This window comes from Mesorhizobium sp. M7A.F.Ca.ET.027.02.1.1 (genome assembly GCF_004022985.1).
Lineage (GTDB): Bacteria > Pseudomonadota > Alphaproteobacteria > Rhizobiales > Rhizobiaceae > Mesorhizobium.
Genome location: NZ_RZOL01000001.1, coordinates 57,672 through 108,499, shown reverse-complemented (window position 1 = coordinate 108,499; position 50,828 = coordinate 57,672). Strand labels below are relative to the sequence as shown.

Annotated in this window: 45 protein-coding genes and 2 pseudogenes (1 of these 47 only partly in view); 22 read left to right on the top strand and 25 right to left on the bottom strand. The window is 60.9% G+C overall.

Annotated features, from left to right (window positions below):
- Nucleotides 1–50: 50 nt before the first annotated feature.
- Nucleotides 51–1,574, top strand: a complete 1,524-nt coding sequence (locus tag EN749_RS00515) for a DNA polymerase Y family protein (protein WP_127395389.1) — start codon at nt 51–53, stop codon at nt 1,572–1,574.
- The gene (locus EN749_RS00510) at nt 1,571–4,837 is read left to right on the top strand and encodes an error-prone DNA polymerase (protein WP_128362383.1); all 3,267 of its coding nucleotides are present in this window, start codon (nt 1,571–1,573) and stop codon (nt 4,835–4,837) included. Before EN749_RS00515 ends, EN749_RS00510 begins: the two co-directional genes overlap by 4 nt.
- An 85-nt stretch (nt 4,838–4,922) precedes the next feature.
- On the opposite strand, the gene EN749_RS00505 is transcribed toward EN749_RS00510, so the two are convergent.
- The 5 genes from EN749_RS00505 to EN749_RS38495 all read right to left on the bottom strand — a co-directional run bounded on the left by EN749_RS00505 (nt 4,923) and on the right by EN749_RS38495 (nt 7,750).
- Nucleotides 4,923–5,783 carry an alpha/beta hydrolase gene (locus EN749_RS00505; RefSeq protein WP_128362388.1) on the bottom strand — a complete coding sequence of 287 codons (861 nt, stop codon included), beginning with the start codon at nt 5,781–5,783 and terminating at the stop codon, nt 4,923–4,925.
- 141 nt (nt 5,784–5,924) lie between these two features.
- Nucleotides 5,925–6,635 (bottom strand): hypothetical protein, encoded by a 711-nt coding sequence (locus EN749_RS00500; RefSeq protein WP_189367265.1) that lies wholly within the window; start codon nt 6,633–6,635, stop codon nt 5,925–5,927.
- A gap of 5 nt (nt 6,636–6,640) precedes the next feature.
- On the bottom strand, nt 6,641–7,234 hold the full coding sequence (locus EN749_RS00495) for an SOS response-associated peptidase family protein (RefSeq protein WP_127395390.1): 594 nt from the start codon (nt 7,232–7,234) through the stop codon (nt 6,641–6,643).
- Between the two features lie 14 nt (nt 7,235–7,248).
- Nucleotides 7,249–7,485: a hypothetical protein gene (locus tag EN749_RS37510; protein ID WP_127395391.1), complete on the bottom strand. Its 237-nt coding sequence runs from the start codon at nt 7,483–7,485 to the stop codon at nt 7,249–7,251.
- Nucleotides 7,412–7,750 carry a 3-keto-5-aminohexanoate cleavage protein gene (locus tag EN749_RS38495; protein ID WP_245481797.1) on the bottom strand — a complete coding sequence of 113 codons (339 nt, stop codon included), beginning with the start codon at nt 7,748–7,750 and terminating at the stop codon, nt 7,412–7,414. Before EN749_RS38495 ends, EN749_RS37510 begins: the two co-directional genes overlap by 74 nt.
- A gap of 223 nt (nt 7,751–7,973) precedes the next feature.
- Between EN749_RS38495 and nanR the strand changes: the two genes are divergently transcribed.
- The 10 genes and pseudogenes from nanR to EN749_RS38490 all read left to right on the top strand — a co-directional run.
- Nucleotides 7,974–8,681, top strand: coding sequence for a transcriptional regulator NanR (nanR, locus tag EN749_RS00485; protein ID WP_127807863.1), 708 nt, complete (start codon nt 7,974–7,976; stop codon nt 8,679–8,681).
- The gene (locus EN749_RS00480) at nt 8,681–8,986 is read left to right on the top strand and encodes a putative quinol monooxygenase (protein ID WP_127807862.1); all 306 of its coding nucleotides are present in this window, start codon (nt 8,681–8,683) and stop codon (nt 8,984–8,986) included. The genes nanR and EN749_RS00480 overlap by 1 nt, the downstream gene beginning before the upstream one ends.
- A gap of 49 nt (nt 8,987–9,035) precedes the next feature.
- Nucleotides 9,036–9,812, top strand: coding sequence for an aldolase/citrate lyase family protein (locus tag EN749_RS00475; RefSeq protein ID WP_127807861.1), 777 nt, complete (start codon nt 9,036–9,038; stop codon nt 9,810–9,812).
- Nucleotides 9,813–9,825: 13 nt separating this feature from the next.
- Complete coding sequence (locus EN749_RS00470; RefSeq protein ID WP_128362381.1) at nt 9,826–10,878, top strand: NAD(P)-dependent oxidoreductase; 1,053 nt, start codon at nt 9,826–9,828, stop codon at nt 10,876–10,878.
- 119 nt (nt 10,879–10,997) lie between these two features.
- Entirely contained in the window at nt 10,998–12,653 is a 1,656-nt protein-coding gene (locus EN749_RS00465) for an extracellular solute-binding protein (protein WP_127807859.1), read from the top strand.
- 88 nt (nt 12,654–12,741) lie between these two features.
- Nucleotides 12,742–13,683 carry a sugar ABC transporter permease gene (locus EN749_RS00460; RefSeq protein WP_127380542.1) on the top strand — a complete coding sequence of 314 codons (942 nt, stop codon included), beginning with the start codon at nt 12,742–12,744 and terminating at the stop codon, nt 13,681–13,683.
- 41 nt (nt 13,684–13,724) lie between these two features.
- Complete coding sequence (locus tag EN749_RS00455) at nt 13,725–14,531, top strand: carbohydrate ABC transporter permease (protein WP_245481795.1); 807 nt, start codon at nt 13,725–13,727, stop codon at nt 14,529–14,531.
- 12 nt (nt 14,532–14,543) lie between these two features.
- Nucleotides 14,544–15,638 (top strand): sn-glycerol-3-phosphate ABC transporter ATP-binding protein UgpC, encoded by a 1,095-nt coding sequence (ugpC, locus tag EN749_RS00450; protein WP_127807858.1) that lies wholly within the window; start codon nt 14,544–14,546, stop codon nt 15,636–15,638.
- A complete protein-coding gene (locus EN749_RS00445; RefSeq protein ID WP_128362380.1) occupies nt 15,635–17,611 on the top strand; it encodes a hypothetical protein in 1,977 nt (658 codons plus the stop codon). The genes ugpC and EN749_RS00445 overlap by 4 nt, the downstream gene beginning before the upstream one ends.
- A gap of 27 nt (nt 17,612–17,638) precedes the next feature.
- Nucleotides 17,639–17,728: pseudogene (locus EN749_RS38490) on the top strand (SAM-dependent methyltransferase); the annotation flags it as partial.
- 322 nt (nt 17,729–18,050) lie between these two features.
- On the opposite strand, the gene EN749_RS00435 reads toward EN749_RS38490, so the two are convergent.
- The 12 genes from EN749_RS00435 to EN749_RS00375 form a co-directional block, all read right to left on the bottom strand.
- Entirely contained in the window at nt 18,051–18,581 is a 531-nt protein-coding gene (locus EN749_RS00435) for a GNAT family N-acetyltransferase (RefSeq protein WP_164873703.1), read from the bottom strand.
- 1,129 nt (nt 18,582–19,710) lie between these two features.
- Entirely contained in the window at nt 19,711–21,225 is a 1,515-nt protein-coding gene (locus EN749_RS00425) for a zinc-binding dehydrogenase (protein WP_127395520.1), read from the bottom strand.
- 9 nt (nt 21,226–21,234) lie between these two features.
- Nucleotides 21,235–21,672, bottom strand: coding sequence for an SRPBCC family protein (locus EN749_RS00420; RefSeq protein ID WP_127395521.1), 438 nt, complete (start codon nt 21,670–21,672; stop codon nt 21,235–21,237).
- A gap of 17 nt (nt 21,673–21,689) precedes the next feature.
- Entirely contained in the window at nt 21,690–23,879 is a 2,190-nt protein-coding gene (locus tag EN749_RS00415) for a flotillin family protein (protein ID WP_128362379.1), read from the bottom strand.
- Between the two features lie 81 nt (nt 23,880–23,960).
- Entirely contained in the window at nt 23,961–26,168 is a 2,208-nt protein-coding gene (locus tag EN749_RS00410) for an ABC transporter permease (RefSeq protein WP_127395523.1), read from the bottom strand.
- Nucleotides 26,161–26,931: an ABC transporter ATP-binding protein gene (locus EN749_RS00405; protein WP_127318638.1), complete on the bottom strand. Its 771-nt coding sequence runs from the start codon at nt 26,929–26,931 to the stop codon at nt 26,161–26,163. Before EN749_RS00405 ends, EN749_RS00410 begins: the two co-directional genes overlap by 8 nt.
- A 41-nt stretch (nt 26,932–26,972) precedes the next feature.
- Nucleotides 26,973–28,220: an ABC transporter substrate-binding protein gene (locus EN749_RS00400; protein ID WP_127807853.1), complete on the bottom strand. Its 1,248-nt coding sequence runs from the start codon at nt 28,218–28,220 to the stop codon at nt 26,973–26,975.
- Nucleotides 28,221–28,269: 49 nt separating this feature from the next.
- A complete protein-coding gene (locus tag EN749_RS00395) occupies nt 28,270–29,298 on the bottom strand; it encodes a branched-chain amino acid ABC transporter permease (protein WP_127395525.1) in 1,029 nt (342 codons plus the stop codon).
- Complete coding sequence (locus EN749_RS00390) at nt 29,295–30,344, bottom strand: branched-chain amino acid ABC transporter permease (protein ID WP_127807851.1); 1,050 nt, start codon at nt 30,342–30,344, stop codon at nt 29,295–29,297. Before EN749_RS00390 ends, EN749_RS00395 begins: the two co-directional genes overlap by 4 nt.
- The gene (locus tag EN749_RS00385) at nt 30,341–31,669 is read right to left on the bottom strand and encodes an amidohydrolase family protein (protein WP_127807850.1); all 1,329 of its coding nucleotides are present in this window, start codon (nt 31,667–31,669) and stop codon (nt 30,341–30,343) included. Before EN749_RS00385 ends, EN749_RS00390 begins: the two co-directional genes overlap by 4 nt.
- Nucleotides 31,670–31,721: 52 nt before the next feature.
- Nucleotides 31,722–32,501, bottom strand: coding sequence for an alpha/beta fold hydrolase (locus EN749_RS00380; protein ID WP_128362378.1), 780 nt, complete (start codon nt 32,499–32,501; stop codon nt 31,722–31,724).
- Nucleotides 32,498–33,376 carry a fumarylacetoacetate hydrolase family protein gene (locus EN749_RS00375; protein ID WP_127811255.1) on the bottom strand — a complete coding sequence of 293 codons (879 nt, stop codon included), beginning with the start codon at nt 33,374–33,376 and terminating at the stop codon, nt 32,498–32,500. Before EN749_RS00375 ends, EN749_RS00380 begins: the two co-directional genes overlap by 4 nt.
- A gap of 203 nt (nt 33,377–33,579) precedes the next feature.
- On the opposite strand from EN749_RS00375, the gene EN749_RS00370 reads away from it, so the two are divergent.
- The 3 genes from EN749_RS00370 to EN749_RS00360 are packed head-to-tail and all read left to right on the top strand — an operon-like array spanning nt 33,580 to nt 35,274.
- The gene (locus EN749_RS00370) at nt 33,580–34,251 is read left to right on the top strand and encodes an FCD domain-containing protein (protein ID WP_127807849.1); all 672 of its coding nucleotides are present in this window, start codon (nt 33,580–33,582) and stop codon (nt 34,249–34,251) included.
- A gap of 17 nt (nt 34,252–34,268) precedes the next feature.
- The gene (locus tag EN749_RS39370; protein ID WP_127811254.1) at nt 34,269–34,739 is read left to right on the top strand and encodes a LysR family transcriptional regulator; all 471 of its coding nucleotides are present in this window, start codon (nt 34,269–34,271) and stop codon (nt 34,737–34,739) included.
- Nucleotides 34,681–35,274, top strand: coding sequence for a LysR family transcriptional regulator substrate-binding protein (locus tag EN749_RS00360; RefSeq protein WP_174800298.1), 594 nt, complete (start codon nt 34,681–34,683; stop codon nt 35,272–35,274). Before EN749_RS39370 ends, EN749_RS00360 begins: the two co-directional genes overlap by 59 nt.
- Nucleotides 35,275–35,469: 195 nt before the next feature.
- Here EN749_RS00360 and EN749_RS00355 read toward each other — a convergent pair whose 3' ends face one another.
- The 4 genes from EN749_RS00355 to EN749_RS37500 all read right to left on the bottom strand — a co-directional run bounded on the left by EN749_RS00355 (nt 35,470) and on the right by EN749_RS37500 (nt 38,309).
- Nucleotides 35,470–35,673: a hypothetical protein gene (locus tag EN749_RS00355; protein WP_127396924.1), complete on the bottom strand. Its 204-nt coding sequence runs from the start codon at nt 35,671–35,673 to the stop codon at nt 35,470–35,472.
- A 148-nt stretch (nt 35,674–35,821) separates the two neighbouring features.
- Complete coding sequence (locus tag EN749_RS00350; protein WP_127807847.1) at nt 35,822–36,055, bottom strand: hypothetical protein; 234 nt, start codon at nt 36,053–36,055, stop codon at nt 35,822–35,824.
- Nucleotides 36,056–37,188: 1,133 nt separating this feature from the next.
- Complete coding sequence (locus EN749_RS00345; RefSeq protein WP_348629332.1) at nt 37,189–37,995, bottom strand: ATP-dependent DNA ligase; 807 nt, start codon at nt 37,993–37,995, stop codon at nt 37,189–37,191.
- A gap of 83 nt (nt 37,996–38,078) precedes the next feature.
- Nucleotides 38,079–38,309, bottom strand: a complete 231-nt coding sequence (locus EN749_RS37500) for a hypothetical protein (protein ID WP_127380169.1) — start codon at nt 38,307–38,309, stop codon at nt 38,079–38,081.
- Between the two features lie 140 nt (nt 38,310–38,449).
- On the opposite strand from EN749_RS37500, the gene EN749_RS39530 reads away from it, so the two are divergent.
- On the top strand, nt 38,450–38,965 hold the full coding sequence (locus EN749_RS39530; RefSeq protein ID WP_128362377.1) for a DUF3606 domain-containing protein: 516 nt from the start codon (nt 38,450–38,452) through the stop codon (nt 38,963–38,965).
- A 967-nt stretch (nt 38,966–39,932) separates the two neighbouring features.
- Here EN749_RS39530 and EN749_RS00325 read toward each other — a convergent pair.
- Complete coding sequence (locus tag EN749_RS00325) at nt 39,933–40,739, bottom strand: DUF2243 domain-containing protein (RefSeq protein ID WP_127807846.1); 807 nt, start codon at nt 40,737–40,739, stop codon at nt 39,933–39,935.
- Between the two features lie 332 nt (nt 40,740–41,071).
- Here EN749_RS00325 and ctaD point away from each other — a divergent pair, with 332 nt between their 5' ends.
- Nucleotides 41,072–42,730, top strand: coding sequence for a cytochrome c oxidase subunit I (gene ctaD / locus EN749_RS00315; RefSeq protein WP_128362387.1), 1,659 nt, complete (start codon nt 41,072–41,074; stop codon nt 42,728–42,730).
- A 77-nt stretch (nt 42,731–42,807) separates the two neighbouring features.
- Here ctaD and sdhD read toward each other — a convergent pair whose 3' ends face one another.
- Nucleotides 42,808–43,197: a succinate dehydrogenase, hydrophobic membrane anchor protein gene (sdhD, locus tag EN749_RS00310; RefSeq protein ID WP_127395293.1), complete on the bottom strand. Its 390-nt coding sequence runs from the start codon at nt 43,195–43,197 to the stop codon at nt 42,808–42,810.
- A gap of 659 nt (nt 43,198–43,856) precedes the next feature.
- Here sdhD and cphA point away from each other — a divergent pair.
- From cphA to EN749_RS00285, 5 genes and pseudogenes are all read left to right on the top strand, one after another.
- The gene (cphA, locus tag EN749_RS00300) at nt 43,857–46,622 is read left to right on the top strand and encodes a cyanophycin synthetase (protein ID WP_245491210.1); all 2,766 of its coding nucleotides are present in this window, start codon (nt 43,857–43,859) and stop codon (nt 46,620–46,622) included.
- Nucleotides 46,622–47,011, top strand: a pseudogene (locus tag EN749_RS39365) (isoaspartyl peptidase/L-asparaginase); the annotation flags it as partial. The gene cphA and the pseudogene EN749_RS39365, both read left to right, overlap by 1 nt.
- A 104-nt stretch (nt 47,012–47,115) precedes the next feature.
- Entirely contained in the window at nt 47,116–47,520 is a 405-nt protein-coding gene (locus EN749_RS39360) for an isoaspartyl peptidase/L-asparaginase (protein WP_281061864.1), read from the top strand.
- Entirely contained in the window at nt 47,517–48,341 is an 825-nt protein-coding gene (locus EN749_RS00290; RefSeq protein ID WP_128362376.1) for a cyanophycinase, read from the top strand. Before EN749_RS39360 ends, EN749_RS00290 begins: the two co-directional genes overlap by 4 nt.
- Before the next feature lie 126 nt (nt 48,342–48,467).
- Nucleotides 48,468–49,457: an alpha/beta hydrolase gene (locus EN749_RS00285; RefSeq protein ID WP_128362375.1), complete on the top strand. Its 990-nt coding sequence runs from the start codon at nt 48,468–48,470 to the stop codon at nt 49,455–49,457.
- A 307-nt stretch (nt 49,458–49,764) separates the two neighbouring features.
- Here EN749_RS00285 and EN749_RS00280 read toward each other — a convergent pair whose 3' ends face one another.
- Together EN749_RS00280 and EN749_RS00275 are read right to left on the bottom strand one after the other, a co-directional pair.
- Nucleotides 49,765–50,247, bottom strand: a complete 483-nt coding sequence (locus EN749_RS00280) for a DUF2269 family protein (RefSeq protein ID WP_128362374.1) — start codon at nt 50,245–50,247, stop codon at nt 49,765–49,767.
- Nucleotides 50,247–50,828, bottom strand: the 3' end of a protein-coding gene (locus EN749_RS00275) for an SDR family oxidoreductase (RefSeq protein WP_128362373.1). 702 nt of this gene lie beyond the right edge of the window; the window shows 582 of its 1,284 coding nt (coding positions 703–1,284); the start codon falls outside the window, past its right edge; its stop codon occupies nt 50,247–50,249. Before EN749_RS00275 ends, EN749_RS00280 begins: the two co-directional genes overlap by 1 nt.

Genomic DNA, 50,828 nt, shown 5'->3' with positions numbered 1-50,828 from the left:
GATCCGGTCTCGTGGAGGGGAAACACTCGATATCGAAGTGGAGGCTTGTGATGCAAAGGGTCGTCTCGCTGTTCCTTCCAAGCTGGTCGACCGACCGGCTCAGAAGGAAATTGGGCGACGTCTCGCCGCCACCGGATAAGCCTTTGGTGCTGGTCGGGCGGCACGGTAATCGTCGCCTGGTGACTGCGGTGGATCGCGCGGCAACAGAAGCGGGCCTGCGCGTCGGAATGCCCGCGACGAAGGCACAGGCCCTCGTCCAGGGGCTGGCGGTCATGGATGCCGAACCTGAAGCAGACGCGCAGGCATTGGATCGGTTGGCCCTGTGGGCTTTGCGGCGGTACGCGCCGATTGTCGCAGCAGATCCTCCCGACGGATTGGTGATGGATACCACGGGCGCCGATCATCTTCATGGCGGTGAACGCTTGATGCTCGCAGATATGGTCGAACGTCTCGGCAAGGTCGGCTTCTCGGCGCGCGCAGCCATAGCGGATAGCTGGGGTGCTGCTCATGCCTTTGCGCGATATGTCAGGCAAGCCGTGAGCGTGGTCGCGGTCAACGCAACCTGCGATGCGATCCTTCCTCTGCCCATCGCAGCATTGCGTTTGCCCGATGAGATCGTCAGCGGTCTGCGGGTTTTGGGCTTCGACAGGGTGGGTGAGCTTCTGCAGCAGCCGCGCGCCCCACTGGCGCTGCGCTTCGGGCCGGAACTCGGCCGCCGGCTTGACCAGGCTGCTGGACGTCTCGCCGAGCCGATAGAGCCAGTGCGGCCGGTCGATGTGGTCGAGGTAAGGCGCGCCTTTGGCGAGCCCATCAGTGCGGCCGAGACAATCGCGCGCTATGTCGGCAAGCTTGTTCAGGCGCTGTGTGTCGGGCTGGAGACCAAAGGGTTCGGCGCCCGGCGGCTTGACCTGCTGCTCTACCGCGTCGACAACCGCGTCGAAGCCATTCGCGTCGGCACGGCCTTGCCTGTCCGTGATGTGAAGCGGCTGACGCGGCTGCTCTGCGACAAGATCGAGACGGTCGATCCGGGCTTCGGCATCGAGCTGATGCGGTTGTCCGCGCCCTTGGCAGAATCACTCGCTCCCAGGCAGACCGTTTCGTCGCTGATCGAGCAACGGGATGCAGACATCTCGGATTTGATCGACACACTCGGCAACCGTGTCGGTGAGGAAAAGCTCTATCGGTTTACCCCGGTTGCCAGCGATGTGCCCGAGCGATCTTTCCGGCGTGTAGCCGCTGCATCGGCTGAGACCGGCGACGCATGGCCAGACCATTGGCCGCGTCCGGCTCGCTTGTTTACCGTGCCGGAGCCGATCGAGGCCATTGCGCTGCTACCGGACCATCCGCCGGCGAGCTTCACCTGGAAAGGCATCCGTCGACGGATCAAGCGCGCCGATGGACCTGAGCGGGTTTTCGGCGAATGGTGGAAGCGCGACGCCGAGCTAACTGCCGTGCGCGACTATTTCCAGGTCGAGGACGAAGCCGGCGAGCGGTTCTGGATTTATCGCGCAGGCGATGGCGAGGATGCCGCGACCGGCTCGCATCGCTGGTTCCTGCACGGCATCTTCGGATGAACGCGTGCTATGTCGAGCTGCAATGCACCTCGCATTTTTCCTTTCTGCGGGGCGCGAGTTCCTGTGAGGAACTGTTCGCGCAAGCAGCCAGCATGGGAATGCCCGCCCTTGCCATCTGTGATCGCAACAGTCTGGCCGGCATTGTCCGCGCCCACGAGGCTGCAAAGGCAACCGGCGTCAGGCTGATCGTCGGCTGCCGGCTGGATCTGGTGGAAGAGATTTCCATCCTGGTCTACCCGACCGATCGCCCGGCCTACTCGCGGCTGTGCCGCTTGCTGTCGCTGGGCAAGAAGCGTGGCGGCAAGGCAAAATGCGTGCTTCATTGGGCTGACGTTGTCGCCTATGGCGAGGGCCTCCTTGCAGTGCTCGTGCCCGACCAGGCAGATGACACATGCTCACTCTGGCGGCGCCGGCTGCGCGACGCATTTGGCGATCGCGCCTATATGGCGCTGACGTTGCGGCGCCGTCCCAACGAGGCGCTGCGGCTGCACGATCTGGCCAATCTTGCCGGACAGGCCAACGTGCCAACGGTTGTCACCAATGATGTCCTGTTCCACGAACCGTCACGGCGCATCCTGCAGGACGTCGTCACCTGCATCCGGCACAATGTGACGATCGATGATGCCGGGTTTCGGCGCGAGCGGCACGCCGACCGCTACCTGAAGCGGCCCGATGAAATGGCACGGCTGTTCAGCCGCTATCCCGAAGCGCTAGCGCGGACGATCGAGATCGCCGAGCGCTGCCGGTTCTCATTGGACGAGCTTGCCTATCAATATCCCGAGGAGCGGATGCTGCCGGGTCTGACACCGCAGCAAGCTCTGGAGAAACTCACCTGGGAGGGCGCGACGGAGCGCTTTCCCGAGGGCGTGCCGGACAAGGTCGTTGGCACGCTCAGGCACGAGTTGCAGCTCATTGAGAAGCTGCAATACGCGCCTTTTTTTCTGACGGTCAACTCGATCGTTCGCTTTGCCCGCAGCCAGGGCATTCTCTGCCAGGGCAGGGGATCAGCAGCCAACAGCGCCGTCTGCTATGTGCTCGGCATCACCTCGATCGATCCCGACCGCAATGACCTGCTGTTCGAACGCTTCGTCTCGGAGGAGCGGCGTGAGCCGCCTGACATCGATGTCGACTTCGAGCATGAGCGTCGGGAAATCGTCATGCAATGGGTGTTCGAAACCTATGGCCGCGAACACGCCGCGCTCTGCTCGACGGTCATCCGCTATCGCTCGAAGGGCGCCTTGCGCGATGTCGGCAAGGCGCTTGGACTGCCCGAAGACCTCATCAAGATGCTGTCCTCGCAAGTGTGGGGCTGGTCGGACGAAGGCGTCCAGCCGAAACATGCCGAGGAGCTGAACCTCAATCTCGGCGACCGTCGCCTGCGTCTGGCGCTGGACTTGGCCAGGCAGTTGATCGGCGCGCCGCGGCATTTGTCGCAACATCCGGGCGGCTTCGTCCTGACCCGCGACAGGCTCGACGATCTGGTGCCGATCGAGCCAGCCGCGATGAAGGATCGTCAGGTTATCGAATGGGACAAGGACGACATCGACGCGTTGAAGTTCATGAAGGTGGACGTGCTGGCGCTCGGCATGCTGTCCTGCATGAAGCGCGGTTTCGATCTGCTGGCCGAGCACAAGGGCATCACTCTCGATCTCGCGACGATCCCTGCCGAGGATCCACGCACCTATGCGATGATCCGCAAGGCCGACACGCTCGGCACCTTCCAGATCGAATCCCGCGCCCAGATGTCGATGCTGCCGCGCATCAAACCGCGTACTTTCTACGATCTTGTCATCGAGGTTGCGATTGTTCGGCCAGGTCCGATCCAGGGCGACATGGTCCACCCCTATCTGCGCCGGCGCGAAGGCAAGGAAGACGTCGTCTATCCCAAGCCTGAGCTCGAAAAGGTGCTTGGAAAGACGCTGGGCGTGCCGCTGTTCCAGGAGCAGGCGATGCGGGTGGCGATTGAATGCGCCGGCTTCACGCCAGGCGAAGCGGATCAACTGCGCCGCGCCATGGCGACATTCAAGCACACCGGTGGCGTTTCCAGCTTCGGCGCCAAGCTGATCGGCGGCATGGTGAAGAACGGCTACGAGCGCGAGTTCGCCGAAAAGACCTTCAAGCAGCTCGAAGGCTTTGGCAGCTATGGCTTTCCCGAAAGCCATGCCGCCAGCTTCGCCCTGATCGCCTACGCCTCGTCCTGGATGAAATGCCATCACCCCGATGTCTTCTGCGCCGCTCTTCTCAATGCTCAGCCGATGGGCTTCTACGCGCCGGCGCAGATCGTTCGCGATGCACGTGACCATGGTGTCGAGGTGCGCCCTGTCTGCATCAACGCGTCGCGTTGGGATTGCACGCTCGAGCCCACCGCCGATGACGGTCGGTTCGCTGTCCGGCTTGGTCTGCGCATGGTCCGGGGTCTTGCCAACGCCGATGCTGCGACCATCGTCATCGCACGCGCAGACCAGCCCTTTGCGTCGGTGGATGACCTCTGGCACCGTGCCGGTGTTCCTGCTGCCTCTCTGGTTGAACTCGCCCAGGCTGACGCTTTCCAACCATCCCTATTGCTGGCGAGGCGTGAGGCCCTGTGGGCGATCAAGGCACTGCGCGACGAACCGCTGCCACTGTTTGCCGCGGCCTCCGGCCGCGAGCAGCGGACGGTATCGGAGATCCAGGAGCCCCTTGTCGCGCTGCGTGCGATGACCGCCGGCGGCGAAGTGGTCGAGGACTATGGACATGTTGGACTGACCCTGCGCGACCATCCTGTTTCCTTCCTGCGCGCCGACCTGGGGCGCAAGCGCATCGTCTCGTGTCGTGAGGCCATGCAGGCGCGCGACGGACACTGGCTGGAGGCGGCTGGCCTCGTGCTGGTCCGCCAACGACCTGGCTCGGCCAAGGGCGTCATGTTCATCACGATCGAGGATGAGACCGGCATCGCCAATCTGGTGGTGTGGGTCAAGGTCTTCGAAAAATATCGCCGGGTCGTGCTCGGCGCCGGCATGATTGGCATTTATGGTCGCATCCAAAGGGAAGGCGAGGTGGTCCATCTCATCGCTCATCGGCTGAGCGATCTCTCAGGCGAGCTGGCCTGCGTCGGCGATCGGCAGTCTGCCTTTCCCCTGCCGCATGGGCGCGGCGACGAATTCCATCATGGCAGCCCGACGCCCGATCCGCGCGGCATGCCGAAGGGGCCGAGGCCCCGGAACATTATCGATCCCCATCTGCACATCGACCAGATCAAGGTGAAGACACGGGATTTCAAATAGCGCGGTGCAAGAACGGGTCTGCCGAACAATGGCCGGGTTCGTCGACACGCATGAGCGCTCGCTCAATCGGTGCTTCTGTCATTTCTCAGAGAAAGGCCTTGAACGCTGCTGCGAGAGCGGCGGGATTTTCTTCGGCGACATGGTGCCCGCTCTTGATCCCGTAGCCCCCCACGTCGTCGGCCCAGTGCTTCCAGATGGCAACCGGATCGCCATAAATCTGTTCCAAGTCGTCGTCGAGCGACCAAAGGCAGAGCATCGGACAGCGCACCTTCCTGCCGGCATCTCGATCTTCGCGGTCGTGGCGATGGTCGATCCTTATGCCAGCGCGGTAGTCTTCGACCATGCCATGGACGATGGCTGGATCGTGGATGAATGAAACCAATTCGTCATAGGCATCGTGTCCCATCTCATCTGGCCGCAAGTCACTATACCATGCCATCGGGTCTGCCAGGATGGCCCGTTCCGGCTTCTCGGGTTGAGCAAAGAAGAACCAGTGGTACCAATCGCGGGCAAAGTTCCAGTCGGCCCGTTCCAGATGCTCGATAACTGGCAACCCATCCACGGCAATCAGCTTTCGCACCAGGTCGGGATGGTCCATCGCCATTCTGAAAGCGACCAGACTTCCACGATCATGCCCGGCGACGAAGAAAGCGTGGTGGCCCAACCTTTCCATCACCTCCACCAGCGCCGAAGCCTTTGCCCGCTTGGACGAGAACCTGCTCTCGGGGTCATCGGCCGGTACGTAGGAGCGACCGAAGCCCGGAACGTCGGGGCACACGATACTGAAATCTGCTGACAGCAAGTCCGCGACCTGGCCCCAAGTCATATGCGCGCGAGGATGGCCATGGATCAGAAGCAGAGGCGGCCCAGATCCGCCATGCCGAAGCCTTATCGGCCCGCCCTCGGTTTCCACCATTTCAAGCGGAAGTTTTCGAACATCGGCCATCCTCAGGAAACGGGCTGTTGTCGGCTTTAAGAACTCCTTGAGCATGGAATGGTTCGGGGCAAATCGCGACTGCAAATCGTTTCTCCCGGTTAGCTTTCCCTCAGGGTCCATTCTGGACGCGCGAATGGCTACAAGGCGGATCTAACGGAGCAGGCCCTCGTCGTCGAACGCGTCCCAGCCCTTCAACTTAGGCCGGGGATCGTCATCTCTGGGGTTATTCCCGGAACCGCGAACCTTCTCGCTACCCTTTCCCGCCCGCGTCAGGGCAGCCTTGCCGGCGCCACGTCGCCTGTTCTCCGTAACTTGCTGCGCGTCTTCTTCGCGCCAAAGGCTTGGCAGATCACGATCAAGGATGTCCTCGATGTGCTTGGGATCGAACACGTGGAAGGTGACGGCCTTGGATCGACCGCGCATCTTCACGGTGCGGGTGCCAATGCTTTGCAGCCGTCCGTCTTTCAGCCACTTGTGACGCTCACGCGAAGAAATTGTGAGGATGTCCTCGGCCTCGCGCGGCAGGACCGGGAGTACTTCGATGGTTTCCAGGATCTTGGCGATCTTGTTCGAGGCGGCCTCGAACTCTTCGGCATCGTCTTCGCGCATCCGCAAGGCTATGCGACCAGTCTCGGCTTTGACGTACTTCCTCACCGCCCATGGCAGGCGGGCACGTATTTCACGCTCGATACCTTTCGTGCGCACCGACGAGCCAAGCGTCGCTGATGGCGGAAGTGGCCACTCGGCAATCAGTGACAACGAGGTGCTGACGCTTTGGCGAGAGCCGCGATCCCGAGGGGCCGCAATTGCCGCAGCGATGCCGCCAAGAATCTTCCGTGTTTGCGCAAAACGCACCGGCATCTGAGCTAGTCGCTTCCTTGTCGCACGGTTTCTACCGCCAGCGACCCGGCCGGCAGGGCCTTCAACAGCTCCACCTCGGGTTTCGTGAGGTAGATCCATGCCGCCCAATCGTCCGGGCGCAGAACCACAATCTGGCGATTGTGGATGGGCGCCACGTCCGGGCCGGGTTCCGTCGTCAGCATAGCGAACGTCGGGGGCTTGTTGCCTTCGCCATCGCGCCACAGGCCGGCGATCGCCATGAACGAGGCGCCGTTGAGCGTGAAGCGATGCTTAGCCTTTGGAGACTTCTTTCCGGTGAATTCGAAGAAAGCCGACGCCGGAATAAGGCAGCGCTTGCTGTTGGAGAAGCTCCGTCCTTCCGAGCGGAAGTTGAAGATCGGCCCGCCTTTGGGCCCGGAGGGCGGAAAGGCAAAGGTCATGCGCGTGAGTTCGATCGTGTCGCCGACGGCGCGCATGATCGGGGCGGGATCACTGATGCGGATGTCATCCGCCTGCGGCAAATCCAGTTCCGTTTGCTGGGTGGGAATGTCGAGCGCCAGCAATTGCATCATCCTGCAATATTCGGCCCAGGCGATATGCTGCTCATAGTCGTTGCACACGGCTGCCCACGCTTTCAGTCAGTTGATGACTTATAACAAATAACGCGGCTTGGCTGCGGCGCCACCATCGCGAGATTTTCCGCTATGCCCGAAATCTCGCGATCTGCTTGAGCATCGCGCGGTTTGTCGGTGATGACATCGCCGTGGCTCACAATGATGCGCTCAAGGTCAGGCTCATCAGAGCATCTGCGGAAAGCCGCGCCCAGCGCCTGGCCGTCCTTGACAAAGAACCACTTGGCAACACGCGGCATGCTGGGCCGGTCGACGCCAAAGCCAAGCACACGCGCTATAATGTGGGCGCCAATTTGCGACGGTCTTCACCCTACGGGCTTCCGTCCCTGACGTGAGATCGGCCGCCAATTGGCCCTTGCCGATCCACAGCCAGTCCTCCAGTCCAACGCGTACATTGCCGCCCGGTGCGATCGCCTGGGGTGGCGATCGCAGCGGCTGCGACCGGCGCCCAGCACCGACCAATGGCGATCCTGTTCGAACCGGCGGGTCGGCGGTGCGCTTCATATGCGCCACGTCCTCGGGATGAGTGCCGATGCCACTGTGTGCCGAACACGCTCTGTACGAAGAACGGTGCGTTGACCAGGCCCGCTCGACGGATGGCGAGTGTAGAAATTGCCGATGTGGTAGCACTCGATTTCGAAACGCGTGCCGTTCTCCGCGCAGAAGCCTCGTTGACAGAGGCGCTCTGGGGCCATAGCGTATCTGACTGGTATAACAGGTATGCCACATGATCGGAGTTCTGATCAAACAGCGGAAGCTCTCGGACGAGGTTGCCGCGCATCTAGAGAGGCTGATCCGCAAGGGAGAGCTGGCCGAAGCCGACCGGCTCCCATCCGAACGGGAACTGATGCGGCAGTTCGGGGTTGGGCGCCCTTCAATCCGCGAGGCCCTGCTGCATCTGAGCAAGATGGGCCTTGTCGAGGTGAAATCCGGCGAGCGCGCCCGCGTCACTCGGCCAACTCCCCAATTCGTGATCGACGCCCTCTCGGGGCCGGCGCGGCACATGATTTCGGCGCCGGGCGGGATTCATGACTTCCAGAGCGCGCGTTTGTTTTTCGAAGTCGGGCTTGCCCGCAACGCCGCCATCAATGCCACGCCAGAGGATATCGAAAGCCTCGAGGAGGCGCTCGAAATCAACCGGCAGTCGATCGGGGACCTGACGCGCTTCGAGCGCACCGACGTCGACTTCCACTACGTGCTGGCGGTGATCACCCGCAATCGAATCTTCACAGCTATCCACGCGGCGTTGGCCGAATGGCTGCTCGAACAGCGGCGCACGACTTTGGCCAAAGGTGAAGACCGCAAGGCCTATGAGGCTCATCGCGAAATCTTTGACGCCGTCGCAGCGCGCGATCCAGACGCCTCCGAAGCGGCTATGCGCAGGCATCTGGAATATGTGTCCAGGCGCTATCTGGAAATTGCGGGTGCCAAGTGATGAGGGGCTTCGTGGTCTGGGTCGATTTCCGCCTCAAGCCGGGTGCCCGGGGCAGATTCCGCGAGCTTGTCGACGCCAATGCGACCGCGTCGATGCGCAGCGAAACCGGTTGCCGTCGCTTTGATGTGACGCAGGCGCGCGACGAGCCTGACCGGGTCCTGCTCTACGAGATTTACGACAGCGAAGCGGCATTCGAGCACCACTGCCGTACGGTTCATTTCGACGAATTCAATTCGCAGAGCGCGCCGCTCGTCGACACCAAGCTGGTGACCATCTGCGACCTTGTTCTCGAAGCTTCGTCTTGAAGAACGCGTAAGGGCAATGCGCCCCTTGTGGGCGAAGGGGAGGGAAGTCATGTCGGAACCAAGTCTCAAGGCGTTAGCCTCTCACAGGCGGGTCAAGCTCGGTACGCTTGTCGCCGAATTCGCCACTCCGGGAATTGGTCACATCCTGAAGTCCGCTGGTTGCGATTTCGTCTTTTTCGACATGGAGCATTCGGGATTCAGCTTGGAAACGCTGAAGAGCGCGATCCGCTATTTCGAGGCAGCCGATCTGCCGGTTATGGTGCGCGTGCCGTCGCAGGACTACCATTTCCTTGCCCGCGCGATGGACATGGGTGCTGAAGGGCTGATCGCACCGATGGTGAGTTCGGTCGAACAGGCGCAACACATCATCAAATCCATGAAATACCATCCTGCCGGCGCCCGCGGCGTGGCGCTGCAGATCGCTCACGACCGCTACCGTCCGGGTTCGGTCGCTAACAAATTCGAGGCCGCCAACAAGCGCTCGACGTTCATCTGCCTGATCGAGACCGCGGACGGCGTCAAGAACATCGACGGCATCGCGGGACTGGACGGGGTCGATTGTCTGTGGGTCGGACATTTCGATCTGTCCGTCTCGCTCGGCATTCCGGGCGACTTCGCCCACCCCACTTTCACCGCTGCAATGGCCAAAATCGTTGCAGCCGCCAAGAAGCACAACAAATCGCTTGGACGCCTGGTGCCCAACGTCGCGCAGGGACACGACTTCTACGCACAAGGCTTCGATTTCATTTGTTATTCGGGCGACGTTTGGGTCTTGCACGACGCGATGGCTGACGCGGTTTCCAAAATCCGGGCCGGGTGCCAATAGAGCGGAGGAGACGATGGACAGCGTGAAATTCAGGGTGGCGCTTTCGGGTGATTTCCGTAAGCCGGACGGCTCGCCGATCTATCCAGATTTCGATCTGGAGCCGCTGCGCAATGCGGCGGGCGTCGAGATGGTGTTCCTGGAATCGAACAGTCCGCTTCGCGCCGACCAACTTGAGGATTTCGATGCGCTGATCCTTCTCGCCCATCGCTTCGATTCCACGAGTGTCCCCAGGAGCGGCCGCCTGGCCGTCGTTGCCCGCTTCGGGGTCGGCTACGACACTGTCGATGTTGAGGCCTGCACCGCCGCCGGCATTGCCTTGGTCATCACGCCCGATGGCGTGCGACGGCCCGTCGCCGTATCCGTCATCACCTTCATGCTGGCACTGACCGGCAAACTGCTGACAAAGGACGCGCTCACCCGCAAGGGACCTCATGGCTTCCAGGAGCGCTCGGAACATATGGGCGTCGGGCTCGTCGGGCGTACGCTTGGGTCGCTGGGCATCGGCAACATCGGCGCCGAGGTCTTCCGCTTGGCGAGGCCCTTTGACATGCAATTCATTGCCCATGACCCGTTCGCTGACAAGAGGGTTGCTGCCGACCTGGGCGTCGAACTGGTCGGGCTGGAGGACCTGTTTCGCCGCGCCGACGTGCTGTCGGTGAGTTGCCCGCTGTCGCCGCAGACCCACCACATCGTCAATGCTGAGCGGATCGCCCTGATGAAGCCGACAGCTTACCTGATCAACACCGCGCGCGGCCCGATCGTCGACCAGAAAGCGCTGACACAAGCGCTGCAGGCGCGCCGCATCGCGGGGGCCGGTCTCGACGTGCTCGAGCAGGAGCCTCCCGATGCAGACGATGCGATCCTCAAACTCGACAATGTCATCCTGGCGCCGCACGCGCTTTGCTGGACCGACCAGTGCTTTGCCGGCAACGGTGCCGCCGACGTCAAGGCGGTGATCGAGGTGCAACACGGTCGCGAGCCGCGCGGCGTGGTCAATCGCGAGGTGCTTTCGAGCGAGCTGTGGAAGACCAGGCTGTCGGGGCTCGCGGCCCGCTTCGGAACCTAGGAGGACGCTGATTTTTTGGTGCGCCGCCGCGGCCCCCTTGCGGCGAGTTTACGGGAGGAATGCTCGACCGCCGCGCCCGCGGACGAGTGAGGCAAATGGAAACGGGAGGACCAAGCACTATGAACGATCGTGACAAACGTGACTTTCAGGCAGGTCTCGAAGCAGAGGTCGACGCCTTCATGCGCGGCGAAACTACCCGCCGAACTTTCATAACCCGCTTCGGTCAGATGACCGGCATGTTGGCTGCGTCTGGCCCGATGCTGGGGATGATGACCGATTGGGCGGTGGCGCAGCAGACGCTGGAACTGGCGGACGCCACCTCGCCGCTCGGCCAAGCGCAGGCTGCAGCCCTGAAAGCATCGAAGGAAGGCCCGGCGGACGGTTCCGCCTTTCGCGCGGTGGAGGCCGCCAAGGCGCATTCGGGCGTCACCCTCAACATGACCTACGAGGCTGGCCTGCAGGCACTCGATCCGCGCAATTTCAGTGGGCCGATGTGGGAGCAGCTTACGGGGATGAAGTCGAATGTCGTCGAACTGTCGAACCCGGACCAGTACTCCAAGGCGGTCGCCGAGCACATCGCCGGCTCAGGTGCCTATGACGTCCTCGACGTCTCGCCGGCCTGGACACCATCGCTTGCCGATGGCGGCGTCATCGCACCTCTCGACGACTACATCGCCAAATACATGAACCCGGCAGACCTCGAGGACTATCACCCTCTGTACAAGGCGCTGCCAACCTATAAGGGCAAGATCTGGGGGTTCTTCGACGACGGCGACATGTTCGCTCTCTATTACCGCAAGGACATTTTCGAGGATCCGAAGATGATGGAGGCCTACCAAGCAAAGTTCAACGCCAAGCTTGGACCGCCGAAGACCTGGGAGGAATATGCCCAGATCGCCCAGTTCATCACCGACCAGATGGCGCCAAAGGTCTATGGCGCGGGACACTTCCGCAAGGCGGGCAGCCCCGGCAACCAGTTCGACTTCCTGCAGCAGTACCGCGCCAATGGCGGCAAACTGTTCGGCGACGACATGAAGGCGGGCCTAGTTTCGGACGCCGGCGTCAAGACGCTGACCAACATGCTCGCGGCGAACAAGGCCTCGATCCCCGGCAACAACGAGCTCGACGCCGTCTCCCTGTGGGCAGCCTTCCTGACCGGCAAAGTCGCGATGATCTATTCCTGGCCTCCCAGCGGCCGCATGGCGGCGAATTATTCGCAGTCCGCCACGGCGATCAACTTCATCCCACAGTCTCAGATCGCTGGCAAGGTCGGCTATGCCGTCGTTCCGGGCAATCCGGAACATGCCACCGGCTACAACAAGGCGCTGTCGGCGGACTCGCCCAACCCCGAGGCGGCGTATCTGTTCATGCAATGGATATGCTCGCCACCGGTCTCGCTGGCGCGTTGCATGCTGCCCTATGCGCTACGAGACCCGTACCGCATCTCGCACTTCAAGTCCGAACTCTACGGCGCGCTCTTCCCAAGTGCCAAGGAGTACCTTGCCAATCTCAACAACTCGGCAAATGTTGGTCTGCTCGACCCGATCATGCCAGGGGCGCAGGACTACTTCTTGAGCATCGACCGTATGTGCACGGCGGTGTGGGCTGGTGCGGATCCGAAGGCGTCGCTGGAAACGGCGGCGGCCGAGTGGAACGAGACGACCGACCGACTGGGTGTAGATTCGCAGAAAGGTTTCTACACCGAGTTCCTGAAACTGCCTGGCGCCACCGCCGACAACACGGTGGAAAAACTTGGCATGGCGGTCACCCTCTGAGGGGAGGCAGAGCCTGGAGCAATTGGTGTTGCGGGCGCTTGGCTCGCAACACCTCGCCGAACCGCTAAGCAGCCTTTTGGATACACCGATGCAGCCCACCGCCACGATTCACCGCTTGAAGGCCGCCGGCGCACCGCCCCGGCTATCTGCGTTCGCCCAATGGGCCGACCGCCATTTCAAGTGGCTGCTGGTCGCGCCCGCGGTGCTGCTGATATTGGCGCTGTCGATCTATCCGCTCCTGTTCTCGCTGGTCGTTTCCTTCATCAACTACGACTTCCAGGTGCCGGGCCACGCATTTGTCGGATTGAAGAACTTCGAGCGGGTCGTGTTCGATCCCGTGGCACGTTGGTCACTGTTGCTGACGGCATGGCTGTCGGGCATCAGCGTCGCTATCGAATTCGTGCTCGGTCTCCTGGTGGCGCTGACAATGGTGCGCAGCTTTCCGGGCCGCGGCGTGATCATGTCGATCCTGATCGTGCCGCTGTTCATCAGCCCAGTCATCGTCGGCCAGGCCTGGACGCTGCTTTTGCAGCGGCCTTTCGGACCGACCAATTATATCCTGACGCAATTGTTGGGGCAGGAGGTTACGATCGGCTGGATGACCGAGCGCCCGTGGCTCTATGTCTCGCTCATCATCGCCGATGTCTGGCAGTGGACGCCATTCATGTTCGTCATCCTGCTCGCTGGCCTGACCGCAATTCCTCCCAATCTCTATGAGGCGGCAGAACTCGACGGGGTCAACGCCTGGCAGGTCTTCTGGGCGATCACGCTCCCCCATCTGGGGCCGATGATGCTGCTGGCGCTGACTTTCCGTCTGCTCGACGCCATCCGTATGTTCGATACCATATTCATCATGACAGGCGGCGGCCCGGGAACACAAACGTACACGGCCTCCTATTATCTCTATACCGTCGGCTTCACGCAGTTTCATCTGTCGCAGGCAACGGCCGGAAGTTGGCTGTTCCTGATCTTTACGGCGCTCATCGTGGCGTTGCTGGTACGCCGGCTTTTGAAGGTCGATCCGGTCTGATGGCCGCCGTAGCGCCCGCCCGCCGCAGGAAACGCCGGTCGTTGCCGATCGGGCGAATCCTGCTTTTGGGGTTCTTCCTGGTGTTCGTGCTGTGGCCGCTCTACTGGATGTTCAACACCTCAATCAAGCCCAGCGACGACTACCTCACCGTACCGCCTGTCTGGTTCCCCGCGGAGCCGACGCTTGTCCACTACGAAGCCGCGCTGTTCACCTATCGCGGTCTCGACGGGCTTATCAACAGCCTGATTATTTCGCTTTCGGCCACGGTGCTTTCGGCACTGTTCGGCACGCTGATGGCCTATAGTCTGGCGCGCTACAACACGGGTGGCCGGCATCTGTCCTTCTGGGTGCTGTCGCAGCGCTTCCTGCCACCTATCGGCATCGTCCTACCGGTATTCCTGATCTACCGCGGCGTCGGGCTATACGACACCCATATCGGGCTGATCATAGCCTACACGGTCTTCACGCTGCCGGTGTCCGTTTGGATGATGTTCGCCTATTTCCGCGGCATGCCGAGGTCGATGGAGGAGGCGGCCCTCGTCGATGGCTGCACGCGATGGGAGGCTTTCTGGCGCGTTGCCGTGCCGCTGGCCGCGCCCGGCATCGTCGCGGCGGCTGTCTTCGCCTTCATTGCCTGCTGGACCGAGTTCTTCTTCGCGCTGATTTTGACAAGCCGAACTGCCTTCACGCTGCCAACGGTCTTCCGCGCCTTCATCGGCTTCCAGGGCGCACAATATGGTGAAGCCGCGGCCCTTGCCATCGTCTCCCTCGTGCCATCGATCGCCCTTGGAGTGCTTGCTCAACGACATCTCGTGCGCGGGCTGACGCTCGGCGCCGTTCGCGGATAGGGAAGGGTAGGCATGGCCGAAGTCAGAATCACCGGCTTGCACAAGCGCTACGGCGCCTTCCATGCGGTGCGCGGTATTGACCTCCACATCCGCGACGGCGAGTTCACCGTTCTGGTTGGTCCGTCCGGCTGCGGCAAGAGCACCCTGTTGAGGACCATCGCCGGACTGGAGGAGAGTTCACAAGGCACGATCGAGATCGGCGGCGAGGTGGTCAATGATTTCAGGCCGCGCGACCGCGACGTGGCAATGGTGTTCCAAGATTATGCGCTCTATCCGCATATGAGCGTGGCCAAGAACATTGGCTTCGGCCTCAAGGCTCGCAAGATGCCGAAGCCAGAGGTGGAGATGCGCGTTGCCGAGGCGGCGCGCATGCTTGGCATCACTCCCTTGCTGGGGCGTTTTCCGCGCCAACTGTCCGGTGGCCAGCGCCAGCGCGTCGCCATCGGCCGCGCCATAGTCCGCAACCCCCGCATCTTTTTGTTCGACGAGCCGCTGTCCAATCTCGACGCACAGCTTCGCGACGAAATGCGCGGCGAGATCAAACGCCTTCACCAGGACATTGCCACAACGATGATCTACGTCACCCATGACCAGATCGAAGCAATGACGTTGGCTGATCGCATCGTGCTGATGCGCGACGGGCTGATAGAGCAGCAGGGCGCGCCACTCGAGTTGTTCGAGCGCCCGGCCTCGACCTTCGTCGCTGGGTTCCTGGGTTCGCCGCGGATGAGCTTCCTGCCAGGGACCCTTGCCTTGGAGGGAAGCACCGCCGCCATCCGGCTCGCGGACGCACTGCTGCCTTTAGCGCCCGGCAGGGGGCTGCAGGGCGTCGCAGACGGACAGAAGGTGCTGCTCGGGTTGAGACCGGAGCACCTCACTCGTGCGCACGCTGCCACGCCGGCGCAGGGCACGTTTCGCTATGAGGCAACAATCGACCTGCTGCAGCCGACCGGCTCGCGCAGCTACGCGACATTCCGACTTGCGGGTGCGCCGGTGATGGCGGAGTTGCAGGCGCACGACGTCAGCCGTCCTGGGGAAAAGCTGGCGATCGACATCAACATGAAACGGGCATCGATCTTCGACGCCACGACGGAGCGGGCACTTTGACCTCGACAGCTTCTCTGGCAGTCCGCTTGTGTGGCACCGAACAGCTAGAGGAACCGCTGCGCACACTGCGCGCCGGCTCCTTGTCGCTCGCGTTCGACAATGGGGCGTTGCGTTACATCCGCATTGGGACGATCGAGGTTTTGCGCGGAATCTCGTTCCTTGTACGGGACGAAAACTGGGGAACATGTACCCCCGTTCTCGATGATCTGCGGATCGACGAGAGGCCGGATGCGTTCGCCATTGAATACCGCGGAACATGTGCCGCAACATCGGGCCGCCTGGTTTACCGGGCCCGGATCTCGGGCAGTAGCGATGGCGCACTGTCGTTTGTGGCAGAAGCAGAGCCCGAGACCGACCTTTTGACCAACCGGACCGGCTTCGTCGTGCTGCATCCGATCGCGGCTTTGGCCGGCAAGCCGGTGAGGGTGCTGCATCAGGATGGTCTCGAAAGGCTTTCGCTTTTTCCAGACGTTATTGATCCTGAATGTCCGTTCACTGACGTGCGCGCGTTGTCGCATGAGATCGCGCCTGGGATCTGGGCCACCTGCACCATGGATGGTGATGCCTTTGAGATGGAGGACCAACGCAACTGGTCTGATGCCTCCTATAAGACCTATGTTCGTCCCCTGCGTCGCCCGTGGCCATACAGACTGCCCAAGGGTGAGAAATTCACGCAGGCCGTCCGGCTTCATGTGTCGGGGACGCTTTGTAGAGGGACGTCTGAAAACCCCAACCCACCGATCAACGTGACAATTGGCGGACCGGCCGGCCGGGTGCCTCGCATTGGCGTCGGCGTCGCCGCCGGGGAAGCCAGGCACGCCCTTGAAACCTCCGATCAAATTCGGCAATTGGCTCCGCAGTGGATGGTCTGCCAGGTCGATCTCCGTCTCGGCCACGGTCACGATGAACTTGAACGCTACGCAGCGCTGACCCGGTTGATCGGGGCAAGCGTCGTACTGGAGATCATAACCAGGGGAACGCTGGATCCGTTCGGCGAGTTGAAGCCGGTCGCGGACGCTGTCCGTCGCCTCGGCCTCGCTCCAGAGGCTGTCTGCGTCTTTCCGACGCAGGACATGAAATCGGTACAGCCGGGAGCAACATGGCCGGCGATGCCAAGCTTCCACGAAAACTACTCCGCGGCGCGCCGGGCTTTCCCGGGTGTAACGCTGGGCGGCGGCATGGCCGCGTACTTCACCGAGCTCAATCGCAAGCGCCCGCCACGCGAGGCGCTCGACTACGCGACCTTCACCACCTGTCCAAGCGTGCACGCTGCAGACGATGTGTCGGTGATGGAGACGCTTGAGGCCATTCCCCATCTGATCCGCTCTGCCCGTGCCTTCATGGGCGAACGCTTGCCCCTGCGTGTGGGCCCCAGTCAACTCGGCTGCCGCGAGAACCCTTACGGAGCCTCCACGGCGCAGAACGAAGCGAACGGTCGCGTCTGCCTCACCCGCATCGATCCTCGCCAGCGCGGGCTGTTCAATGCGGCCTGGATCATCGGCTATTTCGCGGCCTGCGCTCGCGAGGGCATCGAAGCCGTCGCCTTCGGTGACTTCACCGGCCCATTTGGTTTCGTCTACAGGAGAGGCAATTTCGCGCAGCCGTGGTTCGACCAACAGGATGGCCCAATGGTGTATCCCGCTTTCCATATCATGGCAGGCCTATCAAAGCTCGGTGGCGCCAGTCTGCTGTCGGTGGGAACTTCCGGAATTGACAGCATCGCGGCGATCGCCGCCGAAAAAGACGGGAGCACGACGCTTTGGCTTTCTAACCTTACTGCCAAGAGGCAATCCGTGCGGCTTTCGGGTATGCCGGTCGGCGCGCGCATTTGTCTTCTTTCTGCCGACCATTTCGAGCGGGCGGCCGCCGATCCGAACTTCATGGGAGGGTTCGGACGACAGTTGGATGAGCAATTAATTCTGGACGCCTACGCCGTGGCGCGGGTCGATCTGCACGGTTCGTGTTCGATTTAGCCCCGCGTAGGTGGATTGAGGCGTTGATCGCCCGACGCTTCGCAGCCGAAACCGCTGAAGCCGGGCTCGGCCAAGGTTTCGCTGAAGACTATACTGGAAAGTCCGGAAGGGCGCTGATCCACATTACTAAATAGCTGCTAAAAACAAAGTAGCATAACATGGATACTGGTACGTCTGGAATTATCTGGCATTTCACGGGTTTACCACTCCGGAATTATGGGATCGCTTGTGGAAGAACCGGTCGACCGGCCGTGGAACGATTTTTTGCCCATCGGTCAATCTGACGCCAGGCGGCCACCAGGGCGCCGGTCCGACTTTCTGCGACGCACGAAACGGACACGAGTAGCGGCAAAACGAACGGGCTCCGCGAAGTGCACCTGTAGCCCTTTTGTTCGGATAGCTGGTAACGGGGTCAAAAGGGGGTTGGCTACTGCGCCATTCAGTAGGTCGGCACGTCCGGACGAGACTGGGGCAAGGCAATCTCTCCAGGGCGTACCATCACATAATCCTCGAAATGATAAGGGCCCATCTGTACAGGCTCCAAGCTCTCGACGGTGAAGCCTTGCGACTTGTAGAACGCGATGGCTGTCTCATTGCGATCGCTTACGTAGAGGGCCTGCGGGTGCTGCCTCCCGTAATGGTCTCTGATCGTCGCGATAAGCTGCTTTCCCAGCCCCATGCCCCGAACGGACGGCAGCAGGTAAAGCTTTTTGATCCACAGCCGCCCGTCTTTCAAGTAGGCCGACGCATAGCCAATATCTTTCCCATCAACCGAGGCGATCCAGTACAGGTGGCCTCGCTCGCGCATGTCCGCGCCAAGCGTGTTAAGCGAATACATGTCCGCTACCATTGGTGGGATCAGGTCGGCGCCGATCAACGGCGCATAGTGCGCTGGCCAGATGATCAGAGCCAGATCCCGGACCCGGTTCAGACCTGCCGCGTCGATCTGTGCAATATCGGCGTTCGCCACGTGCCCAACCCCTGTGAAATCCATTGCCCCGGCTGAACATTACGCAATGCAAACGCGTTCGCAAGGCAGTGTTCATAGAGGGCGGCCGGCGCCAAGGGTTGGGAGTTATGGGTCTCGACGCCGGCCAAGCGGACGCTCAGGCCCGCCGCCTATCCTAAATGGCCGATTCCTGGGCGTGCCGTTATGGTGCGATCGCGGCAGGGAACCCCGTTGACCAATGCTTGCGCCACTCCAATTCCCGCAGACGATCAAGCCTACAGAATTCGCTGATTGTCCTAGTTTAATTCTCCGGCCGGGGCGCTCAGCGAGAGCGAATGCCTGCAGGTTCCTGACGACGGTTTCCTGATCCGCATTGGCATAATCGAGTAGAACGCCGCTCTGGCGATATCCTTGTTGGCCGTTTTGGGATGCTCTTTCGAGCAGCCTTGAAGAGTGCTTGGGCGACATCTCCGGCGTGACCATCTCGTAAGGGTTTCGCTAATCGCACGCGTCTCACTCGCCTTCAAGACAAGTTCCTCTGCCCAGGCGCGCTGCCACCACATCAATGACCAATGCTTTGAGCCAACAAATATAGGTCTCAATATGTGAAAAGCCCCACCGGCAGGGAGCTGAGGGGGCTTGCCCTAGGAGGAGGTCGCGCTTTGGCGTTCATGCTCACCACCGGAAAGTTACGACGACAATGTGGCAACGGATGTCTGTTTCGGGCGCGGTTCGGCGAAATTTCCGCCAGCGTCCCGGATTCTCGCGGCGGTCCGGGCTCTTCTCGCGCGGCTTCTCACACTTCGCGCGCTATCGAACCGCAAGTCCAAGCACCTGGCTGGGCGCTCGGGACGGCCCAGCACGAGCGCTCAGGAAACTCTCGTTGCATTCCTGCTGGGCGCTGCGGCCGGTGCTGTTGCGGTCGCCGATGATGAGCTGCGGCATACCTTCATCACCTGGTTGCGCGTCAATGTGAAATACCGATTTTCACTCTGTTGGGGCCTCGACGCTTTTTTGCTGGCCGGAGCGCTGACTAGAAGGAGAGGTGAACGGCGGCCTTGCGCCTAATAAAGGTCGTCAAAGCCCAACTCGACGTTCGTCAGAAGCGGACCTTGAGAGCGCCTGCAGAAGGCACCGGGGGGCAGTACTATCACACCCTCAGCACAAGTGCCCCGGTTGTCCTCCTAGCCTCGAGGTCGCGATGAGCGTCGGCAGCCCGTGCCAGATCATATTGCCTGGGCGCGCCGATCTTGATCACACCTTGGCGCAAGGCTGCGAAAAACCGGTTGATGTGAGGACCAAGCTTTTCGGGGCTGTCCGTGTAATGGGCGTAGTTCGGACGGGAAATGGTGATCGACTTCGAAGAGAACCTACCGATGTCCCAATTTCCCACAGGTCCCGAGGCCTGACCGAAACTGACGAGATGGCCACGGATACCCAATGCGGCCAACGATCCACCGAACGTGTCATTGCCGACGGCGTCATAGGCGACATCTGCGCCCTTGCCTTCGGTCAAACGCATGACGGCCTCGGCGAAATTCTCTCTGGAGTAGACGATCACGTGATGGGCGCCGAGGCGTTCCACGATCCGGGCCTTGTCGTCGCTCGAGACGGTGGCGATCACCGTCGCGCCGAGATGGCGTGCCCATTGCATCAGCAACTGGCCGACCCCGCCAGCTGCCGCATGGATGAGCACGAAGGACCCGGGCTTCACGGGATAGACGTCGTGGAGCAGGAAGCTCGCGGTAATGCCTTTCAACAGACCTGCCGCGGCAGTTGCATCGGCAATATCGTCCGACAAGTGAACCAAAAGGTCCGGTGCCATGTTGCGTCGTTCGCAGTATGAGCCGACCGGCGGGCATGCGTAAGCAATCCGGTCGCCGACTGAAAAGCCCGAAACTTCGGGGCCGACCGCTGCAATGACGCCTGCGGCTTCCATGCCTGGAACGGCTGGCGGCTGCAGGAGATCGAAATAGCCGGTCCTGCAATAGACGTCGATGAAGTTGACCCCAATGAATGTGTGACGGATCTGGACCTCGCCACGCGATGGCGGCGCCAAGCCGATCTCCGCAAGCCGCAGAACCTCCGGTCCTCCGTGGCGCTCGACGAGGATCGCTTTGGTCCGTGTGCCCTGGGCGCTGGCTCCAGGTGGCTCCAGCTGGCGCCTCTCGGGGATCAACTCCGGCACTGGTTGCTGTGACCTAGCCTGGGTTGGGTCGCCAATAGGCCTTCCGTTCAAGAGCCGGCGGACCGCCTCAAAACCGGCGAGGTAGATGCCTTCAGTAACCAGCTTGACGAGTTCATCACGGCGATGCGCTGGCGGATGAAACTCTGATGACCATTCCCAGAAGGTGGCGTTGCCGTCCGTTACCGGCTTCAGCCGGATCGACGCGACATACCCCATCAAGGGCAACGGCGCTTCCAGCAGGCAGTAGCTCAGCCGTCGATCCTTGTCGGACAATGCCAGGAGTTGTTCGCGCAGTTCGCTGCCATCCGCAAGCCGGAAATGGCGCACGGCGCCGATCGCATCGGCCGCATCACCGCCCTCGATCTCGCTGAAGGAAATTGCCGGATGCCAGCGCTCATGCCCGTTAAAATCGCGCAGAACAGACCAGACGTCCTGGACAGGCGCGTTGATGATCGTGCTCTGGCAAACCTTGACCATTCGTCGATGTCAGCGCGCGAAGCGCTGTTTGAGCGCCGTGAAGGCGCTCTGGAATACGCCCGTGCCGATCTGCTGCATCAATACGCTTTCACGCTCGGGTGCACAGTCGAACTCGGCCTGCCATTCGGCGAACGTCATGTTGCCGTCGGTGACAGGGGTCAGGGAGAGTGTGGCTATGTAGTTCTCGATTCCCATAGGGCTTTCCAGCATCGCATAGCTGCAGGATAGGTCGTAGTCAGACAGAGCCAGCAGTTTCTCCCTGATCCGGCCGCCGTCCTTCAGCGTGAAATTGCGAATGCAGCCGATCTGGTCCGGATGCGCGTTCTGTTCGATGCGGCTCTCCGCTACGAACGGCGTCCAGCTTGGCAAGCCATTGAAGCTTCGGACAAGTTTCCAGACTTCCACAGCTGGCGCATTGATCGTCGACGACACATAGATCTTCGGCATTGGGTAACCCTACGGCTTCACTGGTCGCGATCGTCATCGTCGGTTTCCTTGCCGCTCTTTGCTTTGCCTTTCTTGTCGCGGCTGAGGCTGGCTATGTCCTTGGCGTCTCGCAAAACGTCCGTCATGCGGCCGAGCGATCCGCCCTCGATGCCGATCTCCTTCATCAGATTGTCGATCATCGGCGCCTGCACCCTGTAACGCAGCGCTGAATCGATGACCTCGTCGGTGACGTTGCGGCTGCCGCCCGGGCCACCGTTGATGCCCTCGACATGCAGGATCTTGATGCCTTCGATCTTCTCCATCGGCTTGACGCTCTCGCGGATGATGCCTTCCATATGGTCCAGCAACTTGCCGCGCAGGCGCCCCGCGCGGGCTTCGTCGGAAAGCAGGTTCTCGGCCTCGTTGAGCTGCCTGTGACCGGCGGCGTCGACCTCGTAGCGCTGGGCTGCGGCCAGGGCATGGATCTTCTCCGCTTCCGCCGAAGCGACAGCAGCGATCTTCTGCGCTTCCGCCAGGCTCTTGGCCGCCTTCATCTCGGCGTCGGCGGCCGAGGTGATGCGCAGGGCATCGCGCTCGGCTTCCCGGGCGGCGCCGATGAGATCGGTCAGCTTGCGGCGCTCGGCAATCTCGCGCTCACGGGCGGTGAAGGCCTGTTCCTCCGCCTGAATGGCCTTTGCACGAACGGCTTCCGATGCGGCGATCGCGGACGAACGCTCCTGTGTTTTCTTGGCGATGTCGATAGCCTTCTGGATCTCGGCGATCTCGATCTTCTGGTCGCGATCGACACCGAGCTGGCGCATGTCGCGATCCTTGATCAAGCGGGCCTCCTCAATGCCGCGCTCGGTGGTGATGCGGGCGCGTTCCACCTCTTCGCCGGCAGAAATCTCGGCTTCCTCGAACGCTTGGCGCTTGGCGATCTGCAACGCTTCAAGGTGGCGCTCGCGAGCGATCCTCACCTCGTCAATGGCGCGCTCCTGCGCGATGCGCGCGGTTTCCGTGGCCTGGTTCTCAACAATCTCGGCGCGGCGCTTTTCAGCCTCTGCCTTCGTGACTTCCAGCGCCTTCTCTGCCAACGCGATCTGTCGCTCAAGCTCCGCGATCTCGAGCACCTTTTTGCGCTCGATCTCCAGTCCGCTCTGCGCGCCTTCGCGCTCGATGCGGGCCTTTTCCAGCGACAGTTCCAGGGCGATCTGCTCCCGCTCTGTCAATTCGCGCATTTTCATCTCAGTTTCATCGAGGGATCGGCGGCGGGCGATCTCGCGCCGCTGTGTGTCCTCTTCGCTCTTGATACGCTCTTCCGTGATGTTCCTTTCCTGATTCAGCCGGGATTTTTCGACGGCTTCGCGCGAGGACAACTGCGCCTGTTCCGATTCCTGGTCGCGGAGCGCGCGCTCTATGGCCAGCTCAGAACGTTGCGACGCACGACGGATTTCGACCTCGCGCTCCTGTTCGAGCCGGGCATATTCGGTGTCACGGTCGATCTCCAAAACCTTGCGCTGCGTATCGAGGTTCTGGTTGCGGATATCGACGAGGGTGCGCTGTTCAATCTCGTTGCGCATCCGGCGGCGAGTTTCGATGGATTCCGTCAGTTGCGTCAGACCCTCGGCATCGAAAGCGTTGGACGGATCGAAATACTCAAGGCTGGTCTGGTCGAGGTCGACGATAGCGACACTCTCAAGTTCGAGGCCGTTTGCGGCTAGCGATTCGGAGGCAAGCGTGCGCACCTTGGCCGCATAGTCGCCGCGCAACTCGTGCATTTCCTCCAGGCTCATCTGCGCAGCGATCGTGCGCATAGCGCCAGCGAATTTTCCCTCAAGCAATTCGCGCAGGCTTTCAGGCTGCAATGTGCGTCGACCAAGTGTTTGCGCGGCGGCGGCGACCAATTCGCGGCTTGCTCCGACCCGCACGAAGAACTCGGCGATCAGGTCGACGCGCATCCGGTTCTTGGTGATCAACGCGTGAGCGTCTTCGCGACGCACCTCGATGCGCAGCACGTTCATGTTGACGGGAGTTATTTCGTGCAGGACCGGTATGACGAAAGCGCCGCCATTGACGACCACTTTCTCGCCCATGAAACCGGTTCGCACGAACGCAGTTTCCTTGGTGGAGCGGCGATACAGCCATCGCAGGATATAGACAGCAATCACGACGATGATCGCGGCGACGATCAACCACAAAAGGAACGTGCCAAAAGTCTGCGCGGCCATTTTTCTACCCTCCCAAACAGGATGCGATCGACCGAAGCCGACCGGCTTGATTTTCTTGAAGCTGTCGAACTGCAGATCGGGTCATGCGCGCCTCTGCAGTTTCGGTCCGATTGCATGGAATGCAGTGATCACCGCATCGATGAATGGCGCATCGTTGATGTTGGATCGGACCCGCTGAACCACACGCAGTGAGGTCTGGCGCACGGTTTTCTGGATCGCCTCGAACAGCGCATTGTCGGCTTCCGGATCGTGGAATGGCTGGCCGGGTGCGTCGAGCATCGAGACGCCGCCTTCGGGCAGGAGAAAGCGCACAGGCCCGTTCATGGAATTCAGCCGCGCGCCGATCCATTCGCCAAACTGCCGGTTTTCGTCCCTGGTGGTGCGCATCAGGGTGACGTTGGGATTGTGGACGACGAACTTCCGACTTTTGAATTTCTCCGGCACACTGTCGCGCGGACCGAAATTGACCATGTCTAGCGCGCCGGTGGATCCGACATAGGGCAAGCCCGTGCGTATCGCCGCACCGAAGCGATCGTCGCTTGCCGGGAACACGCCGCCGACCACCATGTCGGCTATTTCAGTCGTTGTCAGGTCGATGAAGGCCGACAGCATTCGGGAATCGGCGAGGTTCTCCATGGCCCGGCCACCAATGCCTGTCGCGTGGAAAACCAGGCAGTCATAATCCGCTTCCAAACGTTTGGTCACGGCCTGCACTGCGGGCGTGGTGACGCCAAACATGGTGATGCCGACAGCCGGACGTGCCAGCTTTCGTTTGGCCTCCCAGGCTTCGCCGGAAGGCAACTGTGCGACCATACCCGCCATAGCGTGCGCAGCGTTGCCCAGGACGGCCTCGGTGATCGAGTTGAGGCCCTGAACATCTGCGACCGAGTGGAACATCATGATATCGGCGCCACCGACATATTTGCCGACGTCGCCGGCTGCGACAGTGGACACCATCAGTTTGGGGATGCCTACCGGCAGGGCGCGCATACCGGCGGTGGCCATAGTCGTTCCACCTGAGCCGCCGGCTGAAATCACACCGCCGAGGCGTGGCTCGCGTTCGATCCAGCGGGCAAAGGCCTCGGCCATTGCCGCGACCGAGCTACCGCGGTCATTCGAAAACACCGCCGCCGATCCTCGCGCATGCATGCCTGCGACCTGCATAGCGGGAACGTCCGCGCTCGACGGTCTTCCCGAGGTGGAGAGGTCGACTGTGCGAACGGGGATCCCCAGCGATTTCAAACGATCGGCCACGAACCGCAGTTCCTTCGCCTTCGTGTCGAACGTTCCGGCGACAAGAACGGTGCGGCCGATCCGCTCGGCGAAGGGGATGGCGAAGACCTTTTTCAGTTCGTCTCGAGGATTGTGTTTTTCGACTGCCGCTTGGCGCATGGCTGCAACCGGCACGTTCCACCGGTTTGGCAGCTCAGTGACCGGACGAAAGACCCCATTCTGAACCACCGGCTCTGTGCGTGTGCCTGCCCGATCAATGCGGTAGACCTCCGCCAGTTGCTCTTGCGCTTCGGCAATTGCGGCTGGAGAAACAGCAGGTTCATCGGAGTGGCGGCCAACGCCGAGCAGGCGTTGCTGCAAGTCGCGATCGGCAGCAAGAGCCGAGGCTTCCATGACCCGGTTGATGCGCCCGTTGACCATGATCGCGACGCGGTCCGACACCGCCGTTGCAACACCGATATTCTGTTCGATGACGAGGATCGCCATCTCGCCTTCTTCCGCCAGGCTGACGAGCATGCGCTCGACCTGTTCGACAATGACCGGCGCCAGCCCTTCGGTCGGCTCATCCATGACCAGCAGTTTAGGGTCGCTCAGCAGCGCACGCGAAATGGCCAGCATCTGCTGCTCGCCACCCGACAGTTGAGAGCCGCCATTGCTCTTGCGTTCCGCCAGGCGCGGAAAGGTCTGGTAGACACGCTCGACCGTCCAGTTGGCGTCGCGTTTCGACGACATCCGCAAATGCTCATCCACGGACAGGCTTGGCCAGACTCGCCTGCCTTGCGGGACGTAGCCGACGCCGAGGCGGTGGATCTCGTGCGGTTCGAGCGATGATATCTCTCGACCGTTGACTCGAATGGAACCGGATTGTGCGCGCTTCAGGCCAGTGATGGTGTTGCACAGTGTCGTCTTGCCCATGCCATTGCGGCCGACGACCGACAACACGCCGGTTTCCAAAGTCAGCGAGACGCCCTGCAGCGCATGACTTTGGCCATAGTAGACCTGAAGGTCCTCGATCTTGAGAACCGCCTTGCCTGAGGAAGCGGCGCGCTCAGCCATGCTTGCCTCCAAGGTAGATTTCCTGGACCTCAGGATCGGCCTCGATCTCCTGGGGCGTGCCTTCCTTGAACAGTCGGCCATTGTGCATCATCGAGACATATTCGGAGACACGAAGCGCCACGTCGAGATCATGCTCGATGATGACATAGCCGATGTGCTTGGGAAGGCCGTTCAGGATCGCAACCAGATCACGGCGCTCTGTCGGGGACAGACCGGCTGCGGGTTCGTCGAACAGTATGAAACGCGGTGCGCCGGCGAGCGCCAGAGCGATCTCCAGCTGTCTTTGCTGACCATGGCTTAGCGTCGCCACCAACGCGTCGCGGTCGCCGTCCAGATGCACGGCGTGGAGGATCGACTCGGCCTGAACCCTGTTGACGTCATTCAACCGCGGCCGAAGCAATGAGAACCGGCGGCGCGACACTCCACGGCACGCTAGGAAGATCGAATCCAGAACCGACAGCCCCTTGAACAGCTGCGAAATCTGGTAGGTCCGCCGCAAGCCACGCCTGATGCGTTCATGTGGGGGCAGATCGGTTATGTCTTCGCCGAAGAAACGGATGCGCCCGGCGGTTGGCAAGAAGTCGCCGGTCACCGCGTTGAAAAGCGTCGTCTTGCCGGCGCCGTTGGAGCCGAGGACCGCGCGCCGTTCACCGGCCGCGATCCTCATATTGATGCCGGAGAGCGCCACCAGAGCACCGAAGTGACGCGCGACGCCGTCCAGTTCCAGTGCGTAAGCACCGGTTCCTTGCAGACGGGAAGCCATGTCATTCTCGGCCACTGGCGCGCGCTCCTGCGTTCGACCGATTATGGGCAGTTCGGATTGTCGCGGCTCACCGCGCCCAGCGCCGTGAAGTCCGCTTCAGCGATGCCGAGTGTCTGGTTTACCTGCGGAACCACTTTGATCAGCTTGTTCAACAGCGTCCCGTCTTCGTTTTCAGTCACCTCCGTCAGGAAGATGTCGGCAATCGCATTGCGGTTCTTGTCGAGCGAAACCTTGCCCGTCGGCGTCTCGAAAGACAGCGACGAAAGGGTTTCGCGGAGCTTCGCACCGCCATCCGACACATCGCCACCGACCTTGTCGAGGCCAAGCAGCGCGGCTTTCATGTTGATGTAGTAGGCATGGGCAAACAGCGACGGCGACGGGAATGCACCTGGCTGCTTTTTGTAAGCCTCGACAAACTTGGTCCAGGAAGGGGTGTCATTTGTATCGGCCGTCGGACCGGCCGAAGGCGTTCCAACGAGCACGTCCCGCAGCTTGCCCTTGGCCGTGAGCACCGTCTGATCGACCGTGATCGAGCCTCCGATTAGCGGGGCTGCACCGCCGGACTGTTGGTATTGAGTGAGGAAGTTGACGGCATCTGCACCGCCGAGTGCCACATAGATTGCGTCGACATTGTCGGGGATGGCAGCGATGACCGATGAGAAATCCTTGTTGCCGATCGGCACCCAGGACTTCGATGGCACGTGCCCGCCTGCCTTGCAGAACTCGGCCATGAAGCCGAACACCTGCGTGTAGGGGAAGGAGTAGTCCTCCGCCACGGTCGCAACGTTCTTGTAGCCTTTGTCCTTGAAGGCGTAGGTGCCGAGGCCTGCCATCCATTGCGCGCCATCGGTTCCAAAGCGGAAGAAGTTCGGCGCGGGATCCCGGAAAGTCGTGTCCTGGGCAGCAGAGGCGCCATTCAGGAACGTGACGGTCGGTTGGGTCTTGGCGTAGTCCTTGACGGCCAGACCTTCGTCGCCGGAAAGCGGACCGATCAGGACCTTGACGCCATCCTGTTCGACCAGCTTGCGGGCTGCGCGCACCGCACTGTCGGGCGACGCATCGGACGATCCCTTGACGATCTCGATTTTTTTGCCGGCCACGGTGCCGGCGACCTCTTCCACGGCAGTCATTGCGCCGCGCTCGCTATCTTCGCCAAGCACCGTGAAGGGCCCTTCGAAGGTCGCAAGCAGACCAATCTTGATGGTGTCGTCAGCAGCGAGAGCCAAGGACGGAGCGGTCAGTCCGCTCGCCAATGCCAAAGCCAGTAATGTGCGTCTGTGCATCTTCATTATTTCCTCCCTTGATTGACAGAGTTATGCAGTTCATTCCGCCCGGCCGTCACAGGCCGGGGCGCAAGGACTCCTGAGAAAAGTTGGGCTTGAACTTTGCCCACAACCCAAGAATTCCGTCTGGTGAAATGAAAACGATCACCAGGAAGACCAGGCCGATCAGCGTGTTGAAACGCTCGGCCCCGACGAGATCGATCGCGAACGTCTGCATCAGGACGACGACGAGGGCGCCAAGGAACGGCCCGATCGGATGCCGCAGGCCGCCAATGACAGCGATGATCAGAACATCGATTGCAGCGTCCACACCTATGGTGCCGGGCGAGACGCGGCCGTTGAACCAGACCAGGAGCACACCGGCCAAGCCACCTATGATGCCGGCCAGGAACCAGGCGAACACCTTGTGCGCGGTGACGTTGAAGCCCAGAGCGCGCATCCGGCGCGGATTGTCACGGATCGCCTGCAGGGTCAGCCCGAACGTTGACCTGGAGCCGTAGAGGATCGCGGCATAGGCGAGCACCGAGAACCCAAGGCACAGATAATAGAACGCCTTCGGATCGCGCCAGTTCACGCCCCAGAAAGCTGGGGCGCGTATGCCGGCATAGCCCGAATGACCATTGAAGATCGCGTAGTTCTGCTGCGCGAAGTAGAAGGTGGCGGTGGCAATCGCCAGCGTGATCATGATGGTGTAGATGCCTTCGGTGCGGACCGATATCCATCCGATCAGGGACGAGGCGATCGCCGCGATCAGGATCGCAACCGGGGCTGCAATCCACCACGGCCAGCCAAAGCCAAGAAGATGGCTGTTGTTGTCGCCGAAGATCGCGATGCAATAGGCAGCGATGCCGGCAACGGTGATCTGAGCCAGGCTGACCATGCCGCCGTAGCCGGCGAGCATCATCAACGACAGCCCAAGCATGCCAAAGATCAAGGAGTAGCCGCCGATCTGCGTCAGGAAGAAATCCGACGCCACCAACGGATACAGAACCAGCGCGATGCCGAGGAGAATGTGGCCCGCGCCAATTTTGTCCAGCCAGTTTGGCTGGGTTGCGACGGGCGTGGATTGGAGGCTTATGGTCATCGTGATTTGCCCATGATGCCTTGCGGCCGGATCGCAAGTGTCACGACCATGATGATGAAGGTCAGCACGACGCCATAGGTCGGGAAGTAGACGAGGCCGAGTTGCTCGGCCAGACCAATGAGAAGCGCGCCTATGGCTGCGCCTGATATCGAGCCCATCCCGCCAACGATGACAACCACGAGCGAGGCCAGCAGGTAACGAATGTCTTCGCCCGGCGCGACGGACAGCGCCGATCCGCCAACGACGCCGGCAAAGCCGGCAAGTCCGGCGCCGACCGCAAAGACGATGGCAAAGACCGCATGCACGTTGACGCCGGACGCCGAGAGCATCGCGCGGTCGTCGACGCCGGCGCGGATCATCATGCCGATGCGGGTCTTGTTCAGCATCAGCCACAGGCCGATGCCAATGACGATGGCGGCGGCCAGCACGGCTATCCGATAAAATGGGTAGGTAAGAAAGACCGATGCGCCGTTGGATCGGACTGCCGTTATAACCGGCAAGGTCACTGCACCGTCCAGCCATTCCGGCACCGCGATCTGGTAAGTGCCGCCGGCCCAGACGGCAAGCATCAGGTCGGCAGCGACAATGGAGATGCCGATGCTGACCAGGGTTTGTCTGAGATCGTCACCCTCCAGGCGACGGAAGACGACGACCTGCATGACGACACCGATCGCGGCCAGCACGATGAAGCCGGCAGCGACCCCCAGCAGCCAGTAACCTGTGCGGCTCGCCACTTCGTAGCCGATGTAGGCGCCGAGCAGATAGAGCGAGCCATGCGCCAGGTTGACGTTGCGCATGAGGCCGAAGATCAATGTGAAACCGCTGGCAACCAGAAAGTAGAGACCTGCCAGGGTGATGCCATTGAGGATGGCGCTGACAAAGGCTTTCTTCGATATCAGGATCGCGTTGAGCCAATCCGGCCAGACGGCGAAAACCAGCCATGCGACGAGCGCGGCGACCAGGAGCCAGAAAAGGCCCCACGCCTGCCGGCGCGACACGCCGCCGCCCGAAATCCCGGACGAAGATGGCCGGTCCAGGATACTCATGCAGTCAGCCGACGGCGCTGTTCGTTGATGCGCGGCGCCTTATGGAATTTGCCGTCCTTCATGATGGCGAGGATGCGGTTCTTGTCCTGCAGGATGCGCACGTCCGAGATCGGATCACCGTCGATCAGCAGCAGGTCGGCGAGATAGCCTTCCTTGATCAGACCGAGCTCGTCGCCCATGCCCATGATCTGGCCGCCAAACTTGGTTCCGGCCTGGATCGCTTCCATCGGTGAGTAGCCAAGCATCTCCACGAACGTCTGGATGTCCTTGGCGTTGGTGCCTTGCGGCGTCCACGCAAAACCATAGTCGCCGCCGATGCAGACGCGGATACCGCGCCGATGCATCTTCTTCATCGTATCGATGCACATTTCGAGCTCCCGCTCATATTCGAGCGAAAGTGGCGAGCCCGGCTTGATGCCCCATTGCTCGGCATGGCGAGCAGTGTTGATGAGCCAGGCAATGCCGGGCGCAACGAAGTGCTTGTCCTTGGCTGCTTCAAGCATGTCGAGTGCCTCTTCGTCGGCGAAAGAGGCATGGTAGATGTTCTGGATGCCGTGCCTGATGCACTGCTTGACCGATCCGGATGAGCGCGCGTGCGCCGACAACACCTTGTTGCGACAGCGTGCCTCCGAGGCCGCCATGGCGACCTCCTCTTCGGACATCGGTGTCTCTTCGGCGCCCATGCCGGTGATGCTTTCACCGGACAGGTTGAGCTTGATCGAGTCGACGCCGTATTTGATCAGCTGGCGCACGGTGCGCCGGATTTCTTCCGGCCCCGAGACGACGATGCCGAGGTTGAGACCTTCATGGGGGATATGAGACGGCGACGAATCTCCGAGGCCTCCCACCGTGGTGATCTCGGGTCCAGCTGCAAGGTAGCGCGGGCCAGGAAACCGTCCCTGATTGATGAACTTCTTGCACACGACATCCAGCCTGGGCTTGGCTGCCGCAGCACCTCGGCCGGCTGTAAAGCCCGCGTCCAGCACGAGCTTGGCCATTTCCATGGTGACCAGCATATGCTCTTCGATTTCCATCATCTGGATCGGGTCGATGCCGGGCGCATTGTTCCAGGACAGGTGCAAATGGGCATCGATCATGCCGGGCATCAGCGTCGCGCCCATGCCGTCGATGACCGTCGCACCGCCACCATATGACGGTGACGATGATGAGCCAAAACGTGACGAACCCTTGGTGATCTGCTTGATGCGGTTGCCCTGCACCAGCACTTCCCCGGTGTAGGGATACTCACCCGTCGCGTCGAGCACGCGCACATTGGTGAAGAGCGTGCCGCCCGAACCGTTTCCGTTCCAGCTGTCTTCTGCCATCTTATCCTCCCAAAAACTTTCGAACGCGCAGTTTTACGCGCTGTTCAGGTCCTCACCTATCAACGCGTCGCAAAAAATCGGCGAGCTTTTGGCTGCTTTCGCGGGGGAACTCAATGGTAGCCCAGTGTCCGCACCGATCGAGCGACGAGATTACGGCTCCCTTGATCCCATCGGCAAGCGCCTGACCGACGCTCATCGGATTGACCGTGTCGGCGTCGCCGGTAACCAACAGGGTAGGGGCCGCAATGCGCCTGGGGTCGACCGCCACCGCCTTCGCCAGTGCCTCGCAAGTGCGCGCATAGGACTCCGGATCCTGACGTGTTATCGACTCGCGCACGAAGGCGATTGCCGCAGGCGACGTCTCCCTTGTATGCGCCGACAGCGCATTGGCGACGATCTGATCGGCAATGTCGGCAATGCCGCCGGACCTGGCCAGTTGGGCTCGCTTGGCGAGGCCCAGCCGTGTCGCTTCGGCAGGTTCGGCCAAGGCGCCGAACAATGCCAGCGAGGCGACCAGTGCAGGATGTTTGGCAGCGATCTGCTGACAGACGATGGTGCCCATCGAATGGCCGATGAAATGTGCCCGCGTCACGCCCATGCCGTCCATAGCACGGACAACGGCCTCGCTCATAATTTCCATCGTCAGAGGCTCGAACGGCCTTGGCGAGCGCCCCGAGCCAGGCAAATCGAGCCGGACCACACGATATCCAGAAAGTGCGGCCATCTGAGGCTGGAACATATTTGATGTTCCGCCGAGGCCATGGATCATCACCACCGGCATCCCTTCGCCGGTGACCTCGGCAACGATCGGTCCGATCGTCACGGTCGTCATTGCGCACGCTCCGCGAAGCGGTTCTCCAGAGACCCAATGCCGTCGATCTCGACGCGCACAACGTCGCCGGCCTTCAGATATCTCGGCGGGTCAAACCCGATACCGACTCCCGCTGGTGTGCCCGTCGCAATGATATCGCCCGGGTTCAGTGTGATGCCTTGCGAGAGCGTCGAGATGATCGTCGGGATATCGAAAATGAGCAGCGAAATCTTCGAGTTCTGGCGCAGGTCGTCATTGACGAAACAGCGGACCGAAGCACTATCGAGGTCGAGTTCATCCTTGGTTATGGCCCAAGGCCCCATGGGGCAGAAAGTGTCCTGGGACTTGCCTATCAGCCACTGACTGTATTTGCCCTGCAAATCGCGGGCGGTGACGTCGTTGACGATCGTGTAGCCCCAAACGTGATCGTAAGCGTGTTCCTTTGAAATTCCACGCCCACCCTTGCCGATGATGACGGCAAGCTCTGCCTCATAGTCGATGGAAGTCGATACAGAGGAGTCGATCAACACATTGGTGTTGGTCGGTATCACCGACTCTGGAACCTTGGTGAAGATAATCGGGTGCTTGGGGATGGTCCCTGCGGCCGCGCTTGAATCAAATCCGCTGCGGGAAAACTCGTGGGCATGCTCATGATAGTTCTTGCCGACGCAGAAAATGTTGCGGGCCGGCAGCGGGATTGGCGCTTCGATCTCGACCTGCGCAAGGGGGATCGGCGAAAGCGTTCGCGGCATCCCGGCGCCATTGCGACGGATCAACGCCAGAAGACCTGTCTGCGCCTGTTCGACGGGCAGATCAAAAGGCGAAACGGTCTGCTTCTCGAGATCGACGATGCCGACGCGACGCTCTCCGGCGATCGCGAATGTCGCAATTTTCATGCCTCTCTCCCTGAACCTTTTATGAGCCAATATGTGGCCTTTGAAGACACGATAGCCACGATTGGTTGGGCTTGGCAATGGGCTGAGTGCAAGAATCTTTGCATATCTGATGAAAACGCCCTATTTAAGGGCTCGAACTACTAGACCGGACACCCAATGACTGATAGTATTGGTCCACAATTGGATCAGATAGAAGTTTTGATATGCCGAAGCTCGTTGCGAACGATATTGCCTTGATGCTCAAGAAGCGGATTTCATCCGGCGAATGGCTTGAGGACGGGCGGATGCCTCCTGAGCGTGATCTGGCGGTCGAGTTTGGGGTGGCGCGCAACACAGTGCGGCGCGCCGTCGGTTTCCTGGAAGGTGACGGAACGGTTGTTCGCCACGTCGGTCGTGGGACGTTTCTAACCGCGACAAATCCCTTGTCGATTGCCTCGACTGTGGCGCGGATGGAAGGCACCAGCCCGGCTGATATGATGGAAATCAGGCAATTGCTGGAACCAACTGCCGCGGCTTTTGCCGCAACCAATGCAAGTGCGGCAGACCTCAACGCTGTTCGCGAAGCTCACAAGACCGCTTGCGAGTCGCAAGACATGCCCACCTTCGAGCATTGGGACGCGGAATTCCATCACCGTTTGTTCGCATGCTGCCGCAATGATTTTTTGAAGGAAATCCACAATCTCATGCGTGCGATCCGAAACCAGTCGCCCTGGTTCGAGATGAAAAAGCGGTCATTCTCCGAAGAGCGCCGCCAAGTGTATTGCGAGGAACATCAGGCGCTTCTAGATGCATTGCTCCGTCGCGATCCCGATGGCGCCAAGACAGCGATGCTGGTTCATCTCAGAACCGTCGAGAAGAACCTTCTGGGACGTTGAAGTCGGCCAAAGTCAGCGTGCCTGGCCATTCGATTGTCTCCTCGACCCCTCAGTCTGTGTTGCGGGCCGGTTCGACAAGGCGAGCAGCGGCAGCCCTCGGGATAAGCCAGCCGGCTGTCAGTCAACATGTGAAGCAGCTCGAGACCACGCTCGGCATCACCCTCTTCAAGAGATCAGCCAACCGCATCGTCCCCTTGCAGGAAGCATGGGAGCTCCTGCGAAACGTAGAACTTGCCCTGACGTCCCTGGATCGGCTGGAAGCGTCAATCTTCGCGATGAAGCACGAGGAAAAGCAAAGGATTGGAATTGCCGCGCCTTCTGTTTTCGGTTTCGTGACCATGCCCAAGGTGGTGGCGATGATCCACGCAAAGACCGCTTCGAACGTCCGGTCAATTTTCTGGAAGCTACGACCAGATCGGCGAGCACATCTTGGCCGGTCGCGCAGATCTGGGGATCTCGAGATTGCCGCTGGACCCACGCCTGTTTGAATGGGCGCCGCTCGGGTCGGCACAAAACGTATGCATCTTTCATCCCGACCACCGCTTTTCGAAACAGGCCTGTATCGAGGCTCACGACCTGGCAGGCGAAACGACCGTCGATATCGATCCCCAGTTCGCCGCCCACCAGATGAACTTCAATGCGTTGCGCTTCGCCGGCGTTGAGACAGACATACTGGTGGAATCCGATTGCAACGGTCACGAGGCCGGATACGTTTCGGCTGGCCTGGGCATTTCCATAACCAATGAAATCATTGCGCGTGAATACGAAGCGTTTAACCTCCAAGCAAAACCGGTGGAACCGTCAGCGCTCTATCATTACGTCGCGATTTGGCAGAAGGGCAGGACCTTTTCGAATGCCTCTGAGCGTGTCGCTCGAGGCGATCATCGCGGCCTTTTCCACCCCTGCGAAAGGGTGAGATTTCTCAGAGGGCGGCTAGAGAACGACACTAGGCGGCCAAGCGCGGCGCGTGCGCCGGCGGCCGCACTGGGAACTCAAGCCGTTTCCAAACCGTCTTGGAATTGAGCGAGTTGCTTTGGAAAATGATGAGCGAGGTAGCGTACGAGTTTGTGGCTATCCATCAGCCGGTTTAGGTATCGTCGTACCGCTACAAGTTCGAGGCCCCACGAACCCATGTGCTCAGCGGAGTTTCGAAATTCCTGGCTCAACTCGGCCTGGCAGGGCCTGCGTGAAAAATGAGCTGCCCGCATTCGTAACCGGCTAAGCCACTTCCTGGCTGATGTCGGGGTGATTAACGGCTCGGAAGTGCGGCAGCGTCGCCTTTTGAAAACCATGAGCTGGAGGCAGCCATTTCATACGGTTTCTGGCCGCATCAACCAGTTCCTCTTCGCGGGTAAGGCCGTTCATAAAGAGCTTCAGCAGGTGAGAAGCCGCTTTTTCGGCATCGGGCGAAGTAAGCGGCAATTTGCTCTCGTCGCACACAGTCCGGCAAATGCGAGACAACATTTCAATCTCGCACGGACCAAGGCAGTGACCAGGGTACAACATAAATTTTCCTCCATACGGCTGTGGTCAAAACTGACCACCCACCGTGTCACTGGAACCACTTTTACTAGCCTACGGACTGGGCCTGCCAGTGGTTCAACCTGGCGCGCATCAAGACCATCAGCACAGTCTCGTCTTTGATGCGTGTTTGAAACAGTCGGACCAACTCTGAGGCGAGTTCCCCGGCCTCACCGGAAGTGGTTAGAATCTCGTGTTCCTCACAAAGCTGCGAGAATACAATCCTCAGCGTGCCCAGTTCCTCGGGGAAAATAGGTTGCTCGCCGCCGATGGGGAAATTCATATGAACGTCCTTTGAATAATGCTGATCTTGAGTGCTGAAGAATGGCTCCAAAGCCAGCAACGGTCATTATCATTTGCGTACAAGGAGGCGCTTGGTAAAAATCGTACAAATTTCTTTGGAGGCGCCGGCGTGTGTTCCGAGACGCCAGCGCACGCAAGGATGGGCCGCAAACTGCACTACCTTAAACGGCCTCTATCTCTACCGACTTAAGAATGCTGTTCGTCATGATTTTTGGCGATGGATGATCCCTTCGATGACTCTCGCCTCGGCATCGCATTCCGCCGCCCGGGCGGCCATGTGCCAAGCTGTGTCGTTCCCGAGCGGCTTGACTTTTGCCGTCCGTATCTGGAACTCAGCTCTGGCGCGCCCTGAGAAGGCAAGCAACTGCCCACGGAGAATGCGGAACAGGCTCCTTGCAGTCTCATCCAAGTGCAAGGATAACTCGTGGAAACACCCTAGCAGAGGCCCGTCACTGATTTCCCTGAAGTCCAGTGACGGGCCTACTTCGTCAGACGTCGGCTAGCGCTAAATCTTTCTCGTAGGGCTGGAACAAGCATCCGCAATTGAAGTTGGAAATGTGCTTGGTTGAGATGTCCCCTCCTCAAGTCCAAGCTCTGGTGCAAGGCCCGTCGCTGTCCGTGTCCTTCAGCGGCGGGCTTCCTTCGTCAGACGCTCGACGGTCTCAATGATCGCGTTGGCCAGAGCTTCGCTCGGTTGCCACAGGGGCATCGGTTCCATGTGTCAAAGGTGAGGTCGGCACGATCAAGTTACCACGCACCGGTAACGGTGAGGCTGCCGACCTCATCTGGGGCTAAATGACCAGGCCTGCAAGCTACTGGCAGAATGAAAGCGCAGCAATTAATCCTGTTGGCCTAGACTGCCCGTCAGGCCATTCCGCGATAGCACCATAGGCATGAGAGTCGGGGATATATTAGCTTGAGCTTGCGGCGGCTCACCTCCGCCCGCCCGGCCGGCGCCTAACGTCCCAACAAACCCGCCACAGGCGCCGGCCACCCCTCGCACCGGTCGCTTCCGGAGATGTGCATTGTGGGCGATGCGTCGCCGCGTCGGCCCGTCATGCCTTTGCCTCCCGGATCGCCCGCAGCGTGGCGTGGCGTAGTTTATTTTCGCGCTTAAGGGTCTTTCACGCGTCCGACAAGGCCAGGTTTGATCCATTCGGCGTCGGGCTTGTCGGCGCCCCTCGGTGGCGCGCCTTTCCCCTCTTGCACCTTGGCATAGAGGCGTTCCCGCATGGCTTTGGTCAGGGCGATGTTTGCCGAGCCGACGTAGCGGCGTTCCGCATCGCGGGTTGCCATCAAGGCGAGTGGAGCCGAACCGGGCGTTCGCTGCACGCCTGCAACTTCAAAGTCGACTTCCTCATAGCATTTCGTTTTCACCCAGGCTTCGGTGTCGCCTGACCGATAGCTGCTCTCTTCCCGCTTCGACACCATGCCCTCTAGGCCCATCCGATCAACCGCGGCATAAAAGTCAGCCCCGCCGCCATGCACATGGTGGCTGTACTGGATCACGCCTTTGGCAGGCCCGACGAGTTCGAGCAGCTTTTCCCGACGTGCCAGCAACGGTTCGCGACGCAGATCGATGCCGTCATGGTGCAGCAGATCGAAGGCAACGAAGATGATCCGATCCGGCGCCCATCGCATCGCCGACCGCAGCGAATGGAAATCCGACACGCCTTTCTCGTTAAGGACGATTGCCTCGCCGTCGATGATTGCCGACTTCGGAATGGTTGCCGCCGCCTCGACAATCGTCTTGTACGTCGATGACCAGTCGTAGCCCCTCCGCGTGATCGTTCGGGCAGTGCCGTCCTCGACAATGACTTGCGTCCGGTAGCCATCATACTTGATTTCGTGAATCCAGTTGTCCACTGTCGGCGGCACCTCGACAAGCGTGGGGAACATTGGCCGGATGAACTTCAACATACGCGAACTCGGACAGGACCGAATTTAAATTAGAATAGGCTAAAATAGTTGCAAAGGAATGCACCAGGCACTTGGGCAGGTGTTCATGCCACACCCGTTTCGGCCGGCGTCAGGGAACGATTCCGTCCTCCCTGTGTTTCAATCTCATGACAAACATCCCGAAACGCCAGGGAATCGCGATGGAGGCCGAAGTCGCCAGTGCCAAGCAACGCCTGGAACGGGCCGAGCTCGCGATTCAGCGCTCGAAAGAGATGGTGGCTCAAAACATTGAGCGTTCCGGCAGGATACGGCGTTTGGTCGAGGCCGCCATACAAGATCGATAGACTCCCGAGCAACAAAGGAACCCGTGCAGGCAGAATCAAGCCGGCGCAGGCCAACTCTGCGACAAGCGCTGGCCCGTCCTTACGTGGAACCCGGCGCTACTTTCGCTGTTCTCCTCTCAGGAGGAACAACCATGCCAGATGACAAAAGCAAGCGCGATTTTCGTGACCGCGACCGCGTATCGGGCGACGAGGAATACGAGGTCGGCTATCTCGCCAGCAAATCCCAGCTTACCATCCCTGAAGTCCGGGAACTTATCAAAAAGCACGGCAACGACCGTGAGACGCTGGAGCGCGAAGCGAAAGCACCAGGCAGCTCGTATCGTGCGAAAGACCCGCCGTGCTGGCCTTGCACGACGGGCTATATGTGCGGCTACATCCTAGGAATCGACCGCTTGTACCAACCTGAGACAGGGGCAAAGGTTCCGAAGGCGCGCTCAGCAGCCGTCCGTGGTCTTTTTCATCTGGCCAGGAGCGGCCGAGTTAGCGTTTGTATCCTGCTGGCCTGGCGCGGCCTGGTTGGCGCTGCCAGTTTGCTGACCAGGAGCGCAGTCCTTGGCGGAGTTCGAGTTCGTTCCACTAGTGGTGGTCGAATCCGTGCCCTGGTCGGTCGTAGTGCTCGGCATGGTCTTGGTTGTCGTCGTGGATGACCCGCCAGTACCGGTGGTGTTGCTCGATTGGGCAAAGGCCAACCCAGTTGACAGTGCCACAATGGCGGACGCGAAAAGTAGCTGTTTCATGATCAACTCCATGTTTGAATGTCCCTGGGCACCTAACTTCGCATTGAAGCGGCGGTTCCAACGAATGGGGTCCGAGAATCGCCCAGCACATGACGCAAAAAGCCCGCCGGCCGGAGCCAGCGGGCAGTTCTCATGGGGGAAAGCACCGGGAGCAGTGCGACGACCAAAGTTCGACAGGGCAGTTTTGTTCCACCGTCAGTGAACTGGCTTCGAACTTTCCGACACCGATGCACTGACCGAGATCCTGGCAGAGCTGGCCCGTTCTGGGGCTGGCTCCCGTCTCGATCTGATATGCACGGTCTGCGATGCCAAAGGGCAGCGAAATCCAGCAATTCAGGGTAGCATTACGGGTTCCTGAGAACCGGGACGGGATGCTTCACCGGCCAACCTGCCATTGAAAAACCCGCCACTGAGGGAGCAGTAACGGGCCTTCCGGTGTTATCCACGGCCAGGGAAACCGAGAGCGATCCAAACTCATTTTCGGAGCCATGTTGCAGTGGGTCCGCCCCTACTGGCGGGCAGAGGCGGACCCGGCCAAGGCTTGGGGCCTCGGCCCGGCAGCGGGGGACGCTGCCGCCGGTTCCAACCTGCCTCGACATATCAGGTTCCACTAATGCACTAAAAAGCCCGCCACCATTCAGCAGCGGGCTTCCAAGCTGCAATTCTCTTGATTAATCGATGATCCCGTAGACCCCGGATGAACTGGGCGATGCCGTCACCGACGACAGCCGCTCACTTTTGGTGAATGCGGGCTTCTGATAGCTCTTCTTCTTCGATCTAATTTGCCAATCCGCAATGTGCCACTCTTTGCCTTCGACCAGGCGTGGCAATCGGCCGACAAAAAGCCCGCCACCTTCCGGAAGCGGGCTAGGATGCCTCACTGCTGGCCGGAGCGACTGCTCGCACCAGCGGCATCGGTCCAGGCGAGGCATCCGGCAATGACAGGCGTTGTGCCGACGACCAGGGCGCCGCGCGCGTGCAGGGTCATCAACCCGCGCCATGAGACCCTATCGACCGCCCAGATGGTGCCGCTGGCGTCGACCCACTTGAGGTCGGTGTCGGCGGCTTGAACCGCCCGCATCATCGCGGCCGGTTCCATCCCAGCTCGAAAGACGATAACGGAAGTGGTGGCACCGTTGAAGAGCGGGCCGGCACCCGTAGTCAGTCCTGCAAGCAGGACGATGCTGGTCAGAGCCGCCGAGGCACCGCGTGCCGGTCTACCGCGGTTGGGCAGCACCAGCACCAACAGCAGCGGCACGATTCCGAAGATGACCAGCCACGCAATATCCCAGGCGAGCGGCATGTCGCTGTTCATCTTGATCCGATGCAGGCCGAGCAGCCAATGGAACACAATGGCGTCCACCAGATGCCAGAGGCCGAACCCGGTGAAGGCTAGCCGAAGGATCTCGGTCGTCGTTCCGGCCCGCCCGCCTGCTGCCCTCGCCGCCACCAGTAGCACCGTGCCGGCAACGGCGAACACGTACATGAACAAGTGGAAGAGGCCGTCGGCTATGATCTGGAAGCGCAGGTCGGAACCCGCCGGGTCGGCGAGGCCCGAGAGAAGATGATGCCATTGCAGAATCTGGTGCAGGACGATGCCGTCGAAGAAACCGCCCAGCGCGAAGCCGAGCAGAAGCCAGCCGACTCGCGTTCTTGGATCGAGTTTCGCGGTGATGGTGTCCATATCAGGACGACTCCGCCGAAGCCGGAGAGCCAAGTCTGGTTAGCAGCTCCAGGTGCATCGCCCTGTCCGCCGTCGGGTCGTGGAGATCATGACGGGCCTCGATCCAGAAGGCCGTAATCAGCCCGCCGACCACTGTCGTCAGAACCAAAGTCCCAGCAATGACTGCCAGCATGGAATGTCGATCCTTCAACCGCGCAGGGACAGGCCGCGCCCGACCCGAACCTCGGCTTCTGCCGTATGTTCCCTCGCGTCGGGCGTTCTGGGGAGGGAACAATCAACTGACATCATGGTTCGGATGCCCTGTTGGCGGATGGCTGAAGCGGAGAACGCTCATGAGTGAATATTCGGCGGCGGCTCCGAGCAGCCGCGACGACCACAAGCCGCGGGGCATCACCCGCTGGCTGTTTTCGACAAACCACAAGGATATCGGAACCCTCTACCTGATCTTCGCCTCCATCGCGGGGGTCATCGGCATGCTCTTGTCGGTGGGCATGCGAATTGAACTGCAGCAACCCGGGATCCAGCTTTTCCCCGGGTTGGCATCGATGATCTACGGCTACCAAGGCGACGCGGCCATAGATGCCGGCAAGCAACTTTATAACGTGTTCACCACGGCGCACGCGCTGATCATGATCTTCTTCACCGTCATGCCCGCACTGATCGGTGGTTTCGCCAACTGGATGGTTCCGATCATGATCGGCGCCCCGGACATGGCCTTCCCACGCATGAACAACATCTCGTTCTGGCTGCTGCCGCCGGCATTGATGCTGCTTCTATTGTCGATCTTCATGCCCAGTGTCCCCGGCGGCTACGGTCCCGGGACCGGCTGGTTCCTCTATCCGCCCCTTTCGACCTCCGGCCATCCCGGTCCTTCCGTCGATCTGGTCATTCTTTCTCTGCACATCGCGGGAGCCTCTTCGATACTCGGCGCCATCAATTTCATCACCACGATCTTCAATATGCGCGCGCCAGGGATGACGTTGCATAGAATGCCTCTGTTCGTGTGGTCGATCCTCATCACCGGATTCCTGCTGCTGCTGGCCCTGCCTGTCCTAGCAGGGGCCATTACAATGCTCCTGACCGATAGAAATTTTGGCACCACATTCTTCGCGCCGGACGGCGGCGGCGATCCTATCCTGTACCAGCATCTCTTCTGGTTTTTCGGCCATCCTGAAGTCTACATCATGATCTTGCCGGCCTTCGGCATCGTGAGCCAGGTGATCTCGACATTTTCGCGAAAGCCGATCTTCGGCTATCTGGGGATGGTCTATGCGATCGTCGCGATCGGGGCGATCGGTTTCGTCGTTTGGGCTCACCATATGTACACCAGCGGAATAGGGCTGGACACGCAGCGCTATTTCACCTTCGCCACGATGGTGATCGCGGTGCCGACTGGGATCAAGGTGTTCTCCTGGATCGCAACCATGTGGGGCGGTTCCCTTAGCTTGCGCACCCCGATGCTGTGGGCGCTCGGCTTCATATTCTTGTTCACTGTCGGAGGCGTGACCGGCGTACAGCTTGCGAACGCCAGCCTCGACCGGCAATTGCACGACACCTACTATGTCGTCGCACACTTCCACTACATTCTTTCGTTGGGTGCCATCTTCGGCATCTTCGCGGGCTGGTATTACTGGTTCCCGAAGATGACAGGATATTTGTACAATCCGGTTTTGGCTGGGATCCATTTCTGGACGACCTTCGTCGGTGTGAACCTCGTCTTCTTCCCCCACCACTTTCTCGGGATGGCCGGCATGCCGCGTCGCTATATCGACTATCCCGACGCTTTTGCCGGTTGGAACATGGTCTCCTCCTTTGGATCCTATCTGTCGGCCGCGAGTGTCCTGATTTTCCTTGCCAGCATCGTGGAGGCTTTCCACCGGCGAAGGGCCGCCGGCATGAACCCTTGGGGGCCGGGAGCCACCACGTTGGAATGGGAATTGACCTCTCCGCCGCCTTTCCATCAATGGGACAGGCTGCCGAAAATAGAATGAAGACGGCTCGCCGTGCGCGACAGACAACGGGATCGGCGCGCTGAGTTGGAACCGCGCCGCGCTGTTCGTGAATCCGCCTATCGGAAGCTGATCACCAGCACGGCGAAAAAGCTGGCGAGGGCTACTGCCCAGCAAAACAACCAGTTAGCGATCAGCAGGACAGATTTCAGCACGGTGGCGTGGCAGTAGTCTTCGATGATCGATTGCATGCCCAGCCGCATGTGGACGCAGTTCACCAGAATGAAGGTGATGAGGGCGGGTGCGACATAGACCGATCCGACTGCGCGGATGACGACATCTCGAGGCTCTCCGATCAGCCTTATAACGACCGCGACGATGTAAATGACGAGGATCAAAAGTGCAGCAGATGTCAGTCGTTCCAGCATGAACGTTTCGGTTCCGTGTTTCGCCGACCCAAGGCCCTGCACTCGAGCTAACGGAGTTCTGATCGAGTGTCTGTCAGCCATCTTGCTTCCCCTAACTCACCTGGTTCCTTTGCCCGTAACTCAAGCTGTTGCTGTCCAATGCTCGGGCTCGCGTCACGGATGGATAGTGGGCAAGCACGTTCTCCAGTTTGGCAAGGCGAGCTTTTTGGGCGGTTAGCTCGTATCCTGAACGCCATCGGATCTTGTTGGGTCTGCCAGCTGTCCACAACTCCTTTTCAAGGAGCGAGATGCTGAGGCGGACGGCGTCGATCTCTTTGACCAGCGCGCGACTCTGCATGGCGGTAGTTCCGGTGTGCAAGGTTGGCGCCAAACACAGTGCATTTGAAAATGTTCCCTGGTGGCCGTCCGGCGTTGAAAATTCAAACGCCTCGATGCTGCCCTCAAAGCGGTCGCCACGAGCCCAAGCCGGGCGCCCGGCACTCGGCAGCTGGGATCTCTGCGCAGCCCGGTAGGTCGGGGGTTGCCTTCAATGGGCCGCAGCGTGCCGTGCTACGCTTAGGAACAAGCAGGCGCAATGCATGGCCCGCCCCTTGCGGCGGGTAAGATGACCAGAATCTGTTCTTGGCCAACATATGTTAAAAGCCCTTTTTGTTTCTCGATCGGGCAAAAAGATTTGCGTTTCACAGCCGGGAACTTATCGATCCTCAAGAAGTTTGCGGGGCTAGTCAGGAGAACGGACTATGTCGGGCAACGAAATTCATCAAGACGCCGCGCGTTTTCGCACCAGCATCCGTGTCGTGGACGCCCGCGTGTTCCGCGGACCTCATCTTTACAGCATGACGCCAATGGTCCGGATCCAGATCGACCTCGGAGCCCTTGAAGCGTTCCCGACAGACAAGCTGCCCGGATTTACCGATGACATCGTTCGCCTGTTGCCCGGCCTTGCGGGCCATGGCTGCAGCTATGGCGTCGCCGGCGGGTTCGTCCGCCGTATGCAGGAAGGAACCTGGCTCGGCCACGTCGTGGAGCACGTCGCCCTGGAACTGCAGAGCATGCTGGGCCACCCGGTGACACGAGGAAAGACACGTTCGGTCAAAGGCAGTCCGGGCACTTACAACGTCATGTTCTCCTACAATGATGAGGTTGTGGGGCTGCTCGCCGGACGAGTTGCGCTCGAGTTGGTGGATAGTCTCCTGCCGGGCAATCTGCATGGCCTCGAGGGGCTCGACGAGATTGCCGAAATGGAAGGGCCATTCGATTTCGCGGTGAGGCTGCAGCAGCTCAAGGCTGGCGCCGCCGAGCGTGCCTTGGGCCCCACGACCGCCTCTCTGGTGCGCGAGGCCGAGAGACGGGGGATTCCCGCGGCGCGGCTCGATGACAGCAGCCTGGTGCTGCTCGGCCAAGGCAAGCATCAGAAGCGCATTCGCGCCAGTTGCACCGACCTCACTTCTGAGATCGCGACCGAAATCGCCTCCGACAAGGACCTGACAAAATTCCTGCTGCAGCAGGCCGGGCTGCCGGTCCCCAGCGGGGAACTGGTGCGATCGGCGCAGGACGCTGTCGCGGCAGCGGCACGGCTCGGATACCCTGTGGTCACCAAACCACTGGACGGCAATCATGGAAGCGGCGTCAACATCGGCCTCGCAACAGAGGACGAAGTCCGCTGGGGCTTCGAACAGGCGCGAGAACACAGTCGCAGCGTGATCGTCGAGCAGCACTTCGTCGGCTCGGACCACAGGATCCTGGTGATCGGAGGAAAGGTGGTGGCGCTTGCCGAGAGGGTCCCGGCACATGTCGTCGGCGATGGCCGGAGCTCTGTCGCCGAACTCGTCGAGCAGACGAACCGCGACCCGCGACGGGGAGAGGGCCATTCTTCGGTGCTGACCCGCATCGAGATCGACGAATGTGTCGAGCATTTCCTGTCAAAGTCGCAGCTCACGCTTTCGAGCGTTCCAGCGCCGGGTCAAATGGTGCTCCTGCGACCCACCGCTAATCTGTCGACCGGCGGGACGGCAACCGACCGGACTGATGAAATCCATCCGGAAAACGCGCTGATCGCCAGGCGGGCGGCACAGATCGTCGGTCTCGACATCGCGGGGATCGACTTCGTCTGTCCTGACATTTCGCGGCCGGTCAGCGAGACCAGCGGCGGCATCATAGAGGTGAATGCCGGTCCCGGGTTTCGCATGCATCTCGAACCGTCCTCGGGCCGCGCCCGCAATGTCGCACGGCCGGTGCTCGATCTGCTCTTCAAGGGTGGCAAGGACGGCCGCATTCCAATCTTCGCGATCACAGGGACAAACGGCAAGTCGACCACCGCCAGAATGCTGTCGCACATTCTGCATGCGAATGGTGCAACAGTCGGGCTCACCTCGACCACCGGCGTCTACCTGAACGGCGAGCGGATCATGACAGGCGATTGCTCGGGTCCGCAAAGCGCTAGGATCGTGCTGCGCGAGCCAGGTGTCGATGTCGCTGTGCTGGAATGTGCACGCGGCGGCATCCTGCGCGAAGGCCTTGCATTCGACGCGTGCGACATTGGCGCGGTGCTGAACGTCCATGGCGATCATCTGGGGCTGAGAGGCATCGACACTATCGAGGACCTGGCGGAAGTGAAGTCGGTGGTCGTCGAGTCGGTCCGCCGCAGCGGGTGGAGCATCCTCAACGCCGACGACATTCACACCTCCGCGATGTCGCGCGACGCCGGGGGCAGGATCTGCTACTTCTCGCTGGCGAACAGGAGCGACTGGCCCGATTTCCTGTGCAGCCACGTGGCGGAAGGCGGCCGCGCCGTGACGCGGGAGCGCAGCAGGGACGGTTGGGACATCGTCATCCACGAGGATGGGGAGTCGATGTTCCTGATGGACGTCGACGAAATTCCCGCGACCTTCGAGGGGTCCGCTGAATTCAACGTCGCCAACAGCTTGGCGGCCGTTGCGATGGCACATTGCCACGACGTACCTGCGGCAACTATCCGCGCTGCATTGGCCGAGTTCACCACTCCCGGTCGCCTCAACGTCTTCGACGGGCATGGTTTCCGCACGATCGTTGACTACGCGCACAATCCCGAGGGGTTGAAGGCGCTGGGAAAGCTCGTTTCCCATATGAAGCGCGGGTATCAGCGCACGATCGGCCTTGTCGCCATACCGGGCGACCGCCGCGATTGCGACATACGCGAGATGGGGGCGGTGGCTTCGCGAATATTCGACGTCATCGTCTTCAAGGAGGATGAACATGGACTGCGCGGCCGAGCCCCCGGAACGATCGCCGGCTTGCTGCGGGAAGGCGCCTTGAACGCCGGCTGCGCTCCAGGGCGCATACAAGCCGTCTGTCCCGAAAAAGAGGCTGTCGAAGTGTGTCTCCAGCTTGCTCGGGAGAAAGACCTTGTCGTGCTCACCGTCGACGACGTCGAGGCGGTCTGGAGCCAGGTGACCGGGTTTGAGGGCGCGGCACCTTCTCGGCGAGGGCCCGATCAGACCCATATTCGCCATCTGAGGGCTGGCTGATGTGGTCGCTCATCCTGCACGGCGGCGCCAAGGAGATCGATCCAGAAGAGGAGGAGGCGCATCGCAACGGGTGCATCAAGGCGCTTGAGGCCGGTCGCGCCGTCCTGGCCGGCGGCGGAACTGCAGTCGATGCGGTGGAAGCCGCCGGTCGTGTCCTCGAGACGGCCCCGACGTTCAATGCAGGATATGGCAGTGCCCTCAATTCGGACGGCGAGGTCGAAATGTGCGCAGGCATCATGGAGGGCAAGGACTTCAATGTGGGCGCCGTCGCTGTGATCAAGGGCGTGCGCCATCCCATCAGTGTCGCCAAGGCCATGCTGCATGAGGAGCCAATCCTGCTGGTGTCGGACGGCGCCAGGCGTTTCGCCGCCGATAAACAACTGGAGCTTTGCGATCCGGCTGACTTGGTCACGCCGCAGCAACGCGGTTTCGCCAGCAAGTCGGAGGCGAAGGATACAATCGGTGTCGTTGCCCTTGACCAGGGGATCTCGCCGTGGGCACTTCCACCGGGGGACTGGACGGCAGCGCTCCGGGCAGAGTGGGCGATTCTCCGCAACCCGGTTGCGGCTACTACGCCGACAACCAATTGGGCGCCGTGGCCTTTTCGGGAGACGGCGAGCATATCGCGCGAAAGGCTCTCGCCGCTCGCGTCATGCAGGCGCTTTCCGCGCGGCGCGCACTTTCCGCCGGACGGGCAGCTATGGCGGGCGTGGAGGAGGTGCTGGAGCCCTCCCTCAGGGAGGTTGAGGCGATCGGCGGTGAAGCGGGAGCCATCGTGCTTACCCCAACCGGGAAGTCCGGGTGGGCGCACAACAGCCGGGAGTTTGCAGTCGCGTTCATGACCAGCGAGGACAACCATCCGCATGTCTTCCTGCGCAAGAAAGACGAGGGCAGATGACCGACAAGAAGAAAAGGCGCCCCTCCAATGGCAAAGCCGGAACGCTTGTCATCATCGGTGGCCACGAGGACCATGACGGCGATCGCGTCATATTGAAGGAGGTCGCCAGCCTGGTTCCGAACGGCCGCCTGGTGCTTGCCACCATCGCGTCGCATGAGCCGGATGGCTATCTCGAGAAGTATCAGAAGTCCTTCGGCGAGTTGGGCATCAAGGAAGTCGTCGAGCTCTACGTCAACGACCGTCTCGAGGCGGCTCATGAAAAAAAAATAAGCGCGCTCGCAAACGTGAGCGCTGTGTTCTTCTCCGGTGGCGACCAGCTCCGCATCACCAGCCAGATCGGCGACACCCCCATCGACGAGCGGGTGCACGAAATCTATGAAGCCGGAGGCATAATTGCCGGCACCTCCGCGGGCGCGTCGGTCATGAGCGATACCATGATGGTGAAGGGGCCGAACGCTGCGTCCTTTCGGATCGGCCATATTCGCATGGCGCCGGGGTTGGGCCTGCTGCCGAATGTCATCATCGACCAGCACTTTGCGGAGCGGGGCCGCATCGGGCGGCTCATCGGAGCGGTGTCGCAGAACCCACGGGTCCTGGGCATCGGCATTGATGAAGACACGGCGATCGTGGTGAATGGCGAGATGTTCAAGGTCATCGGCAGCGGCGCTGTCTATCTGGTTGATGCAGCCGGCGTCACGCATTCCAACATCGCGGAAGGTGAACCTGATGCCGCCCTTTCCATCCATGATTTGAGGGTTCACGTGCTGAGCTCCGGTGATGCCTTCGATCTCGCGATGCGACGCCCGGTCGGGGTTCCGTGAGGCTTTGACACCCGGATGGCAAAGATACGGCGGGACAGGGTAACCGAGTTGGCGACGCCGATGCAGATGCGCAACCGCGACGCGCTCAACGGTGGGCCACCGTGCAGACCCAGCGCAGGAGTCAGTATGTTTTCGAACCGGATAAAACTCGCCACACTGTTTGCGGCTGCCGCCCTGTCGCTGGCGGCATACAATAACGCACGCGCCAGGAAGGCCTTGGCTCCCCGTTCGATGGAACGCACTCCGAGGATCGATGGGGTGGACTTGAGCATCCTTGAGAAAGGCAGCGGGCCTCCTTTGCTCCTGTTGCATGGCAATGGCTCGGTTGCGGAGGATTTTGCGATCAGCGGCGTGCTCGACCTGGCGAGTGCCAAGCATCGGGTCCTCGCCTTCGACCGGCCAGGCTTCGGCGGAAGCTCGCGGCCGGCTCGAAAGCGATGGTCGGCGTGCGAGCAGGCCGATCTCTTCCACGAGGCCGCCGCCAAACTAGGCATTCACAAATACCTCGTGCTCGGACATTCCTGGGGCGCTTGGATCGCGCTGGAGATGGCCCGCAGGCACGCTCCCTCGGTCGCCGGCCTGGTCCTCGTCTCTGGATATTACTATCCCTCACCGAGGCTGGATCTCGCTCTTGCAGCACTACCGGCCGTACCGCTGATGGGCTCGGCACTCCGTCACACCTTGCTGCCGCTCGCAGTAAGGCTCGGCTGGCCGTCGACCATGCGAAAGATATTCCGGCCTGGGCCGATCTCGAACGTTTTTTCGGTGAGCACAAAGGAGGTCGCCAGCCGCCCCTCTCAGTTGCGCTCAGTCTGTGTGGAGACAGCCCTGATGCTCGGCGCGGCGCTGTTCACGAAGCCTTGCTATCGGGACATCGACGTGCCTACCGGAATCGTCGCTGGAGCAGGGGACAGGCTGTTCGACGCTCGGCGTGAAGCGGAACGCTTGCATGCCGAAATTTATGGATCACTGATAGAAATAATCCCGAATTCCGGGCACATGGCTCACCACAGTGACCCGCAGGCGGTGCTCCGAATGATCGACAAGGTCACCTGTATGCCTCGTCCACCAAAAGACGGAGGCAGCAGCGACGCGCTCTCGCCAGCTGCGCGCTGACATCATCGATCAGGGCAGCCTGCGGTTTGTCGTGTTGGCAGGGCAGGGCAGGGGTACTTGCGCGGAGCCGGTTCGCCGGGTGCCCGCAGGCTGAGAGCCTACAAAAGATTCCGATTTCTCCCGACACCAACCCGCCGAACCGCCTCATGAAGCGCCACAGAGGTGCTCGGGCGATGAGCGGGGACCTGTGCAACCATTGCCACCCGAATGCAAGAACGGAACGAGGCAGTCTGCGGCTGGCGTCCATCGCCGCCCAACTTGCTAGGCGCAACGTTGCAGACCGTGACGAGGGAGACGAAGTCCGGTGCTACAAGGCGAACCAATCGATCGAAGGTCGCGAAATCATCAGCCAGAAGATGGCGAGCACAGCCCCGAAAGCAGGAAAGCCGAACGCGAACCAGAGCCGAAACAAGGTATTATAGCGCTGTGGTGGAGGTTGCTTCGCTGCCGCGGCCTGCAGGGCGAGATTGCGCATCTCGATCTGCATCCACACGACTGGAAGCCAGAACAGGCCGGTGATGAGGTAGAGCAGGATCGAAAGCACAATCCACCCCTCGGTCAGCGAATAGCCGGAATGCCAGGCGAGGAACGCGCCGGTGACAGGTTGGGCGACGACGGCGGTTGCAGTGAACATGAAATCGGCGATCACGACGATGCGTGCGACCGCCGCGATGGTTGCCGAATTTGCGGTCCGATGGGCGAGCAGCATGAAGAAGGCGATGCCGGCGCCGGTGCCCAGCAGCACCGCTGCGCCGACGACATGCAGGAACTTGAGCATGAAGTAGATCATCAGCGTTCCTCCAGGACCGCCAGCGCGACAAAATGCAGAACAATGATCGGCAGGATCTTCAAGAAAGGGCCGAGCGGCTCGTTCCACAGCTCGGGCCGCAGCATGGTCCCCGCGATCGCATAGAAAAGAGCCACCGCGATCGCCCCGAACAGACCCAGCCGACTGGTCGGTCGCCAGGCGATCAACGCGCCGACCGCCATGTCGGCCAGCGCTCCGGCGATGACCGCCGGTTCCGCCAGCGGACCGATGGCAGTGCCTACCAGCAAGTCGACCCCGCGGCGCCAGCCAGTGGTCAGGGAAATGACACCCGTCATGATCCAGAAGAAGGGCAGGACAGTAAAGATCGCCGGCTTGACGAAATAGAGACGGGCGAACCATCGCTCCTGCACCGTCGCGGGATTGAGCTTTAGCGCTGCTTCGAGGCTGGATGGTTGGATGCCTGTCGCTGCGATCCACGGGTGCGGGTCGCCGACAGCGCCCCGCACGATTTCCTTGGCCGCATTGCTGCGCATCGGCGGGCGCCAGCCGAGCAGAGCCGTCGCATCGCCGATCCGGTACAGGCCGGCCGCGACGCTTCCGGG

Coding starts and splice junctions, on each gene's coding strand:
- EN749_RS00515 (WP_127395389.1), top strand. CDS start 51: ATGCAAAGGGTCGTCTCGCTGTTCCTTCCAAGCTGGTCGACCGACCGG.
- EN749_RS00510 (WP_128362383.1), top strand. CDS start 1,571: ATGAACGCGTGCTATGTCGAGCTGCAATGCACCTCGCATTTTTCCTTT.
- EN749_RS00505 (WP_128362388.1), bottom strand. CDS start 5,783: ATGGCCGATGTTCGAAAACTTCCGCTTGAAATGGTGGAAACCGAGGGC.
- EN749_RS00500 (WP_189367265.1), bottom strand. CDS start 6,635: ATGCCGGTGCGTTTTGCGCAAACACGGAAGATTCTTGGCGGCATCGCT.
- EN749_RS37510 (WP_127395391.1), bottom strand. CDS start 7,485: ATGCCGCGTGTTGCCAAGTGGTTCTTTGTCAAGGACGGCCAGGCGCTG.
- EN749_RS38495 (WP_245481797.1), bottom strand. CDS start 7,750: ATGAAGCGCACCGCCGACCCGCCGGTTCGAACAGGATCGCCATTGGTC.
- nanR (WP_127807863.1), top strand. CDS start 7,974: ATGATCGGAGTTCTGATCAAACAGCGGAAGCTCTCGGACGAGGTTGCC.
- EN749_RS00480 (WP_127807862.1), top strand. CDS start 8,681: ATGAGGGGCTTCGTGGTCTGGGTCGATTTCCGCCTCAAGCCGGGTGCC.
- EN749_RS00475 (WP_127807861.1), top strand. CDS start 9,036: ATGTCGGAACCAAGTCTCAAGGCGTTAGCCTCTCACAGGCGGGTCAAG.
- EN749_RS00470 (WP_128362381.1), top strand. CDS start 9,826: ATGGACAGCGTGAAATTCAGGGTGGCGCTTTCGGGTGATTTCCGTAAG.
- EN749_RS00465 (WP_127807859.1), top strand. CDS start 10,998: ATGAACGATCGTGACAAACGTGACTTTCAGGCAGGTCTCGAAGCAGAG.
- EN749_RS00460 (WP_127380542.1), top strand. CDS start 12,742: ATGCAGCCCACCGCCACGATTCACCGCTTGAAGGCCGCCGGCGCACCG.
- ugpC (WP_127807858.1), top strand. CDS start 14,544: ATGGCCGAAGTCAGAATCACCGGCTTGCACAAGCGCTACGGCGCCTTC.
- EN749_RS00425 (WP_127395520.1), bottom strand. CDS start 21,225: ATGGTCAAGGTTTGCCAGAGCACGATCATCAACGCGCCTGTCCAGGAC.
- EN749_RS00420 (WP_127395521.1), bottom strand. CDS start 21,672: ATGCCGAAGATCTATGTGTCGTCGACGATCAATGCGCCAGCTGTGGAA.
- EN749_RS00415 (WP_128362379.1), bottom strand. CDS start 23,879: ATGGCCGCGCAGACTTTTGGCACGTTCCTTTTGTGGTTGATCGTCGCC.
- EN749_RS00410 (WP_127395523.1), bottom strand. CDS start 26,168: ATGGCTGAGCGCGCCGCTTCCTCAGGCAAGGCGGTTCTCAAGATCGAG.
- EN749_RS00405 (WP_127318638.1), bottom strand. CDS start 26,931: ATGGCTTCCCGTCTGCAAGGAACCGGTGCTTACGCACTGGAACTGGAC.
- EN749_RS00400 (WP_127807853.1), bottom strand. CDS start 28,220: ATGAAGATGCACAGACGCACATTACTGGCTTTGGCATTGGCGAGCGGA.
- EN749_RS00395 (WP_127395525.1), bottom strand. CDS start 29,298: ATGACCATAAGCCTCCAATCCACGCCCGTCGCAACCCAGCCAAACTGG.
- EN749_RS00390 (WP_127807851.1), bottom strand. CDS start 30,344: ATGAGTATCCTGGACCGGCCATCTTCGTCCGGGATTTCGGGCGGCGGC.
- EN749_RS00385 (WP_127807850.1), bottom strand. CDS start 31,669: ATGGCAGAAGACAGCTGGAACGGAAACGGTTCGGGCGGCACGCTCTTC.
- EN749_RS00380 (WP_128362378.1), bottom strand. CDS start 32,501: ATGACGACCGTGACGATCGGACCGATCGTTGCCGAGGTCACCGGCGAA.
- EN749_RS00375 (WP_127811255.1), bottom strand. CDS start 33,376: ATGAAAATTGCGACATTCGCGATCGCCGGAGAGCGTCGCGTCGGCATC.
- EN749_RS00370 (WP_127807849.1), top strand. CDS start 33,580: ATGCCGAAGCTCGTTGCGAACGATATTGCCTTGATGCTCAAGAAGCGG.
- EN749_RS00350 (WP_127807847.1), bottom strand. CDS start 36,055: ATGAATTTCCCCATCGGCGGCGAGCAACCTATTTTCCCCGAGGAACTG.
- EN749_RS00345 (WP_348629332.1), bottom strand. CDS start 37,995: ATGTTGAAGTTCATCCGGCCAATGTTCCCCACGCTTGTCGAGGTGCCG.
- EN749_RS39530 (WP_128362377.1), top strand. CDS start 38,450: ATGCCAGATGACAAAAGCAAGCGCGATTTTCGTGACCGCGACCGCGTA.
- EN749_RS00325 (WP_127807846.1), bottom strand. CDS start 40,739: ATGGACACCATCACCGCGAAACTCGATCCAAGAACGCGAGTCGGCTGG.
- ctaD (WP_128362387.1), top strand. CDS start 41,072: ATGAGTGAATATTCGGCGGCGGCTCCGAGCAGCCGCGACGACCACAAG.
- sdhD (WP_127395293.1), bottom strand. CDS start 43,197: ATGGCTGACAGACACTCGATCAGAACTCCGTTAGCTCGAGTGCAGGGC.
- cphA (WP_245491210.1), top strand. CDS start 43,857: ATGTCGGGCAACGAAATTCATCAAGACGCCGCGCGTTTTCGCACCAGC.
- EN749_RS00290 (WP_128362376.1), top strand. CDS start 47,517: ATGACCGACAAGAAGAAAAGGCGCCCCTCCAATGGCAAAGCCGGAACG.
- EN749_RS00285 (WP_128362375.1), top strand. CDS start 48,468: ATGTTTTCGAACCGGATAAAACTCGCCACACTGTTTGCGGCTGCCGCC.
- EN749_RS00280 (WP_128362374.1), bottom strand. CDS start 50,247: ATGATCTACTTCATGCTCAAGTTCCTGCATGTCGTCGGCGCAGCGGTG.